The organism is Chloroflexota bacterium (genome assembly GCA_040902225.1).
In the GTDB taxonomy this organism is placed as follows: domain Bacteria; phylum Chloroflexota; class Limnocylindria; order QHBO01; family QHBO01; genus CF-167.
Map to the genome: position 1 here is coordinate 872,309 of JBBDXT010000004.1, position 57,671 is coordinate 929,979.

The following is a 57,671-nucleotide window of genomic DNA, read 5'->3' on the forward strand; positions in this document are numbered from 1 at the left end:
CGCGCCAGAGGCACCTGTCAGGCCAGAGGCCCCGGAGGCACCGGTTAGACCGGACTCACCCGACGCACCAGACGCGCCAGAGGCACCTGTCAGGCCAGAGGCCCCGGAGGCACCGGTTAGACCGGACGCGCCAGAGACACCCGAAGCACCGGAGGCACCTGTCAGGCCAGAGGCCCCGGAGGCACCGGTTAGACCGGACGCGCCAGAGACACCCGAAGCACCGGAGGCGCCGGTCGCACCGGTAAGGCCCACATCATTCCACTGGAGGAAGTAGGAGCCGTTCGGGCACTGCGACGGGAAGTTTCCGTCGATGATCTTGATCGTGCCGCTGCTGTTATTCACGCAGGCGTAAATCTGGCCAGCGCCGAATACGCCGGTGAAGGCGATGAGGCCGAGGACTAATCCTGCGGTTGTACCGACGGCGAGCCTGATTCGCATCCTTGCTCCTTTCCGGATCGAACTCCGATTCGATCGTTTCTGATGAAAGCCCCACTCCCCTGGGAGACGGACTCTTGGTCACTCTGGTCGGGCCCTCGGGCTCAACCTAATGCGCCATCTCCCCAGCCTGGGTGGGCATCAAGAGCCGCTGGTAGGCGACGGGTTCGGCCTGGTGCTTCCCCGCGCTCAGCCTTTTCGCCACCGCGGAGGACAGGCGGGCATGATCCCGGGTGTGGCTGGGCGCACAGGCAGTTAGACATCGGGCCATTAGGCACATGGCGGAGCGTAAGGCGGGCCCTGCGCCTGAACATCAGGGGCTATACGGATCGAGGTACGGATATCCCGGTCAGTATCCCGAGAAGCCCTACGGGATGATCGACTGCGGGGTGGGTGTTTGAGGGCGGTACGGACGGGTACGGATGAGACCAATCCGTAATCCGGTCGGTAGATCTGCGGAGGACGCCGAAGGCTTCCGACCCTACAGTGACAGCAGCGTCAGGGCGGCATGAGCAGGAGTCCGAGCGCGCCTCTACCAGGCGGCCGTTGCTCTTGCCGACGCCGCCTTGACCGGAGGTGCAGTGGCGATTCCTGACGACCCAATGGCGCTTGAGCCGATCGACCGAGCGCCCGGCATTGCGGAAACCACGATCGCCACGTCGCAGGCGCATGGCACACTCCCGAATGTGTCAGCTGCCGACGCCATCGACCAAGAGCCGGCTGCGTCGGACCATGGGTTAGACGGCGGCTCGACAACTGCTGAGGGTCCAGCCGTGCGCGATGCCCAAAGCATCAGGGCCCGGATCGCTGCCGATGAGGCCGCCGCAGATGCGGCTCGCGACTTGTTCGCGGCCGATGGCCTAACGGCCATCGAGCCCGTCGCGGGCTTCGCACCGGTGTCCACATCGGGCGAAGCGCTGCACGCCGTCCGCTATAGCGCGATCCTTGAGCGCGGCCCTGCAGACGAGGGCGCCCCGGAGCTGCGCGGAGGCACCCTGTACCTGACATCGTGGCGCCTGCTGCACATCGGCGAGAGGACGACCGACGTGCCACTCGGCGAGATCGATGAGATGGTGGTCGTCCTGGAACGCCTGGTGCTTATTCGCTTGCAGGACGGGTCGGACCTGGCCGTGGAGGTCGACCAGCCGCGTCTGCTGCGGGTCCAGATCGCCGCCGCCATCGCCGCCTCCCGTGGGAGCGCGGCATACTCCTAGGAGCCTGGCTCCTGGTCGTTGGACTCGAGATACCGCCGTGCAGCCTGCGCGCGGTTGCGCACTCCGAGCTTGTGCAGAATGCTGCCGACGTGCGTCTCGACCGTCCGCGGAGAGATCCCCAGGTGCGTCCCTATCTCCCGGTCGGTCAGCCCATCAGCGAGTTGAATCAGCACCTGTTGCTCGCGATCGCTCAGCTCAGCGAGCGGGTCGTTCATCTCGGCCACGCCGGTCCGTCGCTGGCTGCCGGCCAATGACCGCACGACCTCGCCGGCCCTCGCTCGTGACATGGGCAGATCGCCGGCCCGGATACCTCGCACGGCGCGCTGGAGCGCCTCAGGGCTGAGGTCCTTGGTGAGGTAGCCGGCAGCGCCGCTCCGCATCGCCTCAAGCAGGTCGCGGCGACCTCCTGAGACGGTGAGCATCACGATGCGCGTGTCCGGCAGTCGCGGACCGAGCTCGCGGAGGATGCGGAGACCATCGGTCCCGGGCAGGTTAATGTCGAGCAGAATCAGCTCCGGGCGCAGTTCGGGAGCCAGCAGGAGGGCCTCCTCAGCGGTGGCCGCCTCACCGACCACCTCGATGTCTGGCGCGGTGATGGCCTGGCGCACTGCCGAGCGGACAAGGGCATGGTCGTCGACCAACATGACCCGCATCGGCCCAGGGCCGCTCATCCGGTCGCCTCGAGGAAAGGCACCTCGACCACCACTCGGGTCCCATCTCGGGGTTGGGACTCGATGGTCAATGAGGCTCCGATCAAGACCGCTCGTTCGCGCATGCTGCGCAGACCATACCCGCTCGTCCGTTTCGGGTCTGGGACGAAGCCCCGGTCGTTGTCACCGATCGTCAGGCGCACACCGGAGGGAATCGGCTCAGCGTCGACCCGCCCGCGGGTGGCATCGGCGGGCTTGCGCGAGTTCGCCAGCGCCTCTTGCACGATCCGGAGCAGCTCGGCCTGGGCACACGGGAGTCGCTCGCTGACGATCGCCGGCGCGACCTGTGGGCTCACGAGGAGCAGGACCGTCAGGGCAGTGAGTCCCAGCGGGACCAGGGCGACCGCCCACTCGATGCGACGCGCGCTCATCGCTCCAGGAGCAGAACGAGCGACATGATCAGGCGCCGGGTGATCGGATCTGCCTCGGCCACCGAATAAGCATAAAGCCCATCGTATTTGTCGTCCGCGGAATGCGCCCCGCGCGGCGACCTCGCCTAGGACGGGCTCGGTTCCACCGGCGTTGACCCCGCCGTCGTTTCGGGCTGGAACGTTGGAATGCTGACGTTTGGGTCGAGCGCCTTGGCCTTGGCAAGCTCCAGCGCACCCTCCTCGACCTGCCCATTCGCTCGCAGGAGCAGGCCGAGGTTCAGATGCCCGCTGGCGTCGTCAGGGCGGACATCGATATACCGCCGGTAGATGTCCATGGCCTCGGAGATGGACCCGGCGTCGGTCCGCACGATCGCCAGATTGAAGAGCGCCGACGGAAACTCTGGATCAATCAGCAGGGCCAGTCGGTAATCGTTTTCCGCTTCGAAGGCTCGGCCGGCGTTCTGAGCAATGACCCCAAGGTTGTAGATGCAGAACTGGTTGAGTGGTTCGTGCTTGAGACACGCCTTGTAATGCGCAACCGCCTCATCCGTCTTGCCCTGACTTGAGGAGGCCAGACCGGCGTTCAGCTCGTCGAGCGCCTTCTGGCCTTCGCTCCCACCGCCACAGCCCGTCATGAGAACGACCAGGGCGACCAAGGCCAAAATCCCTCCTAGGCGTGGGCTGACCGGCCCTCTCTGCCGTGGGCGATCTAGCGTGGCCGGAATCATGCAGGCCCTCCGAGATTCGGTTGGCATTCGGCGTTCCGCCCCATCCTACGTGACCTTGATCGAATTGCGGTGGTGTATGGGCGTGCCATCTGGGAAGTTTCGCGGTGGCGCATTGGGAGGTCGATGGCTCCCCGGTACGGGGGCACGAGAGGGACTTCCGTCGCCTCCGGGGACCGTGAGAATCAACTGCTATACTCCCGCCGCGCGATTCAGTTTCGCACCGGAGTGGTCCCATCTTGACGTTGTCCAACGGTGGGAACGAAGCACCTCCTCCGCCCTCGGAGGATCGACCGGCCGGGCTCGCCAAGCTGCTTCAGGCAATTGCCCCTATCCTCCTCGCAGGCCTGCTGCTCCGCGTGGTTATCGCGTATGTGATCGCGCCCGGCCAGGGGTTGCAGGCGGATCTCGACTATTTCAAGAACGCGGCCCTCACGCTGGCCGATTACGGGCCAGGCGGTTTCGTCGCACATAACGGCTTCTACCAGCCGTCACCGGTCGGCTACCTGTACTTCCTGTGGCCCCTGGGCCTCGCCGGCCGGTTCCTCGGCGGACTGCTTGGACAACCGGCCGATGGCATCACACTCGCGCTCCTCAAGGTGCCCGCCATCCTTGCGGACCTGGGCATCGCCATCCTGCTGTACCGAGCTGGTCGGCGCTGGTTCGGCAGCCGGGCGGGTCTTGTGGCTGCGGCCCTCTACCTGTTCGTCCCGATAACCTGGTACGAGTCTGCGGTTTTCGGGCAGGTTGATTCGGTCGGCCTCTTCTTTGTCGTTGCCGCCCTCCTACTTCTATTGGGGGGCTGGAGTGAACCCGCTGTGGCGATGGCCGTCCTCGCAGCGGTCATCAAGCCTCAGAATGCAATCTGCCTGGTGGTGATCGGGCCCATACTGCTGCGTCGTCACCTCTTCGTTGTGGGCTCAGGACCGATACCCGGGAGTAGGAGTCGCAACGCGGTCCTGGATCGCATCCTGGTGGGCTGGTTTTCCAAGCGCCAGGGATTCGAGCGGCTCGTATCGAGCGCAATCGTGGCGGTCGCTGTCTTCGTGATTGCCATCCTGCCATTCGATCTGCAGTTGCTGGCACCCCCGGAGCTGGTGAGTATCCCGGTGATCGGCCAGGTATCGGGCTTCGTGAGCCTGATCGGCTCGTTGGCGGACTACTACCACGTCCTCACGGCGAACGCCTTCAATGCATGGGCCCTGGTCGGTCCCATCCCGCTCTACAGCGAGCTGAGTCGCACCTTCATCTGGACCTTCGACTCGCTACAGGTCATCGGCCCGATCCAGGCGGTGACCATCGGCGCGACATCATTCGCGCTGGTTACGGCCGGTGTGGCAATCGTGCTTCTGCTGAGGGATGACCGAGGGGCAATCCTCGGTAGCTTGACCGTGCTCGCCCTGGCCTTCTTCGCGTTACCGACCCGGGCGCACGAACGGTACCTCTTCCCCGTCTTCGTGACCTTCGCCCTGCTGGTGGCTGGCACCACACTCTCGGAACGCCGCTGGCGATGGTGGTACATCGCCCTGGGAGTGCTGGCGGCCGTGAACCTGCATGCAGTGGTAACGCTGTCCCAGCCAGGATTTGCGTCCCCGGGTCTGATCGGCGCTCCCCTCGGGGATCTATTTCGCAGCGACGCCGTGGTGATCGCGGTCTCGCTGGCCAATACGGCTCTGTTTGGCGCGCTCCTGGTTGCTTGGGCGCGCGGGATCGCGTTGCCCGCCCTAGCATCGGTCTTACTCCGCTCGGCGGGGCGCAGGCCGCCGAGCGCGATGCCTCAGCCGTCGGCCGCGCCGACCAGCTCAGCAGCAGCTCGCGTCGACGCGCCGGAACGACTGGTTGAAGAGAGGGCTCAACGGAGCAGAACATCCTCACCTGGCGCCCTCGATGCCGCCATGCAGTGGATGTCAGGCTTGGCCGATAACCTGTCGAAACCTTTTCGACGTCGCCTCGATGCAGGGTCGCCGCCCGCAGACAACAGTGGCGCTCTGTCCACCGAGGAGGCTGGCCGCCTTGATCGACGGGATATTTGGGTCCTGATCGCGATCCTGGTCGTGACCTTCGCGGTCCGAACGTATCGCATCGATACCCCGCGCGGAGTCTATTTCGACGAACTGTACTACCCGGCGACGGGCACCGAGTTTCTCCAGGACTGGCGGTATGGCATCCACACCGAGATCTTCGAGTGGACCCATCCGCACATCTCGAAGTACGTTCAGGCGCTGAGCATCGCTGCGTTTGGGAACGACCGGGCCACCACCGCCGCAAGCGTCGGAACGCCGGTGCGGGCGGTCGCATTCGACCCGGCATTCTTCGCCCCCGAGACCGCCACCCGATACGGAGGCGACCTGATCGCGATCGCGACCGGATCGGAGCTCCGCATCGCTCCCCGCGGGTTGTTTGCCAGAGCGGTCGTTGCGGCCCTCCCGGGTGCGCAGCTGGTGGCTTTCGATCGAGCCACGCATCGCCTGTACGCGGCGGATGATGATGGCGGCGTTTGGGCAATCGATGGCTCGGCCATCGACGCGGCCCTGAATGGCGGTGGCGCGCCTGACCCGGTCCCAATTGCTGACCTCCAGGGCCAGATCACTACCCTCCGCGTCGTCGTTCGCGACCGCGTCCTCGCCGTTACCGACGGCCATCGGCTCACCCTGCTCACCGGGGCAGGTGCGCCGCTTGCAACCGCGAGCCTGACCGGACTGAGCGGCATCACGACGATGCCGGTGGGCGAACAGACGCAACTCGTTGCCGCCGTCCCGGGAGGTCTGAAGGGGCTCGATGCGAATAGCCTGCAGGAATTCTCCAGCATCGGATTGCCAGCTCGTCCACTTGGGATCGAGTTCGTTGACGGCAGTGACTTCGGATGGCGCAACCAGGCGACCCTGCCCACTCCCACGATTTACGCCACCCTCGACTCCAGCCAGATGGCGGCCGTGCAGGTCGGAGGAGATGGCGGCATGACCCTATTCGATCTTTTTGGGATGCCCGGCCCGGTGGTCGAGGCGCATTGGAATCGGCCTTCAAACATGGTCCACGTGCTCGGTCAGACCTCAACCGGCGACCCAACCATCTATGTCGTCGAACCTCACACCAATTCTGTCTTCGCCGACGCGCGCCTTCCGTTCGACCCCGTCGCCTGGATGCTCGATGTCCAGCCCGACACGCCGTCACTCGATCGCCAGCAGGCGCTTACCTTTTCGGCCTCCGGGACGGTGGTGTACGTCGATGCTGGGAGCCATGCCTCGGCATGGAGGCTGCCTGGCGTCGTCGCTGGGACGCTGACCGCCGCGCTCATGTACCTCCTTGCCCGCATGCTCTTCCGGCGCCGGGTAGTCGCCGTCTTGCTGGCCGTGGTGATGGCCCTTGACGGCCTGCTCTTCATCCAGGGCCGCATTGCGATGAATGACTCATTGCTTGGCTTCTTCATCGTCGCTGCATTCGCGCTATTGCTGGCCCTGATGCAGGCCAGGCCCCGAGGGCCCGGCCGATGGCTGTTGCCGGTTTTCGGGTTACCGGTGGTCGGCCTCCTGCTCGGCCTTGCACTGGGCACCAAGTGGGTCGGGGTGTATGCCATCGGTGGCGCTGTCCTGATGGTGCTGGCGCGGACCCAGGCCGGCAGATGGTTGGCGTTGGCCGGGATGGTGCTCCTGACCGCCGTATTCGGATTCCAGGCCTTGGCGAGCCAGCCGCCGAACGTGACGTTCGTGCTTTTGATGCTCGGCTTGACAGTGCTCATGGGGGTGGTGGTCGTGCGGCCGCTCGACCCCTCCCGCGGGAGCAACTCAGCGAGTATTCCAGGCTGGGTGAATCCGCGTGTTCGCTTCGGCATCCCGTTTGCGTTCGCCCTGGCATGCCTCTTGATCATGCCGCTCGTCGTGTACGTAGTCAGCTACATACCGTGGACCTTGTCGGCGACCGGTGATCCGCAGCTATTCCCAGGCTGGCCGCCAGGTCATACCGGCCAGACATTCCTGGACCTGCAATCGCAGATGTACCACTACCACAACGACCTTCGGACTCCACACGCCGCATCGTCGCCATGGTGGGCGTGGCCGCTCGGGCTGAAGCCGGTCTGGGGTCACCTCAACACGTACAGCGACGGCTCGCAGGTGATCATGCTGCTGACCGGAAACCCCGTGCTGCTGTGGCTGGGGATCCCGGCATCTGTGTTCGGGGCGTGGCAGGCGTGGCGTCGCCGCAGCACCGCCTTGGCGTTCGTCGTGATCGCGATGTGCTCGCTCTGGCTGCCATGGGCGCGTATCGACCGCGTGGCGTACAACTACCACTGGTACACGATTCTGCCGTTCTACTACCTGCTCCTTGCCTATTTCCTGGCCGAGGTGTGGAACGGCCCATCGGGCCGTACCTGGTCGCTTGCGCGGGTGGCCGTTGCGGCCGTTCTTATCCTCCCGGCACTGATGTGGATCTTCAAGGACGGCCTGTGCGCCGTCGCCGGGGTCGCCGAGATCAATCCGACCTCGTTCGAGTGCAATCGGCCACTCCTGGACGTCGCGCTGCCGTTAGGCCTCTGGTTGATCGGCTCCGTCGTCGCCGCCTGGTTCATTCTCGGCATGCAGAAACCGCGACGCTTGGTCGCTGTGGTGGTCGGTGCGGCCGCGATAGGCTTTGCGGTCCTCTATCCGGCGCTATCCGCGTTGCCGCTACCCAACGGCTGGCCGTTCATCTATCAAGGGCTGCTGCCGACCTGGGATATCTCCTTCCAGTTCAACTCCAACACAATTGCAGTCTCCGACGTCCCGCTGCTTGGATTCGGGGCCGGCGCAGTTGGAGTTGCTGCTGCCGCCTTGACATGGATCGTGATGCGGCGGATGCCACTGAGAATGGGATGGCGCACCGGGTCCAGAAGCAACGTGGATTGAGGATGCGCTCGCCGGCCGGTCCCTAGCCAGCTCGAATGAGGGCATGATCGTCGACCAGCGTGACGCGCATCGGAGGCGATGAGCTCATTGGGCTGCCGGTGCCAGCGGCACGTCGACGATCACCCGCGTGCCGTCCATCGGCCGCGACTCGACAGCCAGCGAGGCCCCGATCAGTTCCGCGCGCTCGCGCATGCTTCGCAGACCATAGCCCTTCACGCCGCCGACGCCGAGGTCGAAGCCGCGCCCGTTGTCGGCCACCGTCAGCCGCAGCCCGTCAGGGGTGGACTCGATGTTGACCAGGATGCGGCTGGGATCCGCGTGCTTGCGGGCGTTGGCCAGGGCCTCCTGCGCGATGCGCAGCAGCTCGGCTTGGGCGCGTGGCTCAAGGCGTTCGACGATGGGGTCGATGCGGCGTTCGGCGGGAATCCCGAAGCGATCGCTGAACTCGTCGACGTAGCTCGCCATGACCTCGACGAACGTGCTCCCTTCGGCCGGCCGCAGAGCCAGGATCGCCTGGCGGGCCTCGTCCATGGCCGAGTCGATCGAGCTCGAAACATCGGCTGCTAGCGCCAACGCCTCATCCGAGAGGACGCCCTCCGTCAGCAGGCGACCTTGCTTGAGCCTGGCCAGCCACAGCTGTTGCGCCATCCCGTCATGGATCTCGCGCGCCAGGCGGGCGCGCTCCTCGGCGGTGGCCTGCGTCGCCGCGATGTCGCGCAGGCGGGCCAGCTCCACGTTGGCCGCGTGGAGGTCGCGCACATCCTGCCGCGTCTCAACCGCCACGGCGACCAGCAGGATCCCGTAGAAGGCGACGCGCAGCAGGTCGCCGGTGGTCACCAGTGACGCATATGACCCGGGGTGAATCGCCGCGTGCACCTGGCTGAAGGCGGCCACGATGAAGCCGACCGCCAGGTAGGCATCCACCCTGCGACGGTCGCGCCGGTAGACCCGGTAGCTGAACGCCGCGGCCGCCAGCATGGCCAGCCCGATGAGCGCCTGCAGCGCGATGAGGCCGTTGCTGCTGGCTTCCACCAGCGGCGACGTCGGATCGCTTCGCAGCTGCGCCAGGGCGGTGTCATCGAGCAGCGGCGGCAACGATGGCTGGATCGCGGCCGCCGCCACGATCACCGCTGTCACGAGGAGCGCCGGCAGCGCCAGCACCAGGGCAGCTGGCCACCCGTCGGAGGACCAGCGTCGCAAGGCGGCCACGCCGGCGACGCCCAGCAGGCCCGCGGCCACGCCACGAGTCAGGATGACGGTCCACAGCGGCAGCTGACCGGGTGCCTCCAGCGAGAGTCCAAAGGCGGCGTCGATGCCCAGAACACCGACCAGGATGAGCAGGGCGTTCTGGGCGGCCAGCACCAGGAACGCGCTGGCGCGGATGAGGGCGGAGGGGTCGTTCCCCTCCTGGAAATGGACCCAGCCCAGGATCGCGACGGCGACAGCGACCAGCAGGCCGAGGGCACTGGTCACGAGATCGAGCGGCTGGTTGACGGTGGCGGGCGCGAGTCGCGGGTCGAAGATGATGACGATGGTCATCAAGGCCAGCAGCACCGGCACCATCGCGATGCCGAGCTCCAGGCGCCGTTCGTCTCGCGTCACAGGCTCAGGCCAGGTGCTCGACGATGGCGGCGTGCAGGCGGCCATTGGTGGCCAGCGCCTGGGGGCCGGCGTAGGAGTCGCGACCGGCGAAATCGGTCAGCCGGCCGCCCGCCTCACGGACGATCAGCGCCGGGGCGGCCAGGTCCCAGAGCGTCGGACCGATCTCGAGCATCGCATCGGCCGCTCCTTCGGCCACCAGCATGTAGCCCCAGAAGTCGCCGAAGCCGCGGTCACGCCACGCGCGGCGTCCGAGCGACGCGATCGCAGGCCCGTAGCCCGCCGCCTCCAGGGGTCGGAGGCCGGACCACACCACCTGGGCGTCTGCCAGCTTCTCGACGGCGCTGACGCTGATGGCGCGTTCACCCCGCAGGTCGCGAACCGATGATCCCTCCCCCTTCGATGCGTGCCAGCGCCGCTGCAGCGCGGGCGCCGACACCGCCGCGGCCAGCAGCTCACCAGCGCGCTCGACGGCGACCAGGGTGGCGAAGACGGGGATGCCGCGGACCAGGTTGTGGGTGCCATCGATCGGGTCGATGATCCAGCGCGTCTCGCCGTCCCCCGCCTCATCGGCGAACTCCTCGCCGACCAGGCCGTGGTGCGGGAAGGCAGCCGTGATCCGCTCGCGGAGGAGCGTCTCGACCTCGGTATCTGCCTGGGTGACGAGCGTGTCATCCGGCTTGGAGGAGACCCGCAGTCCGGTCTCCACGTGGCGCATGACGAGGGGATCGGTCTCGTCCAGCAGCTCGACCGCGAAACGGCGCAGGGCGGCGGGATCGCGGTCGTCCGTGTGCTGGGCAGACACCCGGCTAGCATAGCCCGATGCGCTCGCCCTTCACCCGCACCGCCCTCTCGGGGGAGGTCCTGATGGTGCTGGTGGCGATCCTGTGGGGCAGCGCCTTTCCCGTGACGAGGTTGCTGCTGGAGGAGATGCCTCCCCTGGGTGCCGCCGCATGGCGAACGCTGCTGGCGGCTCTTGGTGTGGCGGTGTTCGCCGCGTTGCGCGGCGAGTTTGGATGGCTACGGCCCGCGCCCGAAGACCGCGGGCGGCTGGCCGTGCTGGCCGTGTTGGGCGGTGCGCTCTTTCTGATCTGCATGAACGTGGCGATCTTCCTGACCGGTGCCTCCATTACCTCTTTTGTGGTCGGGACCTATCCACTCCTGGCGGTGGCAGTCGCCGCGTTCCTGCTCGGCGAGCCGCTCGGCCGGCGAGGGCTCGGGGCGCTGGCGGTGGCAGCGCTGGGGCTTGTCCTGCTGGCCCGCCCGGGCGGCGCGCATGTCGAGGTCCTTGGCGTCCTTATCGCCTTAGGCGCCGCGCTTTCGTTCGCGGTCTACCTGGGACTCGCGCGCCTCTGGGCCGACCCCGCTCGCCTGCCGACACTCACGGTGGCTTTCTGGCTGCTCGTCTCCAGCCTGCTGGTCTCTTCCTTGCTCCAGGTCGTCGTGGACGCGGGGGCGTTGCTGCCCAACCTGACTTTGGCTGGCTGGACCGCGCTGCTCTGGCTGGCGTTGCCGGCATCGGCTCTGCCGCACGTGCTGGTGATCGCGACACTGCGTCGCATGCCTGCGAGCCGGGCGGCACCATTCCTGCTCCTGATTCCGATCTCCGGCGCACTGCTCGCGGCCGCGCTGCTCGGGGAGCGCCTCGACCAGATCCAGCTGGCCGGCGCAGGGTTGATCCTCTTGGGCATTGCGGCGGCCACGCTCCGAGCGAGGGGCGAGGCCGTCGAGCCGGCCCTGGCCGACTGACGGACTGGCCGTACCCTGCGCGGATCACCCCGTTGTCAGACCTGACTGCTAAGTGGTCTGGATACCCGCTGAACGAGCCAGGCGCGCGACTCAGCCGCCTTATTGACCACCAGGCGCGTCAATTGGGTGCTTGGTTGGTCGTACTGACAATCGGCTGGTCAGCCCGGGCCTGGGTCAGCTCTCGAGGCGACGGCCTAGCTCCTCGTTGACAAGGCGCGCGTCTGCGCGGCCGGCGGTGCGCTTCATGACCTGGCCGACTGACGGCGCGCTTTGACACGTCCCCGTTTCCGGCTAGCGGGCGTTGGCGGAGGCGAGGAACGGGAGCACCGCCGCTGCGAGAATCTCAGGTGCCTCGGCATAGGCGGTATGGCCCTGCCCTGGCAACATCTCAATTCGGGCGTCAGCCAGGCTGCCGGCAAGCTGCACCGCCCCCAGACCGAATGCCGGATTCTGCTCGCCGTAAAGCAGGAGGATCGGGATCCGAAGGTCGCGCCACCGTCCGTCGCCGATCGGGTGCTCGGTCCAGAACCGGTAATAGGCCCTCACCTCTCTGGGAAAGGTGGCCGTCGCGTCGACCCACGATGGCCACAGCGGGTCTGCATGCAGCCTCTCGATCGTTTCTGGCGTTTCGTCGTACTCCACGCTCTCTTCGTAGCGACCGGCTGCGATGAGCGCCTCCATCGGGAGCACAAAATCAGGTAGGACCGTGAGGTCCTCTTCGGGGCCTGGCCATCCCTCGTAGATGATCAGGCTGGAGATGGCGTCGGTGAGGAGGCCCGCCTCGAGCGCGATTGGTCCCCCAAACGAGTGACCGAGCACGCACATCGGGCCGAAAGCATCCGCAACTGCCGCTACATCCTCGATCTCGCGCTCGATAGCGTATGGCTGGGCATCGCCGCTCGCTCCTCGGCCGCGTCGATCGATGGTCACCACGGTGCACTCCGGCGTGAGCAGGGGCAGCATGGGGTCCCAGCCGGCGTGGAAATTCCCACCGCCGTGGACGATTAGAAGCGTCGGCCCTTGCCCGGATTGCCAGTACGCGATGTTGGTTCCGTCGGCGGAGCGCACGAAGCCGTCCGGCGGTTGGGTCACGTCACCCCTCGAGTCGGTGCCGGAGCTCCTCGTTGACGAGGCGTGCGTCGGCGCGTCCGGCGGTCCGTTTCATGACCTGGCCCACCAGGAATCCGAACAGGGCGGCCTTGCCGTCGCGGTACTCCGCGACCTGTGCCGGAAACTCGGCCAAGACCGCCTCGATCTCGGCACCGATGCTCTCCGCGTCCCCCACCTGCTGCAGCCCCAACCGATCGACGGCCGCCTTGGGCGACTCGCCGCTCAGGAAGACCTCGGCCAGCACCGTCTTGGCGTTCGCGGCCGACACCGTTTCGTCCTCGACCCCGCTGATCAGCTCGGCCAGACCCTCCGGCCGCAGCGCGACGGCCGAGGCGCGGAGACCGGATGCGGCGTGCTGGTTGAGGAGACGGCTGAACTCCCCGGTCACCCAGTTGGCTGCCGTCTTGGGGGCAATTCCAGCCGCAACGACCGCGTCGAAATAGTCCGCCAAGTCAACGTCCGAAGTCAGCACGCCTGCGTCGTATTCGGAGAGGCCCATGCCCTTGACCTCTCCCGTCGCGCTCCACGTCGCTGGGACCTGGGTAAACGTGGCCGACGCCACGTACCGGGCGCGGCGGGCGGCCGGCAGTTCGGGCATCGAGGCGCGGAACTGGGCCACCCACTCCTCGGAGGGTCGCAGCGGGGGCAGATCGGGCTCGGGGAAGTAGCGGTAGTCGTTCGCCTCTTCCTTGGAGCGCTGAGTCATGGTCCGACCCTCGGTCTCGTGCCAGCCGCGCGTCTCCTGCACCAGCCGCTCGCCGCTCTCCAGGGCATCGGCCTGTCGGTTGACCTCGAACTCCATGGCACGCTCGAGCGAGCGGAACGAGTTCAGGTTCTTGACCTCGACCTTGGTGCCGAAGGCATCGGTCCCCATCGGTCTCAGGCTGACATTGCCTTCAATCCGCATCGAGCCGGTCTCCATGTCGCCATCCGAGGCGCCGATGTAGCGGAGGATGTCGCGCAGCGTCTCGCCGTAGGCTCTCGCCTGGGCGGGGCTGCGGACGTCGGGCTCGGTGACGATCTCCATCAGGGGCACGCCGGCCCGATTGAAGTCAAGCAGTGAGTAGCCGCGGCCGCCATGCTGCAAGCGGGCGGTGTCCTCCTCGAGGTGTGCCCGGGTGATGCCGATGCTGACGCTCGTCTCCTCGGCGGGGACGGGCACCTCAAGCCGCCCATGTGCGCACAGCGGCAGGGCGTACTGGCTGATCTGGTAGCCCTTGGGCAGGTCCGGATAGAAGTAGTTCTTGCGCTCGAAGCGGACCGCGGTGGTCTGTATCTCGCAATCGAGGGCAAGCCCGGTCAGCATCACCAGCTCTACGGCTTTCCGGTTGATGACGGGCAGCGTGCCGGGCAGGGCCATGCAGACCGGGCAGGTGCGGGTGTTCGGCTCGTCCTTCGCGCCGGGGGGCGGCGCGGTTGGGCAGGAGCAGAACATCTTGGATTCGGTGCGCAGCTGGGCATGCACCTCGATGCCGATGATCGTCTCGTACTTGGTCGCAACCGCCATGCGCCGATTGTAGGGCGCGGTCTGAGGACGGCGGCAGCCCGCCCGCGGTCTCGTCCGCGTCAGCGTTGATCGTGCATTCGTGCAGCACGACTGCACGAGCGGGTCTGACAGTGACGCAGACACGCGACCGCCGTCGACACCCAGCGGCTATCCTCAGCGGCATGAAGATCGGGGAGTGGGACTCGCTGGGGCGGTCGCGCGCCATCCTGCAGCACCAGCTGGGCGAGCTGGGTGCCACCGAGATCGCGGCGCACGTGACCCTCAACCCGGATAACGGCCGGCTTCGGATCCTGGTCGCGACCGACATCGGCCTCCTCGAGTACTACTACCAGCCCACCGGCGCCGACCCGGAGGGACCCTGGTCGCTCCGCGGCGAGCTGCACCGCTGGGCCAGCGTGAAGGGCCTGCGCCTGCAGACCGATGCCCAGGTCGAGGAGCAGAACGACAGCGTCGAGGCGCGCTGGATCTGGCGGCTCATCGCCGAGGATCCCAGGATCGACCTCACCGCCGAATCGAACGCAACCGGCGAGCACTCGCCATGGGCGCTCATGCCGCTGGCGAGGGCCTGCATGGCGAACGCCCGCTGACGTCGCCCCCCGACGAACGCCGCTACTGGTTGCGGGCGGTCAGGTAGAGCGTCCCGAACGGGATGTGGAGCAGGCCATCGGGGCCGACCGGCGTGGCAGCCAGCAGGTCGGCGGAGAGGGCCTCGAATCGTTCGTCGCTGAGGGCACGACTGGCAATCGAGCGCGAGCCGGTGCGCATCCAGCGCTCGAAGGAATCGGGGCCGGCCAGGCGAATGGTGGTGGCCGGATCGGCCTCGACCGTGACATGCCGCCAGCCGGCGGCGCGCGCCCAGGCCAGGAGCTTGCCGCGGGTTGGCACTTCGACGCGACGGTGCAGCCCATGGCGCCGGTAGATCGGGTCATACAGGCGGTAGTGGAGCGCCGAGTGGGGGCCGGGCACGGAGAGCGAGAGGCGCCCGCCGCCGGTCGTGACGCGCCGCCACTCCCGCAGAGCCGCGACGGGGTCCGCCGCAAAGTGCAGCGCGTGGACCGAGATAACGACGTGGAACGAGCCGGCGGGGAAGGGCAGCTCCGCGAAATCGGCCTCGACGAATCGCGCGCCTGGAACCTCGCGTCGCGCAATGGCCAGCATCCCGGGGGCGGCGTCCACGCCGACGACCTGGCGCCCCGATGTCAGCGCCGCCGAAGCGCCCACCCCCGTGCCGGTGCCGGCATCCAGGATCCGGTCCCCGTCGCGCAGCCGCGCGCGCTGCACGACCGAGACGGCCATGGTGCGCAGGGACGGAGCCATGCTGTGGGCGTAGTTCTCGGCGGTCTCCGAGAATCCCTCGACCACCCGCCGCCACGCGGTCACGGGTGGCGCTTGACGAACCGCTCGATCCGGTCGAGCGCCTCGACCAGCTCCTCGTAGGCGGTGGCGTAGCAGACTCGGACGTGATCGGCACCGGATGGGCCAAAGGCGGTGCCGGGCACGACCGCCACGCGCTCCTCGCGCAGCAGCTCCTGGGCGAACGTCTCGTCGTCCATCCCGGTGCGCGCGATGTTCGGGAAGCAGTAGAAGGCGCCACGCGGCTCGAAGCAGAGCAGCCCCATCTGGTTCAGCCGGCGGGTCATCAGCTGCCGGCGTCGGTCGTATTCGGCCTGCATCTCGAGCACGAATGGCTCACCGATGCGGAGCGCTTCCAGGGCCGCGAACTGGGCGACGGTGGGTGCGCACATGATCCCGTACTGGTGGACCTTGGCGATCCCGACCATCAGGTCCGCGGGTGCAGCCACCCAGCCGATGCGCCAGCCGGTCATGGCATAGCTCTTGCTGAAGCCACCGATGAGCACGGTGCGCTCCCGCATGCCGGGGAGCGCCGAGAACGGCACGTGCTCGTGGCCGCCGTACACCAGCCGCTCGTAGATCTCGTCGCTGATCACCAGCAGGTCGTGCCGCTCGACCACGGCCGCGATCTTCTCCAGCTCGGCGCGGTCGAGGACCGCCCCGGTCGGGTTGTTGGGGTAGCCCAGGAAGAGCGCCTTGGTGCGAGGCGTGATGGCCGCCTCCAGCTGCGCGGCGGTGATCTGGAAATCGGTCTCGTCGCCGGTGGCGATGGCGACCGGGATGCCGCCGGCGAGCGTGATGCACGGCGCGTAGGCCACGAACGACGGCTCGTGATAGATCACCTCGTCGCCGGGGTCGCAGACGGCGCGCAGCGCGGCGTCGACCGCCTCGGATGCGCCGACCGTGATGATCAGCTCGGTACGAGGCTCGTACTGGATCGCGTAGCGCGCCTCCAGGTCCGCCACGATCGCCTCGCGCAGCTCGATCATCCCGCCGTTGGCGGTGTAGTGGGTCTCGCCCGCCTCGAGGCTGGCGATGGCGGCCCGCGTGATCGGCTCAGGCGTGACGAAGTCGGGCTCGCCGATGGTCAGGCTGATCACGTCCTTCATCTCGGCCAGCATGTCGAAGAAGCGGCGGATCCCCGAGGGTTGGAGGGAGCGGACCTTGTCCGACAGGAAGTCGGACGTCGGGCGTGCGACGCGTGGCGCGGCGGGTTCGGTGGTCATCGCGTCCGGAGTGTAATCCTCGCGCTAGGCTTGCGACGTGCAACCGGTCGAGCAGGTCCTGGCGCTTCTGCTGGCGGTCGCGCTGCTCACCGTTGCCGCGCGGCGCATCGGTATCCCCTATCCGATCCTGATGACCCTCGGTGGGCTGGCACTGGGCCTGGTGCCGGGGCTGCCGCACGTCGAGCTGGCGCCCGAGCTCGTCTTCCTGCTCTTCCTGCCGCCGCTCCTGTTCTCCGCGGCCTTCTTCACTTCGCCGCGCGAGCTGGCCGAACACGCGCGGCCGATCGGGCTCCTTGCGGTTGGGCTCGTGCTGGCCACGACCGGGATCGTCGCCGTGATCGTGCACACCCTGGCGCCGGGAATCCCGTGGGCGGTCGCCTTCCTGCTCGGCGCCGTCGTCTCCCCGCCCGATGCGGTCGCCGCCACGTCGATCGCGCAGCGCCTGGGGCTGCCACGTCGCGTGGTGATCATCCTGGAGGGCGAGTCGCTCGTGAACGACGCCACCGCCCTGGTCGCCTACCGGCTCGCGCTGGCGGCGGCGGTGAGTGGCACCTTCTCGCTCGGGGATGCGGCGGTCTCCTTCGTGATGGTGAGCGTCGGGGGCGTGGTCATCGGCCTGCTCGCAGGATGGGCGATCACCTATGTGCTGGGGCTCTTCGAGGATCCGCCGGTGGAGGTCCTGCTCTCGCTGCTCGCGCCGTTCGGAGCGTGGCTGGCGGCGGAGGCGCTGGGGGTATCAGGCGTGCTCTCGGTCGTGACCGCCGGCCTCGTGGTCGGCCGGAAGGTGCCGCGCATCAGCAGCTCGGACACCCGCGTCCTTGGCTCCGGCGTGTGGCAGATGGTGGTCTTCACGCTCACCGGCCTGGTCTTCATCCTGATCGGTCTCCAGCTGCCGACCATCCTCGACACCCTTTCCGCCTCGCGCTCGTTTGGCGAGCTCGCGTTGTTGGCGGTGGCGGTCAGCGTGACCGTCATCCTGGTGCGGCTGGCGTGGGTCTTCCCCGGCACGTACCTGCCGCGTTGGCTGTCGTCGAAGATGCGCAAGCGAGAGCTACCGCCGGCGCCGCGCAACGTCCTGGTCGTGGGCTGGGCCGGCATGCGCGGCGTGGTATCGCTGGCGGCCGCCCTCGCCTTGCCACTCACCGTGGAGGGGGGCGCTCCCTTCCCGGAGCGCGATCTCGTCATCTTCCTGACCTTCTCCGTCATCCTGGCCACGCTCGTCGGCCAGGGGCTCACGCTGCCGTTGCTGATCCGATGGCTCGGCGTGGGCGACGACGGCTCAGCCGCGCACGAGGAGCTGCACGCGCGCGAGGCGGCGGTGCAGGCCGCGTTATCGCGCCTCGACGAGCTGGCCGCGGAGTGGCCGGGCCACCTCGAGCTGATCGAGCACCTGCGCGAACGCCACGAGCACGCCACCGAGCACCTCGATCACGACCATGAGTCCGGCGAGGTACCGCAGGACCAGGAGGCAGTCGAGCACGCCATCATCCAGCGCGCGGTGATCGATGCCCAGCGCCTGGCGGTGATCGACCTGCGCGACCGCGGCGTCATCAGCGACGAGGCACTGCGCCGGGTGGAGCGCGGCCTGGACCTCGAGGAGCTCCGAGCAGAGGGGTAGTGGGGGCGCGGTGCACACGGTCCCCGGGCGGGCTGGCGTCGGCGTCAAGCTCGGTCGTGCAGCCGTGCAGCCGTGCGGTCGTGCTGCACGACCGCACGAACGACCCTGACAGCGGCGGCGCGGGCGAGAACCCCCTCATTCAGCGGCGTGCCACGCCTTCTCCCCCGCCCCGATGCGCAGCGCGAGCTTGTTCTGCGGCGGCGGGAGCGGACAGGTGGCATACGGCGAGAAGACGCAGGGCGGGTTGTAGGCCAGGTTGAAGTCGACCACCACCGTGCCATCCTCGCCAACCGGCTCGGTGGAGAGGAAGCGGCCACCGCCGTAAGTATCGGTCCCGTTGGTCGCGTCGCCGAAGATCAGCCACAGGCAGCCGTCGCTATCGTCGCCCGGCAGGGCTGCAATGCGCCACATAGCCCCTTCACGTTCGAAGGCGACTGATCCGGGCGTCGCTTCCAGGCTGTGCGCACCGGTGATGTCCACGATCTCGAGCATCGCGTCCGGTGGCGCGGCCTCCAGCCGACCGGTGACGCGCCAGCTGGGATCAACCGCGAAGTGCGGCATGCCGGCGAATGTCGCCAGCGCCGGAGCCATCTCGTCACGCACCCGAACGCCGAATCGGTCGCCGCGCCTGATCACGTGGAAGCGCAGGGATCCGAGCTCCAGCACCGTCGGGTCCCCCACCTGGTCGTCCAGCATCATCGTCTCGGGCAGAGATACCCCCTCGTGCGGCACGAAACGCACTCGGCCGTCCTCCAGCCACAGCGACCCGACCCGCGGAGGAATCTCGTGCCCGTGCAGGATCACATCGTTGGACGGGTGCGCCCCGGCGTGGTTCTCCCCCGGCGTCAGCCAGGACAGCCCGACCAGCGCCAGCCAACCATCGGGGCTGCGCAGCCGTTCGTCGCGTCTCGCGCGCCACGATTCCACCTGGGCAAGATGCTCCTCCGGGGTCACGGGGGTCAGTCGTGAGCAGTTGGAGGTCGGAGGTCGGCGAAGCCGGCGGCGCGCTGGTAGGCATCGGCCACGCGCAGCACCGTCGACTCGTCGAAGGCCCGCCCGATCACCTGAAACCCCACCGGCAGCCCATCTGACAGCCCGCATGGGACCGATATCCCCGGCAGCCCGGCGATGTTGACCGGCAGCGTGCACGCGTCGTTGAGGTACATCAGCAACGGGTCATCGGTCTTGGCGCCGATCTTGAACGCGACCGACGGCGAGGTCGGCGCCAGCAGCGCGTCGACTTTGGAGAGGACGCTGTCGAACTCGGCCTTGATCAGGGTGCGCACCTGCTGGGCCTTGACGTAGTAGGCGTCGTAGTAGCCGGCCGAAAGCGCGTAGGTGCCCAGGATGATCCGGCGCTTGACCTCCGGACCGAAGCCGGAGCCGCGCGTGCGCAGGTAGTTCTCGAGCAGATCGTCCTCGCCGGCGGAGAGGCCGTAGCGGATGCCGTCGTATCGGGCCAGGTTCGCGCTCGCCTCGGCCGGGGTGATGATGTAGTAGGTGGCCAGGCCGTGGTCGGTGGAGGGCAGCGAGACCTCGACGATCTCGGCGCCTAGCCCTTCAAGGACGCCGATGGCGGAGCGCACCGCCGCCTCGACCCCCGGCTCCATCCCCGCCACGAAGTACTCGCGCGGGACGCCCAGCCGCAGCCCGCGCACCTCGCCGGTCAGCGCCGAGGCATAGTCGGGCACCGGGATGTCGACGCTGGTCGAGTCGCGTGGATCGTGCCCCGCCAGCGCCTGGAGGACCGCGGCCGCGTCTGCGACGGAGCGCACCAGCGGGCCGCACTGGTCGAGCGACGAGGCGAAGGCGACCATCCCATATCGGCTCACCAGCCCGTAGGTCGGCTTGAATCCCACGATCCCCGAGAGCGAGGCTGGCTGCCGGATGCTGCCGCCGGTATCGGTCCCGGTTGCGAAGAAGGCCTGCCCCGATGCCACCGCCGCGGCCGACCCACCGCTGCTGCCGCCCGGCACCGTGCTGTCGTCCCACGGGTTGTGGACCGGGCCGTAGGCGCTGTTTTCGTTGGACGAGCCCATCGCGAACTCGTCGAGGTTGGTCTTGCCGAGCAGGACGGCACCCGCGTTGCTCAGCCGCTCCTCCGCGTCCGAGGCATAGGCGCAGCGATAGCCCTTCAGGATGCGCGAGCCGGCCGTGGTCGGCAGGCCGCCGTTCGGCTGCCCGTCGTCGTCCAGGGCGCGAGTGACGAAGATGTCCTTGAGCGCGTACGGGATGCCGAGGAGGGGCCTGTCCGCTCCCTCGCCGGCCTTGAATGTGGCGTCCGCATCGTCCGCCGTGGCCAGCGCGCGCTCCTCGCCAACGGCCAGGAAGGTGTTGAGCCGCTCACCGTCGCGGGCGATGCGTCCCAGGCAGGCCTCCGTCAGGTCGCGGGAGCTGACCTCGCGTCGGCGAAGCAGCTCTCCGACCTCGGCGATGGTGCGGTCGGCGAGCGGGAGCGTGCCTGGCATCGCGCTAGCGCCCCTCCTCGAGCACGACCGGGACGCGCAGCAGGCCGCCCTCGCGGATCGGGGCCTCGGCCAGCGCCACCTCGCGGCTCATGCCCGGCCGGGCAACGTCGTCGCGCATCACGTTCTCGAGCGCGATCACCTGCGCGGTTGGTCCCACCGAGCTCGTGTCGACGGCCGACAGCGTGCCCACCGCCTCCAGGATCCGGCTCAACTGTGGCACGAGCCGCTCGATCTCTTCATCGGTCAGGCCCAGCCGCGCGAGGCTGGCGACATGCTCGACATCGGATCGGCTGATCATGGTTCGATCATAAGCCGCTGATAAGCACCCGGTGCCCATCCTGCCGCTGTGCCTGAGCCGACTCCCCGCGTTCCGCGTGATACCAGCGTCACATTCCGCGTTGACAACGATGTCCTCACCTGGGCACGCGCCCGGGCGTACTTCGGCGGTTCCAGTCTCAATGCCGTGATCCGAAGGTTCCTCGAGGAGTACGCCGCTGTCCCTCCCCGTTGGATGGCACGACTCCCGCCGCCATGGACTCCCGAGAATCGGATCCGACCGGTGATGGACCCGATCGGAGCGGGCCATGGTGCGGCAGGGCGCACGGAGTCGCGGGCACCGAGCGACGTGGTCGACTCTGCGATCGCCGAGGTGCTGTGGGTTGAGGCTGATCGCGAGGCGATCCTCCGGCGTCAAGGTTGATCATGCACTCGTGCAATCGTGCTGCACGAATGCACGCGCGACCATGACACCGCGACGACACGCCGCTGCGCGGCCTTCAGCCGCCACAATGACACGCATGTCTGACGACCCGCGTGCCATCGCCATCCCGATACCCGGCGGGCGGATCGAGGCGCTGCTTCTGCCCGGCGGCCCCGGCGTGCCGCTGCTGGTACTCGGCGGGGTTGAGATCGGGCTGCGGCCCTTAACGGGATCCGAGAACGCCCACGTACGGCGGTGGGAGCGTCGAACGGCTCGCCGACCGGTGGTGGTCATGGGGCGCCCGCTGCCGGACGACCCGGCCGATGCCGCCCGAATGCTGCACCCACGGGCAGCGGCTGAGGCGGTTGCGCGCGGGCTGGAGGCGCTGCGCGACGTGGTGCCGCCGGTGGCGGTGGAGGCCGAATCAGGCGGGGGGCGCATCTCCCTGTGGCTGACGGTGGAGCATCCGGAGCTGGTGGCGCGCCTGGTCCTCTCCTCGGTTGCGTCGGAGACTCCTCCCGATTCGCCGATGACCGTGCGCATGGCCCAGTGGCTGGACCTCGCCGAGCGCGGGCAATGGGCCGATTTCTTCGCCCGGCTGGCCCGCCAGCTCAAGCCGGCAGGGAGCGTGCCCGCGGATGCTCCCGCGGGTGTCCCTGCGGTGAGCGGGGCGTTCCAGCCACACCCCTCCACCCCGGAGCGATTCATCGGGGAGCTGCGCGCCACACTCGACCCGAGCTCCTTCGTCACGGATCGGCTCAACGAGATCAGGGTCCCGACGCTGGTGCTGGCAGGCGGCAAGGACCAGGTGGTGCCATTGGCCTCGACGCAGCTGGTGGCCGAGACTATCCCCGGCGCGCGCCTCGAGGTCGATCCGGAGTGTGGGCACACCGTCCGCAGCTCATTCCGCGGCTACGACCAGCTGGTTGAGGCGTTCCTCGCTGAGGGCGACCGACCGCCGACCTAGGCGGGCGCCGCGTCCCGCAGCCACCGCCACAGGATGGCGGCCCCGATCAGCGCAACGCCGGCCGCGCTGAGGAAGGCGATCGGGGTCGTGCTCGCGGCCGCCACCGCGCCCATCGTGATCGGCCCCAGGCCAAACGCCAGGTCGATGAAGGCGCTGAACGTGCCCAGCGCGGCGCCGCGCTCATTGGCGGGCGCACGGGTCACCGTCAGCGAGGCGAGCGCCGGCGTCGTGAACGCCACTCCCAGGCCCAGCAGGAAGGTGCCGGCCAGCAGGCCGGACATCGTCGGCATGAGCCCCATCAGGCCAAGTCCGGCTGCGGTGATGAGGAGCGCCGTTCCGGACAGCCTGCGCGCGCCGATCCGGTCCGGCAGCCGGACCCCGATCAGCCGAGCCAGGATCACCGTGCCCCCAAAGGTGAACAGAAACAGCCTGGCTCCGTCCAGGCCCAGCGGGCCGACCACGTACGGCGGCATCAGGGTGAAATAGCCGCCCATACCCCACACGCCGGTCATCAGGATCAGGCCGGGCAGGATGCCTGCGGGGTGCAACGGGCGTCCCGGGGCAGTCGGCCCGGGCTCCTCCACTGGACGCGTTTCAGGCACGGCCAACGCAACGAGCGCGGCGATCGCCGCCAGGATGGCAGAGGCGATCCAGACCGCCGAGAAGCCCCCGGCCCCGAACGCGGCCTCCCCGATCAGCGGCCCCACCGCAATCCCGACATACAGCGACAGCGAGAAGAGAGTCAGCGCCTCGCCCCGACGCTCGGGCGGAGCCAGGTCAGCCTCGGCCGCGAAGGCCGCCACGAAGACCATCGCCTCGGCCACCCCGAGCAGGAGCCGCAGGGCTACCAGGATCGCCAGCGAATCGGCCAGCAGGTGCGCGAGCATGACGGCGCCGAACAGCAGCGAGCCACCGACCATCAGCGGCCGACGTCCGCGCCGATCCGCCAGGCTCCCGGCCAGGGGCCTCAGCACCAATGCGGACAGGCTGAACGCGCCGAAGGTCAGGCCTGCACCGAAGGCGTCAGAACCGAGCGGTCCGGTGGCGAAGCGCGCAACCAGGGCGAGCGAAGTGCCATCGGCAACGAAGTACGCAAGCGACGCGAGGCTGACCAGCAGGAATGGGCGGGTCAGGATGGGGGGCTTCGTCACTGCGAGGTGGGCAGGATGGGCCTCACGAAGACCTGTCGGGACTCCTCAACCCATTCAGCCGGGTCGGGATCGAGGGCTGCCCGTTCACTGGAGGCGTAGTAGGCCTCATTGATTGCTTCCCACTCCTCCTCGGGCGCATCGTGGGCCAGGATCCACACGAATCGCCGCTCCGACCGGATCGTCCAGGCGCCCTCGATCCGGAATCCGAAGCGTTTGCGCAGCGGGACGACGCCTTCTCGCCAGGCCGCCACAAAGTCATCGAGGTGCCCGGCGGCGATCACGTAGTCGCGCAGCTCGGTCGTCACGCCGGACCGCCGTCGAGCAGCCGGCGGAACCCTTCCTCGTCGAGGACGGGCACGCCCAGCTTCTCGGCCCTGGCCAGCTTGCTCCCCGCCTTCTCGCCGGCGACCAGGTAATCGGTCTTGGCGCTCACCGATCCCGCGGCGTAGCCGCCCGCAACTCGGATCGCCGTCTCCGCCTCCTCCCGGCTGAACCCGGGCAAGGTGCCGGTCACGACCAGTGTCTTGCCGGCCAGCGGCCCCTCCCCCGCCTCGACCGGTGCGCCGGGTTCGGGCGCCTCGGCGACCACGCCGGCGTGGAGCAGGTGGTGAAGCGTGTCGCGCGTGTGCTCATCGGCGAAGTAGCCGGCGATCCCCTCGGCGACGACCTGCCCGATCCCGAACACCGCCGTGAGCTCCTCGGCCGACGCGTCGCGCAGGCGGTCGGCCACGCGGCGCGTCCAGGCGGCCTCGTCCTCGCCTTCAAGGCGCGGCGTATCGCGCGTCAGCCAGTTGGCCAGGTCAATCGCGGTCTGCTCCCCGACGTGCCGGATGCCGAGCGAGTTGAGGATCCGAGCCAGCGGCCGTCGGCGCGCGCCCTGGATGGCGGCATACAGGTTCTCAGCGCTCTTGCGGGCGTATCGGTCCAGGCCCTCGAGCGTCTCGACAGCCAGCCTGAAGATGTCGGCCGGCTCGCGCAGGAGCTCCCGCTTTGCCAGCTGGTTGACGACGGCGTAGCCGGCCCCCTCGATATCCATTCCGCCTCGACCGGTGAAATGCAGCAGGCCGCCGATGCGCTGGGCTGGGCACCACGGGTTTGGGCAGCGCCAGACGACCTCACCCTCCTCGCGGACCGCTGCGGTCCCGCATACGGGGCAGGCGGACGGCATCTCCCAGACCGTCTCCGTGCCGTCGCGGGCGTCCACTACCGCGCTCACCACCTCCGGGATGACGTCGCCCGCCCGTTGCAGGACGACCGTGTCGCCCACCCGCAGGTCCTTGCGCCGGATCTCGTCGACGTTGTGGAGCGTGGCGTTGCGGACCGTGGTGCCGCCCACGACGACCGGGGTCACGTGGGCGACCGGGGTGAGCGCGCCGGTCCGCCCAACGTAGACCTCGATCTGCTCGAGCTTGGTGGTCACCTGCTGGGCCGGGAACTTGTAGGCGGTCGCCCAGCGCGGGGCCCGCGACACGAAGCCCAGGGTCTGCTGCTGCTCGACGCTGTCGACCTTGATGACGATGCCATCGGTCTCGTAGTCCAGGTCTTTGCGGGCCTCGGCCCACTCCTCGACATACCCGATCACGGCATCTGCCCCCTCGATCCGCCGCGCATGGGGGTTGACCGGGAACCCAAGTTCGCGCATCAGGGCCAGCGACTCCGAGTGACTGGCGAGACCGGGAACGCCCACCACCTGGTAGGTCCAGACCGATAGCCTCCGCCCCGCGGTCACGGCCGGGTCCTTCTGGCGCACCGTGCCGGCGGCGGTGTTGCGGGCGTTCGCATACAGCGGCTTGCCCTCGCGCTCGAGCTGCTCGTTCAGCGTTGCGAAGGCACCGCGCGGCATGAACACCTCGCCCCGCACCTCCAGCTTCTCGCCGGGCGGGTCGGCCCGCAGCCGGAGCGGGATGGCGCGCACAGTGCGCAGGTTTGGGGTGACGTCCTCGCCGGTGCTGCCGTCGCCGCGGGTGGCGCCTCGAACGAAGGAACGGCCGTCGTAGCGCAGGCTGATCGCCAGCCCGTCGATCTTGAGCTCGCAGACGTAGGCCACCGCTGGGCCGTCCGCCGTGAGGCCCAGTCCCTTGCGGACGCGGGCGTCGAACTCTCGCAGCTCGTCGTGGCCGAAGGCGTTGCCGAGCGACAGCATCGGGAACTCGTGGCGAACCTCGGCAAAGAGGGTCGACGGCACCGCTCCGACCCGCTGCGTGGGCGAGTCGGGCGACGCGAGCTCGGGGTGCGCGGCCTCGAGCTCGGTCAGCTCACGGAGCATGCGGTCGTAGACCTTGTCCTCGAGCGTTGGATCGTCGAGGACGTAATAGCGGTAGTTCGCGTCGTCGAGCGCGGCGCGCAGCTCTGCGGCGCGCGCGGCAGGATCAGTCGGCATCGGCCTCGTCGGGGGCGTCCTTGCCGTCGAACCAGGCACGAATGTCGAGCGTGTGCTCGCGGTAATGATCGGCTCCGTCAAAGCCGACGATCTCCTCGAGCGTGTCGCCCTCGGCATTGCGATCGCCGAGTGCCTCCGTGTCAACCGCCGTCAGACGTGCCACGAAGGCCTCGTAGGCGCCCTGCTCGCGGCTGGCGACGGTGGCGAAGTCCGTCTCGCGTGCCACGCGCGTCACGACCTCGTTGCGCTCGTCGACCGACAGCTCGTCCCGGCCGAAGTCGGACAGCTCCCCCTGCTCGGCGCGGTGCAGCGACTCGGCTGCGTGTCCGGTCCAGTAGCCGACGTGCGCCAGGAGGTCGCGGGCTGACCAGTCCTCCACAAGGCCCGGGGTGAGGCGCAGCGTGGGATCGATGTCGTCCAGGGCGGCGAGGAACTCGTGACGCGCGGCCTCGAGGCCGTCGAGCAGCACCTGGACGTGCGGGTCCGGTTCCGGCATGCGGCGGATTCTAGTGGTCGGTGTGAGGGGGCGCCGCCTGTGTCGAGCCTGTTCGTGCTGCACGAACGCACAGCTGCACGGTTGCACGAGCAGCCGACGCGAGGAGAGCTGCTTCCGGCCCGGCCCCTACGTTCGCTCCAGCCCGGCGTAGGCGGCGATCAGCTCCTTGACTCCCTGCCCCACGAAGGCGACGGTCACCCACTCATCTCCCTTCTCGAGCCGGCTCGAGACGACGATCCCCTCCCCAAACCGGCGGTGCCGCACCTTGTCGCCTGCCCGCCACTCCACGGTCGTGGCATCGGCGGTCGCCACCGCGTCAGGATGCTGGGCAGCGAAGGCGCCACTGCCCAGGTCAAGCTCCTCACCCTTCTCGTACTGTGACTGCGAGACGCGCTCGCGGGCGGCGTCCAGCTCCTTCCCGATCGGCACCGGGGCAGACAGGTCGGGCAGATTCACCGGCCGCAGGTTCTCGCGAACCCGATGCCCCGGCGAGCGATAGCCGCCCGGCAACCATTCGTCGTCATCGGTGCCGCGTCGCTGCCAGCCACCTTGAGCACCCCAGGCGCGGCGATATGGCGTTGCCGCCTCGCGGTCGGCCTCCAGCAGCTCCTCCGGCAGCTCGGCGAGGAAGCGCGACGGCTCGCTGGCGGCGCCCACCCCCCAGGTGGAGCGATGGTTGGCATGCACCAGGTAGAGCCGATCCTTGGCGCGGGTCATCCCCACGTAGGCGAGGCGCCGCTCCTCCTCCAGCTCGCGGTCATCCTCGAGGGCGCGACGGTGGGGCAGCAGCCCCTCCTCCAGCCCCACGATGAACACGATCGGGAACTCCAGTCCCTTGGCGGCATGCAGGGTGATGAGCGTCACCCGGTCGGGCCGATCCTCCAGCTCGTCCTGGTCGCTCACCAGCGCGACCTCCTCCAGGAAGCGCTCCAGTCCCTCCGGGATGGCCAGCTCGTTGAACTCGGCGGCGTGGTTGCGCAGCTCGAGCAGGTTCGTCCAGCGCTCCTCGCCGTCATCGGTCCCGTCCTGGAGCTGCTCGCGAAGACCGGTGCGCTCGTACACCGCGTCGAAGAGGGCCGAGGGCGGCTCCTTGGCGGCAATCGCCGCGAAGCCGCGCACCAGCTCGGCGAAGCCGGACAGGGCGGTGCGGGCGCGAGGCGACAGGTTCGGGTTCTCACCGGCACGCTCGATCGCGTCCCACAGCGTCCCGCCGCGAGCCTCGGCGGAGGCACGCAGCTCCCCCATCGTCTTGTCGCCGATTCCGCGCGCCGGTACGTTGATGACCCGCTCCAGCGCCACGCGGTCCGAGGTGTTGCGCGACAGGCGCACGTAGCCGAGCGCGTCTTTCACCTCGCGCCGCTCGTAGAACCGCGTACCGCCGACCAGCTGGTACGGGATCCCGAAGCGGACGAACGCCTCCTCCAGCACGCGGCTCTGGGCATTGATCCGATACGTGATGGCGATCTCGCCGTAGCGCAGGGAGCCGGCCTCGTCATCGGCCCGGGCGGTGAGCATGGCGTTCAGCCCGCTGCGTCCGGAGCCCGTCAGGCGCTCGATCTGGCGGGCGACGAACTCAGCCTCCTCGTACTCGTTGTACGCGTCGAAGAGGGTGATCGCGGTGCCTGCCCCGCGGTCGGTCCACAACTTCTTCTCCTTGCGGCCCTCGTTGCGCGACACCACCGCATGGGCGGCGTCGAGGATCGTCTGGGTGGAGCGGTAGTTCTGCTCCAGCTTCACAACCTTGGTGGTGGGGTGGTCGCGCTCGAAGTCCAGGATGTTGCGCAGATCCGCGCCACGCCAGGAGTAGATGCTCTGGTCGTCGTCGCCCACCACCGCCAGGTTGCCGTGCTTCGCCGCCAGCAGGCTGCAGAGCAGGTACTGGGCGCGGTTGGTGTCCTGGTACTCGTCGACCAGGATCTGCTGCCAGCGGCCCTGGTAGCGGGCCAGGACCTCGGGATGCTGCTCGAACAGGAAGACGGCGCGCATCAGCAGGTCGTCGAAGTCGACCGCGTCGTCCTCGTGGAGCTGCTCCTGGTAGGCGGCATAGACGCGGGCGGCCGTCTCGTCGTAGTAGTTCCCCGCCTGCCGGCTGGCCGTGACGGGGTCCGCCAGCTCGTCCTTGCGCTGGCCGATCCAGGCGAGCATTCCCGCGGGCGCAAATCGCTTCTCGTCGAGGTCCAGCCGACGCAGGATCCCCTTGACCATCGCCACCTGGTCGGCCCGGTCGTAGATGGTGAACGACCTGGTGAGGCCGATGGCGTTGCCGTCGCGGCGCAGGATGCGCGCGCAGATGGCATGGAAGGTGCCGATCGTGGCCTCGCGTGCCGCCTCCTCCCCGATCAGCCCCGCGATCCGCTCCCGCATCTCGTTGGCCGCCTTGTTGGTGAAGGTCACTGCCACGATCTGCCACGGCCTGGTGCCGGTGGCGACCAGATAGGCGACCCGGTGCGCCAGCACCCGTGTCTTGCCGGATCCGGCGCCGGCCAGGATCAGGAGCGGGCCGCCGGTATGCGAGACCGCCTCTACCTGGGGCGGATTCAGGCGCGCGAGGATCTCCTCCGGGCTGAGGATTGGAACAGCTTTGGGTTGAGGAGACATCGGTCCCTTGATTCTAGGGTCGGTAGCCTGTGACCGCCTTGTTGTCAATCGAGACAGCCGAGTAGCCGATTTGATGCGTCGGATGGTCAGCTGGAGCCCTGGGTTGCCCCGGTGATACGCCGAAAGGTCATCGGTACCGCCTCGCTGGTCATAGTGACCACCGATCGGCCATCGGCCGATAAGTCCGCCGTAACGTCGCGCGTCGGATCATCGGGTCATGGGCAGTCGCGACGATCGACGCACGGTGGGCCGGCTCAAGGGCGAGCGCCTGGCCGGCGAACTGACGACGGAGTGGCGCGAACTGCGCCTTGGGGCCGGCCTGTCGCAGTCGGCCGTCTCTCACACCGTCGGAATCTCGCGTTCCGCATACGCGCGCATCGAACGCGGCGAGTCGCATGAGATCGGAATGGTGCGAGCGGCGGTCATCACCGCCGCGCTCGGGGGGAACCTGTCAGTGAAGGTCTATCCAGCCGGACGGCCGATCCGCGATGCGGCTCACGTCGGTCTGCTGGCGACTCTCGAGGCGCGGGTAGGCGGTCGCTGGCGTGTCGTGCACGAGGCGCCCGTCGGGCAGGCAGGTGATCTGCGGGCTTGGGATCGGCGCCTGGACGGACCGGTTTCCATCGGCGTGGAGGCGGAGGTGGCACTCCGTGACCTCCAGGCGCTGGAGCGCAGGATGCAGCGCAAGAAGCAGGACAGCGGCGTGGAACGCATGATCCTCGTCGTGCGAGGCACGCGTCGCAACCGCGAAGTGCTGCGCGAGGTGCTCCCCTCCCTGCGTGGGACCTTCCCCCTAGGTTCGCGTGAGCTGCTTCATGCGCTGGCCGTTGGCCGAGACCCAGGAGCCGATGGGTTGCTCGTGCTTGACGGACGATCCGCCTTTCGCGCTGACAGCTGAGCTGTGACTGGCATACGTCCAGCATCCTGCGTGACCACTCGGTTGCCACAACAGCTCGTCGGTTGCCGCCAGGGCTCAACGGGTGATCAGCCACGCCACTGCCCCGTCGGAATGGACCATCTGCTGAGCGGCCCCGGGACGGTTGAGCCTGATTCTAGGGGCTGGCCGCGCGGCCCTTATCTGGCTACAGTGGCCGGACCGTGTCCGAAATGCGGCCTTCGTCCGATCGCCCAAGCGAAGCGACGCTCCTGGCCTTCGGGGCCGTCGTTCTGCTCGGCGGGGCCAACGCCATCGCGGTCAAATTGACCGTCGCCGAGCTCGCGCCCTTCTGGGGAGCCGCCCTCCGCTTCGTCGCCGCCGGCGCCCTGATGCTGCTCGTCGTCGCCGCTACCCGAAGGCGGCTGCCGCGCGGTCGAAGCCTGTCAGGCGCTGCCCTCTACGGAGTGGTCGGGTTTTCGGCCAGCTACGGCCTGGCCTACACGGGTCTGCGTGACGTCCCGGCCGGCACCGCCATGGTCCTCATCGCGCTCACCCCGCTCTTCACCTTTGGCCTGGCCATCGCGCATCGCCAGGAGAGCTTCCACGTCCAGGGCCTGCTCGGCGCGCTGATCGCCGTCGTGGGTGTCGGTCTCGTGTTCGTCGACCAGCTGAGCGCGGACGTGCCGCTCGTCTCCTTGCTGCTCATCCTGGTGGCGGCCGTAGCCATTGCCGAGTCGTCCGTGATCGTCAAGGCGATTCCACGCAGCGACCCGTTCGCGACCAACGCGGTGGCCATGCTGACCGGCGGCGGGCTGCTGCTCGCGCTGTCGTTGGTGTTGGCCGAGCCGTTGGCCCTGCCGCAGCAGACGGAGACCTGGGCCGCCATCGGCTACCTGGTCGTCTTTGGCTCGGTGGTCATGTTCGCGCTGTTCGTCTTCACCCTCCAGCGCTGGACCGCCTCGGCAGTCTCGTACGTGACGCTGTTGATGCCACTGGTCACCGTGGCATTGGCGGCCGTGCTCACCGACGAGCGGATCACGCCTTCGTTCGTGCTGGGCGGTGCCGTGATCCTGGGTGGGGTGTACGTGGGCGCCTTCATGAAGGGCCTGCCGGCTCGCTCTTCAGCGTCCAGCCTGCCCGAGTGCCTGCCGATCGACGCCTGCGCCGAGGCTGAAGCGGAGCCGGCCGGCGCGTAGCCGCGGTCCGCGCAGGGCGGTCAGCCCTCAGCTCAGGTCGACGCAGGCCGCGTACGTGCCCATGTCTTCGCCCGAGACGTGCAGGTTGAGCGCCAGATCCCCGGCCAGCAGCTCCGCCAGCGAGGCTTGCACCACCGTCTGCGACGCGCCATCGATCACGTTCGCAAGTGGGTACAGGGGCTGCGGCACGAGGTCGACGCAGGTGCCGGGGTGAATGTGGGCCGGCATGTTCGGATGGCCCGCCGGATCCACGTCGACGACCACAAGGGTCGAACTGTCGCCGCTTTCGGTGAGGACCGCCGTGCCGGTCACGCCTGACGCATTGAGTGTCTCGAGCTGGAAGGTGCGTGCCTCCTGGGAGCCGCAGGCTGCCAGCGCGATCGCGGCGAGCAGGGTCGCGGCGAGTGAAACGGAGATGCGCGCCGGCCGCGTTCTGCATGTCACCCACGGAGCGTACCCGATTCGATCTCCCGGCGCGCCACCGTGGGGAGGTGCGGCTAGTCGGCGGGAGCCCCGCGACGCCCACGGGCACGCGGCCGCGCCTTCGCCGGTGCGCCACCGGCGGCGGATTGGCGTGACACCGCCTCGCGCGCCTCGCGCACTGCCTGGGCGCGCATGGCCTTGACGAAGATCATGGCCGGAACCGGGTCGAGCTGGCTCCCGGCAGCTTGAGCGATGCGCGCGAGCGCAACTTCGGAGGTCAATGCCTTGCGGTAGGGACGCGTCGTGGTCATGGCGCTGTACGCGTCGGCGACCGCCAGAACGCGGGCGAGCGGCGGGATCTGTTCGCCGGCCAGGCCATCGAGATACCCGTCGCCGTCCCAGCGCTCATGGTGATGGCGGACGCTGGATCGAACCTCGGCGAGCTGCGGAACGGCACCCACGATCGCATCACCCAGGGCCACGTGCTGCTTGACGATCTCGAACTCTTCGTCCGTCAGCGGCCCCGGCTTGCGGAGGATCCCGTCGGGCACCCCCACCTTGCCGATGTCGTGGAGCAGGCCCGCCAGCCGCAGGAGGCGGTGCTCCTCCTCTCCCAGGCGCATTGCGTGTGCCAGGAAGAGTGCATGCGCGGTGACATCCTCGGAATGCGAGCGGGTGTAGTGATCCTTGGCATCCACGGTGGCCACCAGTCCCTCGAAGACGCCGAAGATCGTGTTCTGCGCCGCCAGTGAGCCAATGGTCGACAGGTTGGCGACCTTTGTCACCGCGCCACCGCCGGTCTTCGCCTCGCGCAGGGCAGCCTCGGCGACGCTGATCAGCTCGAGCGGCCGGGAGCCGTCGACGGGTGCCCGCGCCACTCCGATCGAGACGCTGACGGGGAGCGCCTCGGTGCCGGCGAAGCGCAGCTCAACGTCGAGGAGCGCCGCGCGCAACTCGTCGAGGGTGGGCAGCAGCCGGTCGCCGCCGTCGGCGAAGTCCGCCACCAGGAACTCGTCGGGGCCGAATCGCCCGAACAGCTGATTCGGCCGCACCACCGCGGCCAGCGTGTCCGCCACGAGGTGCAGCGCCTCGTCGCCGGCTCGATGACCATGGCCGGCGTTCAGCAGGCGGAATGCATCAATGTCGATGATCGCGATGGCGCCCGCCGCGTTGCGCCGAGAGAGCTGATGGGTGAGCTGCTCCAGGACGAAGCCATGGTTGGCCTGACCGGTGAGCGGGTCGCGCATGGCGCGTTCGCGCAACAGCCGATTCTGACGGTCGACCAGCCGGCTCGTGCCCGCGAAGGCCAGCCAAAGGACGGCAAACAGCGCCGCGGCCGCCGCGAGGGCCGCGAGCCGAACCCCGTCGCGGGCCTCCGATACGGCCAGCTCGATCGGGCGAGCATCCTGGTACACCTCGTACACGCCGACTGGATTGCCGTCGGTCATCCCCCGGATCGGGACGTAGAGCTCCAGGAAGGGGGCCGGCAGCGGAACCGTCTCTAGCGCCAGCGCCTCGTCCTCGGCCGCCTCCCCGAACTCCCACCGCGGCTCGCCGCCCAATGCGGCGCGCAGGTCGGCGGCGACCTCGAACATTCGTCCGCGCAGCCCCGGGTCGGAGCTGTACACCGCCCGTCCATTCGGCGACCAGATGACGACCCGGCTCATCTCGCCACCCTGCACCATCAGCTCCAGCTGCGCGTCGATGGCGGGGTCGCGTGCTGCACCGGGCTGAAGAGCATCGGTCGCCAGCGCGGGGTCGAGGTTGGCGCGGACAACGGATTCGGCGTGCTCCAACGCCGCATCGACGGCGAGCTGTCGAAGCTGGTCGGCCACCAGGTTGGCTACGACGGCCGACAGGGCGACGACGATCGCGAGGGCGGCCCCGGCCACCGCGATGCGCACGCTCGGCCGCCACGCCATGAGGGTCGCCAGGCGGCGGCCGGCGCGGGGCAGGGCGACAGGCTCGGTCCGCGTGCTCGTTGCCATGTCGAGCAACGGTATTGGGCACCCGCCGAAGGCGATATAGACCGATCGGGTAGCCCGCAGGTACTCCAAGCACGACGAAGGCCCCGGCGCAAGCCGGGGCCTTCGAATCGGTTGGGAGGTTGGACTAGTAGTCGCCCATCCCGCCGCCGCCCATGCCGGGCATCGGCGCCTTCTCCTTCTCGGGCAGGTCGGTCACGACCGTCTCGGTGGTGAGCATCAGGGCTGCCACCGATGCGGCGTTCTCGAGTGCCGAGCGGGTGACCTTGGCCGGGTCGATGATGCCGGCCACGAACATGTCGGTGTACTCGGCCTTCTGGGCATCCCAGCCATTGCCGGGCTTCAACTTGCGGACGGCCTCCACGACGACCGATCCCTCCATGCCGCCGTTAGCGGCGATCTGGCGGAGCGGCTCCTCGAGCGCGCGGCGCAGGATGTTGACACCGGTCGCCTCGTCACCGAGCGCCTCGACCTTGTCCAGCGCGGGGATCGCGTGGAGCAGGACCGAGCCGCCACCGGCGACCATCCCCTCCTCGACCCCGGCACGGGCGGCGGAGAGCGCGTCCTCGATGCGGTGCTTCTTCTCCTTCAGCTCGACCTCGGTGGCCGCGCCGACCTTGAGGATCGCCACCCCGCCGGAGAGCTTGGCCAGGCGCTCCTGGAGCTTCTCGCGGTCGAAGTCGCTGGTGGTGTCGTCGATCTGGAGCTTGATCTGGGACTTGCGGGCCTCGATCGCGTTCGAATCGCCCTTCCCCTCGACGATGGTTGTGTTGTCCTTGGTGGCGGTCACGCGACGCGCCTGGCCGAGGTCCTCGAGCTGCACGCTGTCGAGCTTGCGGCCGACCTCCTCGGAGATGACCCGCGCACCGGTCAGGGTGGCGATGTCCTCGAGCATGGCCTTGCGGCGATCCCCGAAGCCCGGAGCCTTGATGGCCAGCACGTTGATGGTGCCGCGCAGCTTGTTGACGACCAGGGTGGCGAGCGCCTCCCCGTCCACGTCCTCGGCCACGATCAGGAGCGGCTTGCCAGCACCGACGACCTTCTCCAGGGTCGGCAGGATGTCGGCCACGGCGCTGATCTTCTTGTCGGTGACCAGGATGAAGGGCGCCTCGAGGGTGGCCTCCATGCGCCCTCCGTCGTTCGAGGTGACCATGTAGGCACTGACGTAGCCCCGATCGAGCTGCATCCCCTCGACGTACTCCTTGTCGAGCTTGAGCCCCTGGCTCTCCTCGACCGTGACCACGCCGTCCTTGCCGACCTTCTCCATGACCTCGGCGATGATCTCGCCGATCTCGGTGTCGCGGGCGCTGATGGCGGCGATGTGGGCGATGTCGTCCTTGGTGAGGACCGGCTTGGAGAGCCGCTTGATCTCGTCCACGACGGCGGACACGCCACGCTCGATGCCGCGCTTGAGCGCCATCGGGTTGGCACCGGCCGTCACGTTGCGCAGGCCCTCGCTGATGATTGCCTGGGCCAGCACGATGCTGGTGGTGGTGCCGTCACCGGCAATGTCGTTGGTCTTGGCGGCGACCTCCTCGAGCAGCTGGGCCCCCATGTTCTCGTATGGGTCCTCCAGCTCGATGTCGCGCGCGATGGTGACGCCGTCGTTGGTGATCGTCGGCGATCCGTACTTCTTGTCCAGGAGCGCGTACCGGCCACGCGGGCCCAGGGTGACCTTGACGGCGTCGGCCATCTTGTCGACCCCGCGCTTCAGCGCGCGTCGTGCCTCTTCGTCGAACAGGAGCTGCTTTGCCACGATGTTGTTCGTCCTCCGAAACTACTTGATGACTGCCAGGACGTCCTTCTGGGAGAGGATCAGCAGATCCTCGTCATCCAGCTTGAACTCGGTCCCGGCGTACTTCTGGAACAGGATCTTCTCCCCGACCGCGACCTCGATCGGCTCACGGCTGCCGTCGTCCAGGGTGCGCCCCGGTCCGACCGCCAGGATCGTCCCTTCCTGGGGGCGCTCCTTGACCGTATCGGGCAGGACGATGCCGCTCTTGGTCATCTCCTCCCGGGCGCTGGGCCTGACGACCAGGCGGTCGCCCAGGGGCTTGAGCTTGGTCTCCGATGCGACCTTGGTGGCCATGTGTGCGTGATGCCTCCTCAACCGATGATTCGCGGGCGCTGCCTTGGTTCATCTCAGCGGGAGAAGCCGGCAGGGCCGATGCGACCGGGGTGCTGGCACTCAACCGCTGAGAGTGCTAACGGATCGTAGCCCGCTGGCAGGTCGCGTGTCAAGACGCTGACAGCCTGCTCCTGCAGGCCGCCATCGCCGGCGGCATCAGCGCGCCCTGGATGCTGCGCTCCAAGCTCCTGGCGCTGGTCAGCCGGCTCCGCGGCCGCCCAACGGCGACCGCTCCCGATGACGCCGCCTGCCCGCTCCCCTACCCAGGGGCTGACGAGCCGCCGACCAGCGAGCGGTAGGCCGCCGCCACCTCCGAGGCGATGGCCTCCGGTGACGTCCCGCGAAGCCGCGCCAGCTCAGCTGTCACCCGCAACGCCGTGGTCGGCTCGTTCCGCTGTTCGCCGCCTCCCGGCGCCAGCCAGGGCGAATCGGTCTCGACCAGATAGGTTCCTTCGGGAAGCGCCGCAGCCGCGGCTCGCGGACCTCGGGCCGACGCGAAGCTGACCGGTAGCGCGAAGCTGATGAGGTAGCCGCCCGCGGCCAGGTCCCGCGCCAGGATCGCGTCGCCCGAGAAGCAGTGCAGCACTCCGCGCAGGGTGCCCGCTCCGAGACCCTGCCACGCCAGGAGGGCGGTCCGTACCTCGTCGTGTGCCTCGCGGTCGTGGACCAGCACCGGCTTTCCGACCGCCGCCGCCATCGCCAGCTGACGCTCGAGCGCCGCACGCTGGGCCTCCCGCGGCGACAGGTCCCGATGGAAGTCGAGGCCGATCTCCCCCACCGCCACGACCCGCGGTTCGGCGGCAAGGGCGGCCAGCTCGTCCCAGTCGGCAGGCGTGGGAACGGCCGAGAAGTGCGGATGCACGCCCACCGCCGCGTCGATCAGCCCCGGATGCGCCGCGGCCAATGCGACCGCCGCCCGCGACGAGGCAAGGTCGTAGCCCGGGACCAGGATGCGGGCGATCCCCGCCTCGACGGCCCGCCCGATGACCGCCTCGCGATCGGCGTCGAAGGCGGCGTCCTGAAGGTGACAATGCGAGTCGATCAGCCCGGGCAGGTGGGCCGGCGTGCGGTGGCGACTCAGGGAGGGTCTCCGGCCTGCGCCTCGTCGCCCTCAGATAGCTCGACGCGCGGGAAGAGCGGCTGCGCGTCACCCGTCTCCCAGCCGACGGGTACCGAGCCCCATGTCAGAAGCCGATCCAGACCCGGGCCGCCAGCGCCACGATCGTCGTACGGGACGGACACGCCCAGCTGGGCGTGCAGCTCCGCGGCGGCAGCCGGGGTGAAGGGCGCCATCAGGTGCCCCAGGATGCGGCACGTCTCCGCCATGGCGGCCAGGATCGCCCCCACCCGCGCCTGGTCCCCCTCCTTGTTGCGTGCCCAGGGCGCCTGCGACTCGGCGTAGCCGTTGGCGGCGGAAGTCAGGTCCATGATCGCCCCGAGGGCCTCGTCGAGGTGGAGGCGCCCCATGGCGCCGTGATAGGACTCCACCGCGGCGGCGGCGGCGGCCCGCAGCTCCTGGTCCGCTGCAGCGTCAGCGCTGGCAACCGGCGGCAAGGCCCGATCCAGGTAGCGGGCGCTCATGCTGACCGTCCGGTTGACGAGGTTGCCCAGGTCGTTGGCGAGCTCGGCGTTGTAGCGCCGCATCAGGCTCTCGGCGGTCACGTCGCCGTCGCGATCAAAGGGAATCTCGCGCAGGACGACGTAGCGCACGCCGTCGACCCCGAACAGCGCCGCCGCCACCTCCGGATCGAGGATGTTGCCGCGTGACTTCGACATCCGCTCGCCGCGCATCAGCATGAAGCCGTGTGCGAAGACGCTCTCGGGCAGTGGCAGCCCCGCGCTCATCAGCATCGCCGGCCAGTACAGGCAATGGAAGCGCGTGATGTTCTTGCCGATGACGTGGAGGTCCGCCGGCCACCAGCGCTCAAACGAGCCCAGGTCGTCGGGGAAGCCGGCGCCGGTCAGGTAGTTGGTGAGCGCGTCGAACCAGACGTAGATGCGGTGCGACGGGTCGTCGGGGAAGGGGATCCCCCATGTCCCGCCGGCGCGACTGATCGAGAAGTCGGTAACCCCGTCGTTGAGCCAGCCGAGCACCTCGTTGCGGAAGTGCTCCGGTTCGCAGAAGGACGGGTGCTCGAGATACAGCTGTTCGAGCGCGCCCTGGTAGCGCGACAGGCGGAAGAAGTAGTTCTCCTCCTCCAGCCACTGCAGCGCCAGGGTGGGATGGTCCGGGCAATGCCCGTCGACGATCTGGCTGTCGGTCTTGAACTCGTTGTCGCCGGGGCAGAACCAGCCGGCGTAGGTGCCCTTGTAGATGTCGCCGGTCGCCAGCGCGCGGCGCACCATCTCGGTCGAAGCGGCGGCGTGGTCGGGGTCGGTGGTGCGGATGAAGCGGTCGTAGCTGATCTCGAACCGATCGAACCCGGCCCGCCAGCTGGCAGCCCATTCGTCGACCAGGGCGCGTGGCTCGACCCCGCGCTCACGTGCCTGGCGCTCGAGGTTGGCGGAATGCTCGTCCATGCCGGTCAGGAAGCGGACGTCCTTGCCCAGCAGCCGCTGGTAGCGGGCAATGGCATCCGCCCCGATTGCCTCGAACAGCGAGTGCAGCGCCGGTCCGGCGCTCGGGTAGAAGATGGCCGTGGTCAGGTAGAAGCGATCAGCCACCGCGCTCAGTCCTCCCTTCCCTTGGGCCAGTACAGCTCCTTGCGGACCTGCTCCGGCGGGAAGCCACGCGCCGATGCCATCGCCTCGACCGCCTCGATCATGTCGGGGTTGCCGCACAGGTAGATGGTGGTGTTCTCCGGCGTGAGCCGATGCTTGTCGAGCTGACCCTCGACGATCGCCTCGACCCGGCCGGTGAGCCCGGTCCAGTCCGGGCAGTTCTGCGGCCGGGATACCGTCCCGGCGTACCTGAGCGGGAAGCTCCCCGAGGCGACGAGCTCCTCCAGCTGGCCGCGCCAGGCCAGGTCGAAGTCGTGGCTCGCGCCATGCAGCAGGACCAGGTCGCGCGTCTGACCGCGGGCGCGCAGCGTCTCGATCATGCTCATGAACGGCGCCAGGCCGGTGCCGCTCGCCACCAGCAGCCCGGTTCGCCCATCGTCCTGGAGGACGAAGCGGCCCTTGGCGCCCTTGATGTTGATCGGGTCGCCCACCCGCCGCTCCCAGAGGAGCGGCGTGAACTCGCCACCCTCCACCAGGCGGATGAAGAACTCGTACTCGTCCAATCGGTCGGCGGAGGAGGAGATTGACATCGGGCGCTGCACCAGCTTCTCGGGACCCATGAGGCCCAGGGTGGCGTACTGGCCCGGATTGAAGGGGAACGGGTTCTCGAGCGCCTGCACGCCGACGATCGCCAGGCCCTCGGCGATCTCCTCCCAGCGGCTCAGCCGCCCGGTGTACGGGTAGTCGGTGCTCATGCGCGCGGCGTCCTCGACTCGCCGGCCGCGCGGAGCGGCCGATTTCGTGCTCGAAAGGGGCCAAGTATACCGATGGCCACGGCTTGCCAGCCGCCGCCGCATGGGTGAGAGTTGCCCGCGTGCCACCGCCCAACGCCCCCCGAAGCATGAATGTCGCCGGCCTGCGCCTGCCAGTGCGCGAGACGATCGTCGTGCTGGTCACGACCTTCGTGCTCGTGATCGACTGGTACCACCCGCTCCTGGTGGGGATCGGTCCGGAGCTGAGCCAGGGACTGGCGCGAGTGGCGCTCTACCTGGTCGTGCCGATGCTGACCCTCCTCCTCCTCGGAGAGCGCCTGCGGGACTACGGCCTGCGCATCGGGGAATGGCGGATCGGGCTGCCGGTCATCGTCGGCCTGGCCGCACTGGCGACGCCGATCGTCCTGATCGTTTCCGGGCTGCCCGACTTCGACCTCTACTACAGCCAGGTGCCCGCCTCGCTGCCCGGCGCCCTGGTCGGCAACGCGCTGGACGTTGGTGCGGCCGAGTTCCTGTTTCGTGGCTTCCTGATGTGGGCCCTGATCGGCCTTGCCGGACCGATGGGCGTCGTCCTGGCGACGTTCCCCTTCGTCTTCAGCCACCTCGGCAAACCGGAGCTCGAGACCCTCTCGACCTTCTTCGGTGGGCTGACATTCGGATGGATCGCGTGGCGAACTCGATCGATCCTGTACGGCGCCCTCCTGCACGCCTACCTGATCAGCCTGATCGTGGTGGTCGCCTCGGCCTAGCTGCGCTTTCCGCGCAGGGAGGTGAGCGCCTTGGCGATGTTGCGATCACGCGTCTCGGCCGTCTTCGCGTTCGCCACCGGGTCCACCAGCGTTCGCTGCCTGCTGTAGGAGAGCGCCTCGAAGGCCTGGTGAGCTGCCGGGTCGCCGGCCAGTTCCTTGGCCAGTTCGGGCGGGACGGCAACCTCCCGCGGCGCCGTATCGAGCTCCAGCTCGACGTCGACCTCATCCCCCGCCGCAACGCCAGCGCTGGCTCGTACCTCGTTGCTGACGCCCACCATGAAGCGGCCCCCGACGGTCGCAACCGTGCTTCGGTAGGTGTAGCCGTTGATCGTGACCCGCACCGGGGGCCGCTTGGTCTGCCCGAGGGCTGTGACAACCTCCGGGGGAACCTCGATACCCGCCGCCGTCTTGCCGGCGCCCTCGATCAGGGCGTGGAATTTCATGTTGCGCCGGCCTACTCGCCGGGCTTCACCTCGTAGAGGGTGTGCGCCTCGAGACCGTGCGCCTCACGGTGCGTGCGGGCGGCGCTCTCCTTGTCGGGCGCATCGACGAGGCAGAAGACCTTGCCATCGGCCTCGTCAACCCAGTACTGCTTGTAGTTGACGCCGTACTTGTCCTGGACCTTCAGATCGGCCTCGTGGGCTCCGGCGACATCCTCGGCCTTCACGCCCGGAATGTCGTGCATGTTCATGTAGGTTGGCATGACGTTTGTGCTCCCTGACTACTGTCTGCCACGGCGGGTGTTGGTCCGCGAGCGGTGGCGGCACACGGCACCACGAAAGTCTAGCCATCTAGACTCGGATCGTGCGACTCCCAGTGTCTCTCGACGTGCTGAAGGAGCGGAGCTTTGCCCGCTACCTGGCGGCCGTCGCGGTCGACCACCTCGGCTCGGGCATGGCAATGGTGGCACTCGCCTTCGCGGTGCTCGAGTTCGGCGGCGCCACGGACCTGGGGATCGTGCTGCTGGCCCGCGAGGTTCCGCTCATCGTCCTCCTGCTCCTCGGCGGCGTCTTCGCCGACCGCGTGCCGCGTCGGACGATCCTCGTCGTCAGCGACCTCGTGAAGGGCTCGGCGCAGGTCGGCACGGCGACCCTCCTCTTCACCGGCACCGCCGACGTCTGGAATGTCGCCTTCCTGCAGGCGATATTCGGCATGGCGGGCGCCTTTTCCCGGCCCGCCACGACCGGGATGGTTCGAGAGGCGGTCAGTGATGCGCGGCTCCAGGAAGCCAACGCGCTCCTTGGGCTCTCGAGCAGCATCTTCTTCATCGCGGGGCCAGCCATCGGGGCCATCATCGTCGCCGCTGGCAGCCCGGCCTGGGCAATTGCGGTCGACTCGGTCACGTTCTTCGTATCGGCGGCGCTGATCGCATCGATGCACCTGACCGCAACGGTTCGGATCGCCTCGGCCTCGATCCTCGGAGACCTTCGCGACGGCTGGCGGGAGTTCGTCGAGCGCACGTGGGCGGTGGCCATGGTCGTCTCCTTCGGCCTGTTCCAGCTCACGTACTTCCCTGCCCTGCTCGTGCTCGGCCCGCTCATGGCCAAGGAGCAACTGGGTGGCGCCGGAGCGTGGGGCACGATCCTGGCCGTCGAATCGCTCGGCGCCGTCGTCGGCGGCATGTTCGCACTGCGGCTCAGGTTCCAGCGGCCGCTCGTCGCCTCACAGCTGATGGTCCTGCCTGCGGGGCTGATGCTGGCCTCCCTCGCCGTCCCGCTCCCATTGATCGGGCTCGCCGTGGTCAGCTTCGCCAACGGAGTCGGCTTTGCCGTCGGCAGCACGCTCTGGATGACGGCGCTCCAACGGAACGTGCCCGAGCACGTGCTGTCAAGGATCAGCTCCTTCGACTGGCTTGGCTCCGTGGCGCTCAACCCGATCGGCTACGCGCTGATCGGGCCCATCGCCATGGCCATTGGGACCGCCGAGACACTGGTCGTCGCCGCAATCCTCAATGTCGCTGTATGCGTCGGCGTGGTCCTGGTTCCGTCCGTGCGCCGCATCGGAATGCACGCGCGTTCTCCGATCGCGGCGCCGGAATCGGGCGGGTAGGATGACGCCATGCCTGAGCCACGTTCAAAGACGGCACGGCCGCCCTCGCCACGACCACCTTCAACCGTTCGCCCGCAACCTGACAGGCCGACCCCGACCAAGCCGGAGATGAGCCCGACGGACGAACGACCGATTCCGCCACGTGCACGCCGACCAGGCGGAGGGTCGTCGCCCAAATAAGCAGGTGAGTTGCCGAGGCGGGCTCTTGGCACGTCGATGCAATGACGAGGCCGGTCCCTGCGGCACGTGTGCTTCCGGCGGCACGACAGGCTGCGTCTGATCCGACGCAGCGGGCGCTGTCACGCATGCGAGGAGTTGTGAGGAACGAGCGATGTCGCGCTTTGAAGAATCGATCGAGGTGGGCGTCCCCATCCGGGTGGCGTATGACCAGTGGACGCAGTTCGAAGACTTTCCGAAGTTCATGGAGGGCGTCGAGCGCGTGGACCAGCTGGACGACAAGCACCTGCGCTGGACCGCATCCATCGCGGGTCAGCGGAAAGAGTGGAAGGCGGAGATCGTCGACCAGACGCCAGACACGCGCATTGCCTGGAAGAGCATCGAGGGTGCTGAAAACGCCGGCGCCGTCCTGTTTCGGGCGCTCGATGAGCATCGGACATTGGTGACACTCCGCATCGATGCCGACCCTGAGGGGCCGGTCGAGGCCGTCGGGGATGCGTTGGGCTTCCTCCAGCGGCAGGTTCGTGGCGACCTCGAGCGGTTCAAGGAGCATATGGAGCGCCGCGCGCGCGAGAGCGACGGCTGGCGAGGCGAAATTCACGGAGACGAAGTGCGTCCGGATCCGGCCTCCACATCCGGAGCGCCGAAGTAGCGGCCGAATGTGCCGTCCTTGGGCAGGTAGGCCGAGGGAGCCTACGGGTTGGCCCCGCCTAAGATTGAACCGATGGGCCCCGCCTGGACGCCATAGGGAATGTGATGAAGCAGCCAAAGGCTCGCCTCGTGATGGTCGCTGCGGTTCTTCTCGCTGCCTGCACGGGAGCGCCGGCAGGGAGCGGCACTGAGAGCCCGTCGCTGGGTTCGCTCGAAGCATCGGCGACTCCCGATCAGTCAGACCAGTCGGCGAGCCCACCGCCATCCTCGACGCCCAGGAGCGAGCCGACGGAGATCGATGGCAATCTCGTGCTCCGGGTCGATAGCATCAACCCGGAGACGGGGCCGACCTACGCGATCCCGCTCCTCTCGGTGTACGAGGACGGCAGCGTCATCCAAGTTGTTGACGACCCCGACACCAGCTACGACCGCGCTCGGTACGCGCGCCTGACTGCGGCCGGGCTGGAGAGGGTGCTGGCCGAGGCCGGTGGCACGACGATTCTCAGGACAGGCGACCCCGCCGGCGACCGCCTGGCGAGCCTGGACACGTGGCTGACCGCGAGCGCGTGGGACCTCCCACCGGACGACGAGATCACGTGGATTCCCGCTCGCTACATGCTCGCGCTTCGGGTCTACGAGGAGCCGCGTTCGTGGCCAATCGACATCGACGACGTCTGGCCGCTCTCGGAGGCCATCGCGACGTTCGGCGAGCCGGTGGCCGGCGACCAGCCCGCCCCCGGGGATAGCCAAGCTCGGTGCGGCGTGGTGACCCTCGACGAGTGGCTCGCGCTGCAGTCCGGGATCAGCGAGATCCGTTCGATCGGGATTCCCCGAGAAATCACGACGTGGGTGGAGCTGGGCTGGCAGCGGGAGGCCGCCTGGGTCGCGCTGGTCTTGGAGCCGCTGCTCCCGGACGAGCCTGTTTCCTGCGAGATGCTCAACTTTTACCCGTAGCCGGTGGAATGCGGCGGGCGTCTGCCCGCCGCACCTGGGTTCACATCGCGACGAGCGCTTCCTCGGCGCCGTTGGTCTCGCTGGCGATCGCCGACGGGAGGCCATCCTCGCCGGTTGCGGCGACGGTCTGCGCCTCCTTGGCGTACTCCTTCTTGCCGCGTCCGGAGAGCATCTCGAGCTGGTTGATGACGATCTCAGTTTTCCAGTGCCGGACGCCACCGTCATCGTCCCACTGGCGAGTCTGGAGACGCCCTTCGACGTCGACCAGCTGTCCCTTCGAGAGGAACTGCCCGCAGATCTCCGCCAGCCGGTCCCACGCCACGAGGTTGTGGTACTCGGTCCGCTCCGGCGCTCCACTGCCACGGAACTCGTTGGTGGCAATCACGAAATTCGCCACCGGCTTGCCCGACGGCAGCGTTCGCAGCTCAGGGTCACGGGTGAGCCGCCCGACCAGAAATACCTTGTTCATACTGACCAATCCTCCTGCCCGATCTCGGGCTCGCGGCGCACCGGGCGAGGCGGCCACCGGATGAAGGGAGGCTAGGGCGGCGCCCTTATCGGAGGATTAGTCCGCGCTTATCGCTGACGCTGACTGCACTGCCCGGTACGCCTCGCGACGTGGGACTCCGGCTGCGCGCAGCAGCTCGACGCTGGTGCGCGGCGACAGACCGGCACGGACCGCGGCATCGACAAGCGCGCTCACGGCCACGGCTGCCGCCGGCTCCGGCCTCGGGACGCGGCTGATGACCAGGGTCAGCTCGCCCCGCGGCTCGCGCAAGAGCCTCCGCACTTCCTCGGGGGTCCCGATCAGGACCTCCTCGTGCAGCTTGGTCAGCTCGCGGCAGACGGCAACCCGCGCCGCTGGGACCAGTTCATCGAGCGCGCCCAACAGTGACGCGATGCGGTGTGGCGCCTCGAAGAGCACCAGCGGCAACCCGGCAGACCCGGTTGCGTCGAGCAGACGGTGCAGCGCGGCCAGCCGCGCAGTGGCGGGACGCGGGGGCAGGAAGCCACCGAACAGGAAGCCGAGCGACTCGACCCCGGCCGCCGCCATCGCCGCCGTCACCGCCGACGGCCCGGGCACCACTTCGATCACGGCCCCGGCCGTTCTGGCGGCCTCGACGAGGCGCGCGCCGGGATCTGAGACGGCGGGCATGCCAGCATCGGTCGTGAAGGCGAGCGTGGCTCCCGTGGCGAGGCGATCCAGGAGCTCGCCCATTCGGGTATCGGGCGAATGGTCGTTGTAGCTGACGGTCGGCCGCTTCGCCCCGAGGTGCGCGAGGAGGCGACGGGCCATCCGGGTGTCCTCGGCGACAACCAGGTCAGCGGAGCGCAGCGCGTCGGCCGCGCGCGGAGTGAGGTCCCCGAGGTTGCCGATCGGTGTTCCCACCACCAGGAGGCGGCCCGCCACGCTCGCTTCAGCTCCGGCGCCGCGAGCCGGGCCGCCGGCGCGGGTAGAGGTGGTCGACGCCGGGCGTGCGCAGGCTGACCTTGGCGACCGGCGGGGTCTGGCGCTTGAACTCGTTGCGGGCCACGCGCTGCACGACCCATGCCACGAGCTCGGCATCGAGGCCGGCCGCGACGCAGCGCTCCACGCTCCACCGCCGGTCGACGAGCGCATAGAGAAGCCGGTCCAGGTCGTCATAGCTGGCTCCGAGCTCGGCCTCGTCGGTCTGGTCCGGCCACAGGTCGGCCGATGGCGGCTTGGCGAGAATCTCCTCGGGCACGCCAAGGGCATCCGCCACCGCGCGCAGCTGGCTCTTGTACAGGTCGCCGATCGGCGCCAGGGCGCTGGCCATGTCGCCGTAGAGCGTGCCGTAGCCGAGCAGCGCCTCTGTCTTGTTGCTCGTCCCCACCACCAGGGCGTCGAACGCGGCTGATCGGTCGTACAGCACGATCATGCGCTGGCGGGCCATCACGTTGCCGCGCCGCACCCGGAGCGCTGCCTCGTCATCGCCGCTGATCAGGGCGAGCATCGGGTCGACCATCGGGGTGATGTCGACCCGCTCGGTCCGGCAGCCCAGGGCGTTCACCACGCGCATGGCATCGGCCTCCGAGTTCGGCGACGAGCTGCGATAGGGCATGCGGACCGCCAGCACGTTGTCCGCGCCGATCGCGCGCGCCGCCAGGAAGGCGACGGTCGCTGAATCGACGCCGCCGGAGAGGCCCACCACCAGCCGTTGGAAGCCGGTCTGCTCGGCCTGCGAGCGGATGAAGGCGGTGATGACCTCGAGCGCGGAGGGCGCGTCGATCTCCGGGAGCGGCGCGCTCACGCCTCGCCCTCGCCGGGTGGCGACGGCAGGCCAGCGCGCTCCGCGATGATGCGGTCCAGCTCGCGACGGACGAGCTCGACGCGCTCATCGGAGAGGAGCGGAAGGCCATAGCGCTGCATGCGCAGATCGTCGGTGTCGATCGAGCCGACCACCAGTGCCTCCTCGTACAGGGGGCCCTCGGCAATGGTCGATCCATCGGCTCCGAGCAGGCGCGAGCCACCCCAGAAGGTGAGCCCCTCCTCGTTGCCGACCCGGTTGCAGAACGCGACCGCCACCGTGCCGAGCAGCGCGTAGGTGTCCTGCATCTTGTGCCAGCCGGCGATTGCCGCCAGCCCGGCCGAGCTGCCGGGGGCGCGGGCCGGACCCGCCGCCAGGTTGACGAGCAGGCTGGCACCGTCGAGCGCCTGGAGCATCGGCAGGCTGGCATGCCAGAAGTCCTCGCAGATGCTGACCCCGATGCTGCCCAGCGGCTCCCCCACCGCATGGGTCCGGATCCGATCACCCGCCCGGGTGAATCGCCCCTCGTCGAACATGCCGTAGGTCGGCAGGTAGACCTTGCGGTGCAGGCCGATCAGCTCGCCATCGCGGAGCAGCGCGGCGCTGTTGCAGAAGCGGTGCGCATTGGTCTCCTCGACGAAGCCGATGGCCAGCACGACGCCTGGCGCATCGCGGCTGAGGGCCGCCAGGCGTGGGTCGTCCGCCCGCATGGCGACCTCGGGCACCAGGTCGGAGAGGAGGTAGCCGCTCAGCGCCAGCTCGGGGAAGGCGACGAGCTGTGCCCCCTCGCCGGTGGCACGACGCATCCAGCCGCGAGCGAGCTCAAGGTTGCCGTCGACCTCGCCGAGGCGGGGGGCATATTGCGCCAGCCCGATCCGGTATTCCACGCTGGAAGCCTAACGCGACGGCCGCCCTGTGTTGCGCGTGGCGCGCCAGGACTCAGGCGCGGGGCTCGTTCAGGCTGACGCCCTCTGCCGCTTCCTTGGCCGCCTCTTCCTGGGAGACCACCTCGACATCGGGCGTCGCCTCCTGCGGGGCGTCGGCAGCGACCGCCTGGACTTCGACCCTGGCCGGCAGCTCTTCGACCGAGATCGGGAAGTGGCAGGCAACGTGGTGGCCCGGTGCCAGCTCGACGAGCGGCGGCACTTCGACCGCACAGCGCTCCTGCGCCTGGAAGCAGCGAGTTCGGAAGACGCAGCCACTCGGCGGATCGATCGGACTCGGCAGGTCGCCGTGCAGCACGATCCGGGACTTGCGGTGCGCCTGGCGCTTCGGGTCGGGGATCGGCACGGCCGAGAGCAGGGAGTGCGTGTACGGGTGAAGCGGCCTCGAGTAGATCAGCTCTCGCGGCGCGGTCTCCATGATCTTGCCGAGGTACATCACGGCGACTCGGTGCGAGATCTGCCGCACAACCGCGAGGTCGTGGGCGACGAACAGGTACGCGATCCCGAACTCTCGCTGGAGGTCCCGCAGGAGGTTGAGGATCTGGGCCTGGATCGAGACATCGAGCGCCGAGACCGGCTCGTCGCAGACGATCAGCTTCGGCTGCAGCGCAATCGCCCTCGCAATCCCGATCCGCTGGCGTTGCCCACCGGAGAACTCGTTCGGGTAGCGGTTGTAGTGCTCCGGATTCAGGCCGACCCGCTCCATCAGCTCGAGGACTGCCTGCTTGATCCCGCCCGGAGGCGTCACCTTCTGGACCCGGAAAGGGGCGCTGATGATCGCGCCGACGGTGTGGCGCGGGTTCAGGGCGTTGTACGGGTCCTGGAAGATCATCTGCGCCTTGCGCCGGATCGGCATGAGCTTGCCCGAGGAGAGATTCGTGATCTCCTGGCCCTCGATCTTGACGCTGCCACCCGTCGGGCGGACCAGCATCAGGATCGACCTGGCCGCGGTCGTCTTCCCCGAGCCGCTCTCGCCGACGAGCCCGAGGGTCTCGCCCGAGTCGAGGCTCAGGCTCACGCCGTCGACGGCCTTCACCGCACCGATGGTGCGCGAGATGAGACCACGTGACTTGACCGGGAAGTAGGTCCGGAGATCGGTGACATCCAGGACATCGTTGCCTGGGGTCGTCACTGGGGGCCTCCAGCCAGGATCTGCTTCACGTCCCGCGCGATCTGCTTGCGCTCTTCGACCTTCAGGTGACAGCGGACCCAGTGATCAGGGTCAGACTCCAGGAGCTCGGGCCGAACGGTGAGACAGGCCTCGCCGGGGACACGCTGCCAGTAGTCACAGCGTGGCTGGAAGACGCAGCCTTTCGGGAGCCTGATGGGCGATGGCGGGTTGCCGCGAATCGGGTCGAGCCGCTCCGGCAGCTTCTGATCCATGCGGGGAACAGAGGAGAGGAGCCCCAGCGTGTAGGGCATCTCCGGCAGATCGTAGAGCGTGGCGGTCGAGGCCAGCTCGACGATCCGGCCGCCGTACATCACCGCCACGTCGTCGGCAACGTCGGCCACGATCCCGAGGTCATGGGTGATCAGGATGACGGTCGTCCCGAATTCGCTCTGCAGGCGCGCGATCAGCTCGAGGATCTGCGCCTGGACGGTGACGTCAAGTGCCGTGGTCGGCTCGTCGGCGATCAAGAGCTGCGGAGAGTTGATCAGTGCCATGGCGATCATGACGCGCTGACGCATCCCGCCCGAGAGCTGGTGCGGATACGCGTCGATGCGCCGCTCGGCCGCCGGGATCCCCACGTGCTGCAGCATCTCCAGCACCTCGCGACGGGCCGCCGCCTTTCCCATCGACCGGTGGGCACGGATCGCCTCGACGATCTGGTCACCGATTCGATAGAAGGGATGGAGGCTCGACATCGGATCCTGGAAGATCATGGCCATCTCGGAGCCCATCAGCTCCTGGACCTCGCCCTGCGGCAGGTGGAGGAGCTCCTGTCCGTCGAGCCAGATCTCGCCGGTGACCTTTGCGGACTTCCGGTTGACGAGGCCCATGACCGCCTGGGCGGTGACGCTCTTTCCTGAGCCTGACTCGCCCACGATGGCGAGCGTCTTGCCGCGCTCCACGGAGAGCGAGACGCCGTCGACGGCCTGGACCAGGCCGTCCTCGGTGGGGAAGGCAACGTGCAGGTCGTTCACGGAGAGGAACGGCCGGTCGAGGGAGGGGGCTGTCGGCATGCCGCCGACCGGGATTTCGCTGGTCGCCGTCATGTGACCCGCACCCGCGGGTCGACCACGGCGTAGAGCAGATCGACGACCAGGTTCGCGAAGATGATGATCGAAGCCGTCAGGATCGTGATCCCGGTGATCAGTGGCAGGTCTGAATCGATGATCGAATTGACCGCGAGCGCGCCGAGCCCGGGGAGGCTGAAGATGTTCTCCGAGATGATGGCGCCACCCAGCAGACCGGCGAGGTCAAGCCCGGCCGCCGTGACGATTGGCGTTAACCCCGCTCGCAGGGCGTGCTTGACCACGACCACGCGCTCTGGCAGGCCCTTGGCGCGGGCGGTCCTGACGTAGTCGTCACTGAGGACCTCGAGCACCTGGTTGCGGGTGAGACGGATGTAGAACGCTGCGTACAGGGTCGCCAGGAGGATCCAGGGCAGGATCATCGTCTGGAAGAACTGGAACGGGTTCTCCCACGGCGGTACGTACGAGGGGAATGGCAGGAACTGCCATTTGATGATGACGAAGAAGACCAGGAGGAGCCCGAGGAAGAACGACGGCATGGAGTAGCCGATCAGCGAGATCCCCATGATCAGCCGGTCGCCCAACCGTCCGCGATTGAGGGCCGCAAAGATGCCCAGCGTCAGTCCGACGAAGATCCAGATGACGAACGCCCCGATCGCGAGGAAGAAGGTGACTGGCGCCGAGCGCGCGATCAGCGACATGACCTGCTCCTGCCGGTTGAACGAGTAGCCGAGACAGGGGGCGTCGCATTTGATCGGCTCGGGCGAGTCGGCGGAGAAGGTGCGGCCGACGAAGATCCCCGACACGAACTTGACGTACTGGGTCAGGGGCGGCTCGTCGAGCCCGAGGCGATGTCGGTTGGCCTCAATGATGGCCGGGGTGCAGGCCTTCCCGCATGTGAGCCGAGCCGGGTCGCCCGGCAGGATGCTGAAGAGCAGGAAGACGCTGACGCTGAGGAGGAAGAGGAGCATGAGCATCAAGAGGACGCGGCGAACCAAGTATGCGAACACCCTGCATGCCCTCCGTCACCGAAAGGTTGCGTCCCCGGGGGAGCGGCATCGCCACTCCCCCGGGGACCTGAACGCTAGTTCCTAACTGACGCTACGTCCGACCTACTGGGTGACTGACATGTCACCGTACGGCCAGGAGCCGTATGGACCCCAGAGGTAGACCCCGTCGGAATTGATGCTCGTTCCGGCGAGACGCTGGGTCAACTCGAAGAAGGTGGGGATCACGTAGACGTTCTCCATGGCCTTCTTGTTGAGCGCCTGCCAGAGCGCGCTCTGCGCCGTGCGATCGGTCTCGGCGATGGCCACATCAACCTCCGCGTTGAAGGCTGCGTCGTCCACCTGGGAGAGGTCCCAGCCACCCTTCTGGGTGAAGAGCGGTGGGATGACGGTCGAGGCGTTCGGCCAGTCAGCTCCCCAGCCACCGGTTCCGAAGTCGCCGGCCTTCAAGGGGTCGAAGACGATGCTGTAGTACTTGCCGCGCTCGAGCGGGGCAGGCGTCACGGTGAAGCCAGCCAGCCCCAGCGAGGAGATGACGATTGCAGCGTTCTTCTGACCTGTCGGGGTATCGGCGAAGTTGAAGGTAAGCGCCGGGGCCGCCTCGCCAGATTCGGCGATCAACGACTTCGCCAGCTCCGGGTCACCGTTATCCGGGACGGCTGCCCCGAACATGTCGGTCCACATCCCGCTCTCTGCGTAGTCAGGACCGATGTTCGGCTTGATCACGCCGTCGGCAAAGTCGCCGAGGAAGTCGCCACCGGAGTTCTTCCGGATGGCATCTCGGTCAAGGGCGACGGCCATGGCCTGGCGGTGCTTGACGTTCGGGATCTTCTGGACGTTGACCCAGTAGTACAGGGCGTAGATGTCGTAGCCGCTGACCGCGCGGCCCTCGAACTGAGCCTGCGGAGTCTGCGGGTCCGTGAACACGACGGCGAGGTTCTCAGGCTGGATGCCTTCGCGCTCGATCGCGGTCACGTCATTGCCCGCACTCGTGATGAGCCGCTGGTCGATGACCTTCGGGTCAAGACCGAAGTGGACCTCCCAAGAGTCGGGATACGGGGTGCGGTACTCATCGCTCTCCTGGCTCCAGTTCTCGTTCCGGGAGAGGATCATCTTGCCACCGTTGCCGGTGGTGTAGCTGTCGATCTTGTAGGGACCCGAGGAGACAGGAGGCTTGGCGATGCCATAGGTCTCGCCCGTGTCGGCGGCCTCGGGGACTGGAGCGAACCCGAGCGTGGTCGTGTAGTTGAAGTCTGGATGCGGCCCGCTCAGGTTGAACGTGATCGTGGCTCCGTCACAGACGACGGCCGCATCGAACAGTTCCTGGCCGGTGCCGTCATACGGACCGTAGTACGCCGACAGGAACACCGACTTTGGATCGGCCTCGTCGGTGATCGGGTTGGCGGGAACGTCGAGGTACTGGATCGCGTAGGTCGGACCCTCACTGATGATGTCGTTCGCGAACGTCCGCGAGACGCCGTACTTGACGTCCTCGCAGGTGATCGGCGAGCCATCCTCCCAGGTGATCCCATCACGGAGGGTGAACGACCAGGACGTGGCGTCCGCATTTGGCGTGCCAGTGTCGGTCGCCAGGTCAGGGACGAGTTCCGCGGCTACTACGTCGTCCGGGTCAACCTTGTATGCCACCAGCGCCCGCAGCCACGTCGCTCCGAAGAACGCGAGGTCCTCGCCGGTATAGGCGCGCTGCGGATCGACGCGGTTGAACTCAGCTGATGCACTGAGCATGTAGATCGTGCCGCCGTCCTTGTCGGCCGCTGCCGAGCCGGTTGGCGCGCCACTTTCCGCGCCGGACTCTCCGGGGCTCGTGCCCGGTCCGCAGGCCGCCAGCGTAATTACCGCTGCCAGACTGAGGGCCATGGTACGGAGCACCCGTACGTTTAATCTGACCAATGTTTCATCCTCCAACGAGTTGGGCCCGGGGAGGTCCCGGCGCAAGTTGATGCGTGATCATACACGCTGACGCGCTGCGACTGCGAAATCGCCGGCGGCTCCTACCTCGCCGGCAGCTGGCATCGCGAACTCAGTGAATAGCCTTTGGATCGAGTGCGTCCCGGAGCGAGTCGCCCAAAAGGTTGAACGAGACGACCAGGATGACGAGTGCTGTGCCCGGGATGAACAGATACGTCGGGACGACGTTGAAGTAGCTCACCGAGTTGGCCAGCATCGCGCCGAACGTGGTCTCGGGCGGGAGCACGCCAACGCCCAGGAAGGAGAGGGCGGCCTCGGTGCCGATGTACGCCGGCAGCGTGAGGGTCGCATACACCAGGATCGGCGCCCACAGGTTCGGGAGGATCTCGGTGAACAGGATTCTGCGCTTGCTCGACCCCATCGCGACTGCCGATTCCACGAACTCGCGCTCGCGCAGGCTGAGCACCTGCCCGCGCACGATCCGGGCGAGGTACGGCCAGCCGAACACGCTCAGCACGAGGATGAGGTAGAGGATCCGCGATGGGTTGCCTTCGGGGACTCCCAGTTCGGTGAGCCGCTGGGTGAGGACTCCTGAGAGCGCCAGGACGATCAGCAGGAACGGAAAGGCGAGGACGAGGTCCATAAAACGCCCGATGATGGTGTCGGTCCAGCCACCGGTGTAGCCGGCGACGATGCCGACGGTGGTCCCGATCGCGACCGTCATCAACGTGGCGCTGGTCGCGATCACAAGCGAGATCCGAAGTCCGAACAGAAGCTGGGCCATGATGTCTCGCCCAGTCCCCCACTCGACCCCGAGGGGGTGCGCGGCACTGATGCCGCCCCAGTCCAGGACGGGCTTACCACCGGAGTCGCTGATCGCAGCGCCGTCGAATTTGTACGGGTCGATGCCCACGAAGCCGCTGACGACCGGACCGAAGATCCCTATCAGATAGAACACAATCAGGACGATCAGGCAGATCATCGCAATACGGTCGCGACGGAGACGCGCCCAGATGATCTGGCGCAGGCTTCGGCCGCCCGTGAGGGCCGCGCTCTGGAAGCCGGCAGCCGTGTCCTGAACCGCGGTCATGCGGGGAGAGTATCCCTCCTGTGACGGCTATCGAGACGAATCCGTTGGTGGCTCGCGCGCATCTTCGTGCGCACGCCACGATTCGGTCAAGTGGGTCCTTGATCGCGCCCACTACGCCTCATATGTATTACTCCCCTGCAGCCGGCGAGGTTCACTTCTCGAGTCCCACGGTCACCGCATCCCTGCGGGGATCGGCAGCTCGCCATTGAGCAGTGCAGCCTCATCCGCCTTATGCGTCTGCATGGGCCAGCCCGGCAGCGGGGGGTACGTCTGGGGCGCCACGTACGTGCTCGAGTGCGCCGGCGTCCAGGCTCTGGCTTCCTCGGCGGGCGGGACAACCCGCCTGGCGGCAGAGGCGACGAGAGGTGACTGGGTAACGGGGAGGAGCGTGGTCTGCGGAGTGGTGGCAACCGCGAACATCATGATGCCGGCGGCAGCGGCGGCGGACACCATGCCTCTCCAGTGCGCTACGCGGACCGTCCAGGGCGGCACCGGGCGGTCAACGGTCCGACTGCGCACCAGCCCCCAACTGGCTGCAGACTGAGCGCCGCCCACCACCCGCTCTCGCAACGCACGACGCAGGTTCTCGACCAACTCGCGGTCGATGCCCAACTCCCGGCGACAGTCCGCGCAGGATTCCAGGTGGGCCAGATGCGGCCCAGAGCGAGACCCGAGCTCTTCGCCGAGGGCGAAGTACTCCAGCAGCTCGCTTCGTGCCCGGCTACAGCTCACTGACCGACACCTGTGCACCGGCTGGCGCGCGCCGCTCCTCCGGGAGCCGCGACCGCAGGGCCTTGAGCGCGTAATGCACGCGCGACTTCATGGTGCCCACGTTGCAGCCCGCTATCTCGGCCGATTCGGCGAGCGAGTACCCATGCAGGTAGTAGAGGATGACGGCGGTCTGCTGCTTGGGGGGCAGCGCGTCGATGGCGCGCTGGAGCACCTCGATGATCTCACGCGACTCGACCACCTGGTCCGGTCGCGAGGTCAGGTCGGCCACCAGGTTGCTGATGAGCGCGGTGATCGGCTCCATGATCAGCCTGCGGCGGGCGATACGTGTGTAGCACAGGTTGGTGGCGACGCGATGGAGCCACGGCAGCGGAGAACGATCGGTTCGCAGCCGATGCCTGGCGCGGTAGGCCTTGACGAAGCAGTCCTGCAGGATCTCCTCGGCCAGGAAGGGGTCGCGGGTGATCGCCAGCGCGGTGATGTAGACCGGCCGCTGATAGGTTGTGAAGAACTCTTGGAACGCGTCGGGATCCCCCGACCTCATGCGCGCGACAAGTCCGTCCGGCTGCTCCGTGACCACGTCTACCCCGTTTCGATGCGCCGCTGGTGCGGAATCCTACCCCTTTCCCGTGGCGAAGTCGTGCCGCAGATCGGGGCGGCGCGCCGCGGCAGCCTCGTCGAGGCGACCGACCGGCGTGGTCCGTGGCGCCTGCTTGAGCTCGTCCGGCGCTGTCTCGGCCAATGCGGCGATGCCGTGCATGATCTCGACGAATTCGTCGAGCGTCTCGAGCGACTCGGTCTCGGTCGGCTCGATCATGAGCGCCTCCTCCACGATCAACGGGAAGTAGATCGTTGGCGGGTGAATGCGGTGATCGAGGATGGCCTTGGCGATGTCCAGCGTGCTGATCCCGTGCTGCCGCTTCTGCCGTCGCCCGGAGAAGACCACCTCGTGCTTGCAGATGCGGTCGTAGGGCAGGTCGAAGGCATCGGCCAGTCGAACGCGCAGGTAGTTGGCGGCGAGGACCGCGTCGTTGCTCACCTCGCGCAGGCCGTCACCGCCGTTGCTGCGGATATAGGTGTAGGCGCGCACGAACATGCCGAAGTTGCCGGTGAAGGCGCGCACCTTGCCGATGCTCGTCGGCCTCTCCGCAGCCTCCTCCAGGGCGAAGCGTGCCCCGGGTGTCGGACGGCCCGACCAGGCATTGCGACGAACCTGCTCGGCGTCGCCTGCGACCAGCAGCGGCAGCGGCGTCGGCAGGAACGGTGCCAGCCGCTCGCTGACGCCGACCGGTCCCGCCCCCGGGCCGCCTCCGCCGTGCGGCGTCGAGAAGGTCTTGTGCAGGTTGAAGTGCATCACGTCGAAGCCCGCCTCGCCGGGGCGGAAGCGGCCGAGGATGGCGTTCAGGTTGGCCCCGTCCATGTAGGCGATGGCGCCGGCCTGCTGGACCGCCGCCACAACCTGGTCGATCTGGTCCTCGAAGATGCCAAGGGTGGAGGGGTTGGTGATCATCAGCGCCGCGGTGTCCGGGCCGAGCGCCGCGCGAAGCGCTTCGAGGTCGATCCCGCCGCGCGGGTTGGACGGGATCGTGACGGCCGTGTAGCCGACCATCGTGGCGGTCGCCGGATTCGTCCCATGCGAGCTGTCGGGAACGAGCACCTTGGTGCGCTGCTCGCCCTCCCCATTCGACCGATGGTAGGCGCGCGCCATCAGTAGCCCGGTCAGCTCGCCGTGAGCGCCGGCCGCGGGCTGCAGGCTGATGGCCGCGAACCCGCTGATCTCCTTCAGCAGCTCGGCCAGCAGCCACTCCAGCTCGAGGCTGCCCTGGGCCAGCGCATCGGGATCCAGCGGATGCGAATCCGCCAGACCCGGAAGGTGGGCCGCCCATTCGTTGACCTTGGGGTTGTACTTCATCGTGCACGAGCCGAGCGGATAGAAGCCCAGCTCGATGGCGTGGTTCAGGTGGCTGAGCCGATTGAAATGGCGCAGCAGGTCGAGCTCGGCAACCTCCGGCAGGCGGGGTGCCGTCAGGCGCGCCGCTGCCTCCGGGATCGCTGGCTGCCCACTGGCGGCGGCCCGCGCCGTGTTCGACGGGGACGGGTAGCGGACTGCACGGCGGCCGGGTTGCGAGGCGTGAAAGATGAGCGGCTCGATGACGGTCAGCTCGTCCCCGGCCTCGGGCGAGGTGAAGGCCGCGCCGCGACCCGAGGCGTCGCCGGTTGCCGGTCGCTCGAGCACGCTCACCGGGTGGACCCCAGGCCCTCGACAAGTGCCTCGACATCGGCGTCGGTGGTGAGCTCGGTGGCGGCCAGCAGGAGCGTGTCCGCCAGCTCGGGGTAGTCGGACCCGAGGAGGTGGCCAGCGACGATCCCCTGCTCCGCCAGCGCCTCGTGCCGGCGGGCGGCGTCGGGAACGCGGATCGCCACTTCCGCGAAGTACGGGGCACTGAAGCGACGCTGGCCGAGGCCGGCCGACTCGATCGCTGCTGCGACATGGCGAGCCTGGGTCGCGGACATGTCGGCCACCTCGCGGAGCCCCTCCGGGCCCACTGCCGACAGGTATGTCGCGGCGGCGAGTGCGCAGAGCGCCTGGTTGGTGCAGATGTTGCTGGCCGCCTTCTCGCGGCGGATGTGCTGCTCGCGGGCCTGCAGGGTCATTACGTAGCCCTTGCGTCCCTGCCCGTCGCGGGTTGCGCCGACCAGGCGGCCGGGCATCTGCCGTACCGACTTCATCCGCGCTGCCATGAGTCCGACGTACGGTCCCCCGTACGAGGGCGGGATGCCCAGCGGCTGGCCCTCGGCGGCCACGATATCGGCCCCGTAGGATCCGGGAGCGGCGAGCAGCGCAAGCGAGGTCGGCTCCACCACCGCCACCATCAGCGCGCCGACCGCATGCGCCGCGTCGGCCAGCTCGGCCATCGGCTCGATCCCGCCGAACATGTTCGGCTGCTGGGCGATCAGGCAGGCGCAGTCGTCGGCCAGCGCGCCGGCGGCCGCGTCAAGGGCCGTCAGGCCGGTCCCGCCCTCCGATGTGTCGGCGGGAACCTCAACGATCTCGATCCCCGGTCCGGCGCAGTAGGTGGCGAGCACGCGACGAACCTGCGGGTTCACGGCTGTCGAGACGGCGACCCGGTGGCGACCGGCCAGGCGGCAGGCCATCAGCGCCGCCTCGGCCGTCGCAGTCGCCCCGTCATAGTGCGAGGCGGTCGCGACCTCCATTTCGGTCAGCTCGCAGATCAGCGACTGGAACTCATAGATGCTCTGCAGGGTCCCCTGGCTGACCTCTGGCTGGTACGGCGTGTACGAAGTCGAGAACTCGGCGCGACCGATCACCTCGTTGACCACCGCGGGGATCAGGTGGCGGTAGACGCCGGCACCCAGGAAGCTGACGCGCGGTATCCGGTTCTGCCCGGCGAGGCGAGCAAGCTCGGCCCGGACCTCCTGCTCGGCGAGCGGTGCGGGCAGCTCGAAGCGGGTGGCGCGAACGCCCGCCGGGATGTCGGCGAAGAGGTCGTCGACAGACTCGACCCCGATCGCCGCGAGCATCCGGGCGCGGTCGGCGGCGGTGTGCGGGGAGTAGGACATCAGCCGGCGGTGAGCTCCGCATAGCCGGCCGCATCCAGGAGCTT

At 68.4% G+C, this 57,671-nt stretch carries 54 protein-coding genes (1 of these 54 cut by a window edge); 13 read left to right on the top strand and 41 right to left on the bottom strand.

What is annotated here, in order from left to right; genetic code table 11:
- The coding region (locus tag WEB29_06675; protein ID MEX2136627.1) for a collagen-like protein at positions 1–438 on the bottom strand (438 nt) is incomplete at its 3' end.
- Between the two features lie 770 nt (positions 439–1,208).
- Between WEB29_06675 and WEB29_06680 the strand changes: the two genes are divergently transcribed.
- Positions 1,209–1,649, top strand: coding sequence for a hypothetical protein (locus WEB29_06680; protein MEX2136628.1), 441 nt, complete (start codon positions 1,209–1,211; stop codon positions 1,647–1,649).
- Here the strand turns inward: WEB29_06680 and WEB29_06685 are convergent.
- The 3 genes from WEB29_06685 to WEB29_06695 form a co-directional block, all read right to left on the bottom strand.
- Positions 1,646–2,320, bottom strand: a complete 675-nt coding sequence (locus WEB29_06685) for a response regulator transcription factor (protein ID MEX2136629.1) — start codon at positions 2,318–2,320, stop codon at positions 1,646–1,648. The two genes, WEB29_06680 and WEB29_06685, sit on opposite strands and share 4 nt — an antisense overlap.
- Positions 2,317–2,730: an ATP-binding protein gene (locus WEB29_06690; GenBank protein MEX2136630.1), complete on the bottom strand. Its 414-nt coding sequence runs from the start codon at positions 2,728–2,730 to the stop codon at positions 2,317–2,319. Before WEB29_06690 ends, WEB29_06685 begins: the two co-directional genes overlap by 4 nt.
- 125 nt (positions 2,731–2,855) lie before the next feature.
- On the bottom strand, positions 2,856–3,386 hold the full coding sequence (locus WEB29_06695) for a tetratricopeptide repeat protein (protein MEX2136631.1): 531 nt from the start codon (positions 3,384–3,386) through the stop codon (positions 2,856–2,858).
- A 314-nt stretch (positions 3,387–3,700) separates the two neighbouring features.
- Here WEB29_06695 and WEB29_06700 point away from each other — a divergent pair, with 314 nt between their 5' ends.
- Positions 3,701–8,335 carry a phospholipid carrier-dependent glycosyltransferase gene (locus WEB29_06700; protein ID MEX2136632.1) on the top strand — a complete coding sequence of 1,545 codons (4,635 nt, stop codon included), beginning with the start codon at positions 3,701–3,703 and terminating at the stop codon, positions 8,333–8,335.
- Between the two features lie 84 nt (positions 8,336–8,419).
- Here WEB29_06700 and WEB29_06705 read toward each other — a convergent pair whose 3' ends face one another.
- Together WEB29_06705 and WEB29_06710 are read right to left on the bottom strand one after the other, a co-directional pair.
- On the bottom strand, positions 8,420–9,937 hold the full coding sequence (locus WEB29_06705) for a sensor histidine kinase (GenBank protein MEX2136633.1): 1,518 nt from the start codon (positions 9,935–9,937) through the stop codon (positions 8,420–8,422).
- Between the two features lie 4 nt (positions 9,938–9,941).
- Positions 9,942–10,739, bottom strand: a complete 798-nt coding sequence (locus WEB29_06710; GenBank protein ID MEX2136634.1) for an inositol monophosphatase family protein — start codon at positions 10,737–10,739, stop codon at positions 9,942–9,944.
- A 17-nt stretch (positions 10,740–10,756) separates the two neighbouring features.
- Here WEB29_06710 and WEB29_06715 point away from each other — a divergent pair, with 17 nt between their 5' ends.
- Complete coding sequence (locus WEB29_06715; GenBank protein ID MEX2136635.1) at positions 10,757–11,683, top strand: DMT family transporter; 927 nt, start codon at positions 10,757–10,759, stop codon at positions 11,681–11,683.
- A gap of 291 nt (positions 11,684–11,974) precedes the next feature.
- Here the strand turns inward: WEB29_06715 and WEB29_06720 are convergent, their stop codons facing one another.
- Both WEB29_06720 and gatB read right to left on the bottom strand, forming a co-directional pair.
- Positions 11,975–12,775: an alpha/beta hydrolase gene (locus tag WEB29_06720; GenBank protein MEX2136636.1), complete on the bottom strand. Its 801-nt coding sequence runs from the start codon at positions 12,773–12,775 to the stop codon at positions 11,975–11,977.
- 1 nt (position 12,776) lies between these two features.
- Positions 12,777–14,300 (bottom strand): Asp-tRNA(Asn)/Glu-tRNA(Gln) amidotransferase subunit GatB, encoded by a 1,524-nt coding sequence (gene gatB, locus WEB29_06725; GenBank protein ID MEX2136637.1) that lies wholly within the window; start codon positions 14,298–14,300, stop codon positions 12,777–12,779.
- 161 nt (positions 14,301–14,461) lie between these two features.
- Between gatB and WEB29_06730 the strand changes: the two genes are divergently transcribed.
- The gene (locus tag WEB29_06730) at positions 14,462–14,887 is read left to right on the top strand and encodes a hypothetical protein (protein ID MEX2136638.1); all 426 of its coding nucleotides are present in this window, start codon (positions 14,462–14,464) and stop codon (positions 14,885–14,887) included.
- Positions 14,888–14,909: 22 nt separating this feature from the next.
- On the opposite strand, the gene WEB29_06735 is transcribed toward WEB29_06730, so the two are convergent.
- Positions 14,910–15,680, bottom strand: a complete 771-nt coding sequence (locus WEB29_06735; GenBank protein ID MEX2136639.1) for a methyltransferase domain-containing protein — start codon at positions 15,678–15,680, stop codon at positions 14,910–14,912.
- On the bottom strand, positions 15,677–16,879 hold the full coding sequence (locus WEB29_06740; GenBank protein MEX2136640.1) for an aminotransferase class I/II-fold pyridoxal phosphate-dependent enzyme: 1,203 nt from the start codon (positions 16,877–16,879) through the stop codon (positions 15,677–15,679). Before WEB29_06740 ends, WEB29_06735 begins: the two co-directional genes overlap by 4 nt.
- Before the next feature lie 37 nt (positions 16,880–16,916).
- On the opposite strand from WEB29_06740, the gene WEB29_06745 reads away from it, so the two are divergent.
- On the top strand, positions 16,917–18,497 hold the full coding sequence (locus WEB29_06745; GenBank protein ID MEX2136641.1) for a Na+/H+ antiporter: 1,581 nt from the start codon (positions 16,917–16,919) through the stop codon (positions 18,495–18,497).
- A 135-nt stretch (positions 18,498–18,632) separates the two neighbouring features.
- On the opposite strand, the gene WEB29_06750 is transcribed toward WEB29_06745, so the two are convergent.
- From WEB29_06750 to gatC, 3 genes are read right to left on the bottom strand one after another with little or no spacing between them, the layout of a single operon-like run.
- Positions 18,633–19,424, bottom strand: coding sequence for a DUF1684 domain-containing protein (locus WEB29_06750; protein ID MEX2136642.1), 792 nt, complete (start codon positions 19,422–19,424; stop codon positions 18,633–18,635).
- A gap of 32 nt (positions 19,425–19,456) precedes the next feature.
- Positions 19,457–20,965 carry an Asp-tRNA(Asn)/Glu-tRNA(Gln) amidotransferase subunit GatA gene (gene gatA, locus WEB29_06755; GenBank protein MEX2136643.1) on the bottom strand — a complete coding sequence of 503 codons (1,509 nt, stop codon included), beginning with the start codon at positions 20,963–20,965 and terminating at the stop codon, positions 19,457–19,459.
- Positions 20,966–20,969: 4 nt separating this feature from the next.
- Positions 20,970–21,263: an Asp-tRNA(Asn)/Glu-tRNA(Gln) amidotransferase subunit GatC gene (gene gatC, locus WEB29_06760; protein ID MEX2136644.1), complete on the bottom strand. Its 294-nt coding sequence runs from the start codon at positions 21,261–21,263 to the stop codon at positions 20,970–20,972.
- A 261-nt stretch (positions 21,264–21,524) separates the two neighbouring features.
- On the opposite strand from gatC, the gene WEB29_06765 reads away from it, so the two are divergent.
- Together WEB29_06765 and WEB29_06770 are read left to right on the top strand one after the other, a co-directional pair.
- Positions 21,525–21,665 carry a hypothetical protein gene (locus tag WEB29_06765; GenBank protein ID MEX2136645.1) on the top strand — a complete coding sequence of 47 codons (141 nt, stop codon included), beginning with the start codon at positions 21,525–21,527 and terminating at the stop codon, positions 21,663–21,665.
- Positions 21,666–21,762: 97 nt separating this feature from the next.
- On the top strand, positions 21,763–22,632 hold the full coding sequence (locus WEB29_06770) for an alpha/beta fold hydrolase (GenBank protein ID MEX2136646.1): 870 nt from the start codon (positions 21,763–21,765) through the stop codon (positions 22,630–22,632).
- Here the strand turns inward: WEB29_06770 and WEB29_06775 are convergent.
- The 5 genes from WEB29_06775 to WEB29_06795 all read right to left on the bottom strand — a co-directional run bounded on the left by WEB29_06775 (position 22,629) and on the right by WEB29_06795 (position 29,257).
- Positions 22,629–23,783, bottom strand: a complete 1,155-nt coding sequence (locus WEB29_06775) for an MFS transporter (protein MEX2136647.1) — start codon at positions 23,781–23,783, stop codon at positions 22,629–22,631. The genes WEB29_06770 and WEB29_06775 overlap by 4 nt on opposite strands.
- Positions 23,780–24,088, bottom strand: coding sequence for an NIPSNAP family containing protein (locus WEB29_06780; GenBank protein MEX2136648.1), 309 nt, complete (start codon positions 24,086–24,088; stop codon positions 23,780–23,782). The genes WEB29_06775 and WEB29_06780 overlap by 4 nt, the downstream gene beginning before the upstream one ends.
- Positions 24,085–26,163 carry an NAD-dependent DNA ligase LigA gene (gene ligA / locus WEB29_06785; protein ID MEX2136649.1) on the bottom strand — a complete coding sequence of 693 codons (2,079 nt, stop codon included), beginning with the start codon at positions 26,161–26,163 and terminating at the stop codon, positions 24,085–24,087. The genes WEB29_06780 and ligA overlap by 4 nt, the downstream gene beginning before the upstream one ends.
- Positions 26,153–26,659, bottom strand: coding sequence for a maleylpyruvate isomerase N-terminal domain-containing protein (locus tag WEB29_06790; protein ID MEX2136650.1), 507 nt, complete (start codon positions 26,657–26,659; stop codon positions 26,153–26,155). The genes ligA and WEB29_06790 overlap by 11 nt, the downstream gene beginning before the upstream one ends.
- A 126-nt stretch (positions 26,660–26,785) precedes the next feature.
- The gene (locus tag WEB29_06795) at positions 26,786–29,257 is read right to left on the bottom strand and encodes a UvrD-helicase domain-containing protein (protein ID MEX2136651.1); all 2,472 of its coding nucleotides are present in this window, start codon (positions 29,255–29,257) and stop codon (positions 26,786–26,788) included.
- Positions 29,258–29,474: 217 nt separating this feature from the next.
- On the opposite strand from WEB29_06795, the gene WEB29_06800 reads away from it, so the two are divergent.
- Together WEB29_06800 and WEB29_06805 are read left to right on the top strand one after the other, a co-directional pair.
- The gene (locus WEB29_06800) at positions 29,475–30,155 is read left to right on the top strand and encodes a helix-turn-helix transcriptional regulator (protein ID MEX2136652.1); all 681 of its coding nucleotides are present in this window, start codon (positions 29,475–29,477) and stop codon (positions 30,153–30,155) included.
- A 209-nt stretch (positions 30,156–30,364) separates the two neighbouring features.
- Positions 30,365–31,330, top strand: a complete 966-nt coding sequence (locus tag WEB29_06805) for an EamA family transporter (GenBank protein MEX2136653.1) — start codon at positions 30,365–30,367, stop codon at positions 31,328–31,330.
- 27 nt (positions 31,331–31,357) lie between these two features.
- On the opposite strand, the gene WEB29_06810 is transcribed toward WEB29_06805, so the two are convergent.
- The 7 genes from WEB29_06810 to WEB29_06840 form a co-directional block, all read right to left on the bottom strand.
- Complete coding sequence (locus WEB29_06810) at positions 31,358–31,774, bottom strand: hypothetical protein (protein ID MEX2136654.1); 417 nt, start codon at positions 31,772–31,774, stop codon at positions 31,358–31,360.
- A gap of 53 nt (positions 31,775–31,827) precedes the next feature.
- Complete coding sequence (locus WEB29_06815; GenBank protein MEX2136655.1) at positions 31,828–33,741, bottom strand: diguanylate cyclase; 1,914 nt, start codon at positions 33,739–33,741, stop codon at positions 31,828–31,830.
- 124 nt (positions 33,742–33,865) lie between these two features.
- Complete coding sequence (gene groL, locus WEB29_06820) at positions 33,866–35,494, bottom strand: chaperonin GroEL (GenBank protein ID MEX2136656.1); 1,629 nt, start codon at positions 35,492–35,494, stop codon at positions 33,866–33,868.
- Positions 35,495–35,515: 21 nt separating this feature from the next.
- Positions 35,516–35,827: a co-chaperone GroES gene (gene groES, locus WEB29_06825; protein MEX2136657.1), complete on the bottom strand. Its 312-nt coding sequence runs from the start codon at positions 35,825–35,827 to the stop codon at positions 35,516–35,518.
- Between the two features lie 298 nt (positions 35,828–36,125).
- Complete coding sequence (locus WEB29_06830; GenBank protein MEX2136658.1) at positions 36,126–36,947, bottom strand: TatD family hydrolase; 822 nt, start codon at positions 36,945–36,947, stop codon at positions 36,126–36,128.
- Positions 36,944–38,530, bottom strand: a complete 1,587-nt coding sequence (locus WEB29_06835; protein ID MEX2136659.1) for a methionine--tRNA ligase — start codon at positions 38,528–38,530, stop codon at positions 36,944–36,946. Before WEB29_06835 ends, WEB29_06830 begins: the two co-directional genes overlap by 4 nt.
- A gap of 5 nt (positions 38,531–38,535) precedes the next feature.
- On the bottom strand, positions 38,536–39,282 hold the full coding sequence (locus tag WEB29_06840; protein ID MEX2136660.1) for an FAD-binding oxidoreductase: 747 nt from the start codon (positions 39,280–39,282) through the stop codon (positions 38,536–38,538).
- Positions 39,283–39,401: 119 nt separating this feature from the next.
- On the opposite strand from WEB29_06840, the gene WEB29_06845 reads away from it, so the two are divergent.
- A complete protein-coding gene (locus tag WEB29_06845) occupies positions 39,402–40,049 on the top strand; it encodes a CPBP family intramembrane glutamic endopeptidase (GenBank protein MEX2136661.1) in 648 nt (215 codons plus the stop codon).
- Here WEB29_06845 and WEB29_06850 read toward each other — a convergent pair.
- The gene (locus WEB29_06850; protein ID MEX2136662.1) at positions 40,046–40,492 is read right to left on the bottom strand and encodes a YdeI/OmpD-associated family protein; all 447 of its coding nucleotides are present in this window, start codon (positions 40,490–40,492) and stop codon (positions 40,046–40,048) included. The genes WEB29_06845 and WEB29_06850 overlap by 4 nt on opposite strands.
- Positions 40,493–40,503: 11 nt before the next feature.
- Entirely contained in the window at positions 40,504–40,752 is a 249-nt protein-coding gene (locus WEB29_06855) for a DUF4242 domain-containing protein (GenBank protein MEX2136663.1), read from the bottom strand.
- A 101-nt stretch (positions 40,753–40,853) separates the two neighbouring features.
- Between WEB29_06855 and WEB29_06860 the strand changes: the two genes are divergently transcribed.
- The 3 genes from WEB29_06860 to WEB29_06870 all read left to right on the top strand — a co-directional run bounded on the left by WEB29_06860 (position 40,854) and on the right by WEB29_06870 (position 43,880).
- On the top strand, positions 40,854–42,098 hold the full coding sequence (locus WEB29_06860; protein MEX2136664.1) for an MFS transporter: 1,245 nt from the start codon (positions 40,854–40,856) through the stop codon (positions 42,096–42,098).
- Positions 42,099–42,429: 331 nt separating this feature from the next.
- Positions 42,430–42,927: an SRPBCC family protein gene (locus tag WEB29_06865; protein ID MEX2136665.1), complete on the top strand. Its 498-nt coding sequence runs from the start codon at positions 42,430–42,432 to the stop codon at positions 42,925–42,927.
- A gap of 104 nt (positions 42,928–43,031) precedes the next feature.
- Positions 43,032–43,880 (top strand): hypothetical protein, encoded by an 849-nt coding sequence (locus tag WEB29_06870; protein MEX2136666.1) that lies wholly within the window; start codon positions 43,032–43,034, stop codon positions 43,878–43,880.
- Between the two features lie 40 nt (positions 43,881–43,920).
- On the opposite strand, the gene WEB29_06875 is transcribed toward WEB29_06870, so the two are convergent.
- The 14 genes from WEB29_06875 to gcvH all read right to left on the bottom strand — a co-directional run.
- Complete coding sequence (locus WEB29_06875) at positions 43,921–44,349, bottom strand: single-stranded DNA-binding protein (protein MEX2136667.1); 429 nt, start codon at positions 44,347–44,349, stop codon at positions 43,921–43,923.
- A 96-nt stretch (positions 44,350–44,445) separates the two neighbouring features.
- Positions 44,446–45,291 (bottom strand): 16S rRNA (cytidine(1402)-2'-O)-methyltransferase, encoded by an 846-nt coding sequence (rsmI, locus tag WEB29_06880; GenBank protein ID MEX2136668.1) that lies wholly within the window; start codon positions 45,289–45,291, stop codon positions 44,446–44,448.
- Positions 45,292–45,298: 7 nt separating this feature from the next.
- On the bottom strand, positions 45,299–46,153 hold the full coding sequence (locus tag WEB29_06885; GenBank protein MEX2136669.1) for an NAD+ synthase: 855 nt from the start codon (positions 46,151–46,153) through the stop codon (positions 45,299–45,301).
- Positions 46,150–47,037, bottom strand: coding sequence for a nitrilase-related carbon-nitrogen hydrolase (locus WEB29_06890; GenBank protein ID MEX2136670.1), 888 nt, complete (start codon positions 47,035–47,037; stop codon positions 46,150–46,152). The genes WEB29_06885 and WEB29_06890 overlap by 4 nt, the downstream gene beginning before the upstream one ends.
- Positions 47,038–47,089: 52 nt before the next feature.
- Positions 47,090–48,226: an oligopeptide/dipeptide ABC transporter ATP-binding protein gene (locus WEB29_06895; protein MEX2136671.1), complete on the bottom strand. Its 1,137-nt coding sequence runs from the start codon at positions 48,224–48,226 to the stop codon at positions 47,090–47,092.
- A complete protein-coding gene (locus tag WEB29_06900; protein ID MEX2136672.1) occupies positions 48,223–49,278 on the bottom strand; it encodes an ABC transporter ATP-binding protein in 1,056 nt (351 codons plus the stop codon). The genes WEB29_06895 and WEB29_06900 overlap by 4 nt, the downstream gene beginning before the upstream one ends.
- Positions 49,279–49,307: 29 nt before the next feature.
- Positions 49,308–50,300 (bottom strand): ABC transporter permease, encoded by a 993-nt coding sequence (locus WEB29_06905; protein ID MEX2136673.1) that lies wholly within the window; start codon positions 50,298–50,300, stop codon positions 49,308–49,310.
- Positions 50,301–50,402: 102 nt separating this feature from the next.
- Positions 50,403–52,175 (bottom strand): ABC transporter substrate-binding protein, encoded by a 1,773-nt coding sequence (locus WEB29_06910; GenBank protein ID MEX2136674.1) that lies wholly within the window; start codon positions 52,173–52,175, stop codon positions 50,403–50,405.
- A 163-nt stretch (positions 52,176–52,338) separates the two neighbouring features.
- A complete protein-coding gene (locus WEB29_06915; GenBank protein ID MEX2136675.1) occupies positions 52,339–53,316 on the bottom strand; it encodes an ABC transporter permease in 978 nt (325 codons plus the stop codon).
- 171 nt (positions 53,317–53,487) lie between these two features.
- Positions 53,488–54,048, bottom strand: coding sequence for a hypothetical protein (locus WEB29_06920; GenBank protein ID MEX2136676.1), 561 nt, complete (start codon positions 54,046–54,048; stop codon positions 53,488–53,490).
- A complete protein-coding gene (locus tag WEB29_06925; protein MEX2136677.1) occupies positions 54,038–54,589 on the bottom strand; it encodes an RNA polymerase sigma factor in 552 nt (183 codons plus the stop codon). Before WEB29_06925 ends, WEB29_06920 begins: the two co-directional genes overlap by 11 nt.
- A 72-nt stretch (positions 54,590–54,661) precedes the next feature.
- Positions 54,662–56,281 carry an aminomethyl-transferring glycine dehydrogenase subunit GcvPB gene (gene gcvPB, locus WEB29_06930; protein MEX2136678.1) on the bottom strand — a complete coding sequence of 540 codons (1,620 nt, stop codon included), beginning with the start codon at positions 56,279–56,281 and terminating at the stop codon, positions 54,662–54,664.
- 2 nt (positions 56,282–56,283) lie between these two features.
- Complete coding sequence (gene gcvPA, locus WEB29_06935) at positions 56,284–57,627, bottom strand: aminomethyl-transferring glycine dehydrogenase subunit GcvPA (GenBank protein ID MEX2136679.1); 1,344 nt, start codon at positions 57,625–57,627, stop codon at positions 56,284–56,286.
- A protein-coding gene (gene gcvH, locus WEB29_06940) for a glycine cleavage system protein GcvH (protein ID MEX2136680.1) crosses the window boundary here: on the bottom strand, positions 57,627–57,671 show its 3' end. The gene runs 342 nt beyond the window's last position; the window shows 45 of its 387 coding nt (coding positions 343–387); the start codon falls outside the window, past its right edge; the stop codon is at positions 57,627–57,629. Before gcvH ends, gcvPA begins: the two co-directional genes overlap by 1 nt.

Bases quoted from the DNA above. Each gene is read 5' to 3' on its own strand.
- WEB29_06685 (MEX2136629.1), bottom strand. From the start codon at position 2,320: ATGAGCGGCCCTGGGCCGATGCGGGTCATGTTGGTCGACGACCATGCC.
- WEB29_06690 (MEX2136630.1), bottom strand. From the start codon at position 2,730: ATGAGCGCGCGTCGCATCGAGTGGGCGGTCGCCCTGGTCCCGCTGGGA.
- WEB29_06715 (MEX2136635.1), top strand. From the start codon at position 10,757: ATGCGCTCGCCCTTCACCCGCACCGCCCTCTCGGGGGAGGTCCTGATG.
- gatB (MEX2136637.1), bottom strand. From the start codon at position 14,300: ATGGCGGTTGCGACCAAGTACGAGACGATCATCGGCATCGAGGTGCAT.
- WEB29_06730 (MEX2136638.1), top strand. From the start codon at position 14,462: ATGAAGATCGGGGAGTGGGACTCGCTGGGGCGGTCGCGCGCCATCCTG.
- WEB29_06740 (MEX2136640.1), bottom strand. From the start codon at position 16,879: ATGACCACCGAACCCGCCGCGCCACGCGTCGCACGCCCGACGTCCGAC.
- gatA (MEX2136643.1), bottom strand. From the start codon at position 20,965: ATGCCAGGCACGCTCCCGCTCGCCGACCGCACCATCGCCGAGGTCGGA.
- gatC (MEX2136644.1), bottom strand. From the start codon at position 21,263: ATGATCAGCCGATCCGATGTCGAGCATGTCGCCAGCCTCGCGCGGCTG.
- WEB29_06770 (MEX2136646.1), top strand. From the start codon at position 21,763: ATGTCTGACGACCCGCGTGCCATCGCCATCCCGATACCCGGCGGGCGG.
- ligA (MEX2136649.1), bottom strand. From the start codon at position 26,163: ATGCCGACTGATCCTGCCGCGCGCGCCGCAGAGCTGCGCGCCGCGCTC.
- WEB29_06790 (MEX2136650.1), bottom strand. From the start codon at position 26,659: ATGCCGGAACCGGACCCGCACGTCCAGGTGCTGCTCGACGGCCTCGAG.
- WEB29_06795 (MEX2136651.1), bottom strand. From the start codon at position 29,257: ATGTCTCCTCAACCCAAAGCTGTTCCAATCCTCAGCCCGGAGGAGATC.
- WEB29_06800 (MEX2136652.1), top strand. From the start codon at position 29,475: ATGGGCAGTCGCGACGATCGACGCACGGTGGGCCGGCTCAAGGGCGAG.
- WEB29_06805 (MEX2136653.1), top strand. From the start codon at position 30,365: ATGCGGCCTTCGTCCGATCGCCCAAGCGAAGCGACGCTCCTGGCCTTC.
- WEB29_06815 (MEX2136655.1), bottom strand. From the start codon at position 33,741: ATGGCAACGAGCACGCGGACCGAGCCTGTCGCCCTGCCCCGCGCCGGC.
- groES (MEX2136657.1), bottom strand. From the start codon at position 35,827: ATGGCCACCAAGGTCGCATCGGAGACCAAGCTCAAGCCCCTGGGCGAC.
- WEB29_06840 (MEX2136660.1), bottom strand. From the start codon at position 39,282: ATGAGCACCGACTACCCGTACACCGGGCGGCTGAGCCGCTGGGAGGAG.
- WEB29_06850 (MEX2136662.1), bottom strand. From the start codon at position 40,492: ATGAAATTCCACGCCCTGATCGAGGGCGCCGGCAAGACGGCGGCGGGT.
- WEB29_06855 (MEX2136663.1), bottom strand. From the start codon at position 40,752: ATGCCAACCTACATGAACATGCACGACATTCCGGGCGTGAAGGCCGAG.
- WEB29_06865 (MEX2136665.1), top strand. From the start codon at position 42,430: ATGTCGCGCTTTGAAGAATCGATCGAGGTGGGCGTCCCCATCCGGGTG.
- WEB29_06870 (MEX2136666.1), top strand. From the start codon at position 43,032: ATGAAGCAGCCAAAGGCTCGCCTCGTGATGGTCGCTGCGGTTCTTCTC.
- WEB29_06875 (MEX2136667.1), bottom strand. From the start codon at position 44,349: ATGAACAAGGTATTTCTGGTCGGGCGGCTCACCCGTGACCCTGAGCTG.
- WEB29_06900 (MEX2136672.1), bottom strand. From the start codon at position 49,278: ATGCCGACAGCCCCCTCCCTCGACCGGCCGTTCCTCTCCGTGAACGAC.
- WEB29_06910 (MEX2136674.1), bottom strand. From the start codon at position 52,175: ATGGCCCTCAGTCTGGCAGCGGTAATTACGCTGGCGGCCTGCGGACCG.
- WEB29_06915 (MEX2136675.1), bottom strand. From the start codon at position 53,316: ATGACCGCGGTTCAGGACACGGCTGCCGGCTTCCAGAGCGCGGCCCTC.
- WEB29_06925 (MEX2136677.1), bottom strand. From the start codon at position 54,589: ATGAGGTCGGGGGATCCCGACGCGTTCCAAGAGTTCTTCACAACCTAT.
- gcvPA (MEX2136679.1), bottom strand. From the start codon at position 57,627: ATGTCCTACTCCCCGCACACCGCCGCCGACCGCGCCCGGATGCTCGCG.